This is a genomic window from Roseixanthobacter liquoris, from assembly GCF_043195135.2.
Classification (GTDB): domain Bacteria; phylum Pseudomonadota; class Alphaproteobacteria; order Rhizobiales; family Xanthobacteraceae; genus NCEH01.
On the sequence record NZ_CM195537.1, the window covers coordinates 3,829,772 to 3,884,451 of the forward strand.

Sequence of the window (54,680 nt, forward strand, 5' to 3'; positions counted from 1 at the left end):
GATGAGATAGAGCGGAAACAGCCAGCGCGCGCGGCGGATTTCGGCAACGCCCTTGTTCTCCACCACCGCGACATGGAACTGGCGCGGCAGCAGCAGGAAGGCGCCGGCCGAGAGCACCGTCATGGTCACCCAGTTTTCCAGCGAGATGCCCTGCTCGAACGGCTTCGTGACGCCGGTTTCCCGGGCCGCGTACCACAGCGCCATGGGCCCGTCGAAAATGATGAAGGTGACCGCGAAGCCGACCGTGAGGAACGCCACCAGCTTGACGATGGATTCGGTCGCGACCGCCAGCATCAGCCCGTCCTGATGCTCGGTGGCATCGGTGTGGCGGGTGCCGAACAGCACCGCGAAGGCGGCCATGGCGAAGGCCACGAACAAGGCGAGGTCCCCGCCCACCGGCAGCGCCAGGGGCGTGGTGCCGAGCGGCCCCATCACCGCCAGCAGCGAGGCCGAGACCGCCTTCAATTGAAGCGAGATATAGGGGATGGAGCCGACGATCGCGACCACCGAGACCAGCGCCGCTATGCCCTGGTTCTTGCCGTAGCGCGCCGCCAGGAAATCGGCGATGGAGGTGATGTTGTGCGCCTTCGCCAGTTCCACCACGCGGATCAGCAGCGGCGCGCACATGGCGATCACGAGGATCGGCCCGACATAAATGGTCAGGAAGTCGAAGCCCTGGAGCGTGGCAAGGCCCACCGAGCCGAAGAAGGTCCAGGAGGTGCAATAGACCGCGAGCGACAGGGAATAGATGAAGGGCCGCACGCCGCGCGGCTTTCCCCGCCACAGCCGCAGAAAGCGGCCTCCGGGACCCGGCAGGCCCTCCGCGTCGCCCTCCGGCGCGGCCGAGGCGGACACGGCGCGACCGCGCCGCCGGTCCCCGAAGCTCGCCACGGCGAACAGGAAACCGATATAGCCAAGCGCCACCAGAACGACGACCCAGACCTGAAGCATATCCCCCATCCAACCGCGCTTATTCGTGTTGCGGCGTTCTTATGTCTTGCGTTTCGCAGCCCGCGGCACGGCGCACATCCGGCCGCCGCACCTAGCTGTAGGACGCCTCCGCACGCTGTGCCTGCTTCTCGCGCCGGCGCTGGACCGAGGAGGCGATGTTCATGCTCTCGCGATATTTTGCGACGGTGCGGCGGGCGATGTCGATGCCATCGGCCTTCAGCTTCTGCACCAGCGTGTCGTCGGAGAGCACGTCGCTCGCGCTTTCCGCGTCGATCAGGCTCTTGATGCGGTGGCGCACCGCCTCCGCCGAATGCGCTTCTCCCCCGCCGGAAGCATTGATGGAGGAAGAGAAGAAGAATTTCAGCTCCAGCACGCCGCGCGGGGTCGAGATGTATTTGTTCGAGGTGACGCGCGAGACCGTGGATTCGTGCATGCCGATGGCATCGGCCACCGTCCGCAGGTTCAGCGGGCGCAGGTGGCGCACGCCGTGCACCAGGAAGGCGTCCTGCTGGCGCACGATCTCGCTCGCCACCTTCAGGATGGTGCGGGCGCGCTGGTCGAGCGAGCGCGTCAGCCAGCCGGCGCTTTGCAGGCAATCGGCGAGGAACGTCTTCTCCTCGGAGGAGCGGACCGCCTTGGCCACGGAGGCATGGTAGGTCTGGTTCACCAGCACCCGCGGCAAGGTGTCGGAATTCAGCTCCACCAGCCAGGAGCCGTCGGACGCCTCCTTCACGAACACGTCCGGCACCAGCGGGTGCAGCACGCCGCTGCCGAAGATCAGGCCCGGCTTGGGATCGAGCGCGCGGATCTCGCCGATCATCTCCGCCAGATCTTCCGAATCCACCCCGCAGATGCGCTTCAGCGCGTTGCGGTCATGGCGCGCGAGCAGTTCGAGATTGGCGAGCAGCGCCTCCATGGCCGGGTCGCACCGGTTGCGCTCGCGCAATTGCAGAGCGAGGCATTCGGAAAGCGTGCGCGCGCCGACGCCGGTGGGCTCGAAGGTCTGGATCAGGCGGAGCACGCTCTCCACCTCCTCCAGCGAAACCTTCATCTGCTCGGCCAGCGCCGCCATATCCCCGACCAGATAGCCGGTCTCGTCGATCATGCCGATGAGGTTGAGACCGATGATGCGCCGGACCGGATCGGTCTCGACGAGCGAAAGCTGCGCCTCCAGATGATCGGCCAGCGTGCTCTCGGACGCGAGAAAGGCTTCGGGATTATAGTCTTCGCCGCGCTCTCCCCCGCCGCTGCCCCATTCGACCGCGCCGGATGCGCTGGTCCCCACGCCGCGCTCGGCGGGAACGTCGTCGGGAAAGACATTGCCGAGGTCGGTGTCGAGCTGGTTCTCCATCTTCGCACGGCTCGGCTCGGCGTCGCCGTCGAGGAAATCCCCCGACACCGGGATCTCGCGCTCCTCGGCCGCCGCTGCGGCGGGGGCTTCCGCCTCCGGCTCGGCGGCGCCGCCCTCCGGCTCCGCCACGCGCTCCAGCAGCGGATTGCGCTCCAGTTCCGCCTCCACATAGGCGGTCAGTTCCAGATTGGACAATTGCAGCAGCTTGATGGCCTGCATCAGCTGCGGGGTCATCACCAGCGACTGACTCTGCCGGAATTCCAGTCGCGCCGAGAGGGCCATCAGCCGCACTCCCCGCAGCGGCGGGCGCCGCCGGGCGCCTTTTGTTCAGGCATGGGGCGCGACCGGTTCACAGGCGGAACTCCTCGCCGAGATAGAGCCGGCGCACCTCGGGGCTGTTGACGATGGAATCCGGGTCGCCCTCCATCAGCACCGCGCCGGTATGGATGATGTAGGCGCGGTCGATCAGGCCCAGCGTCTCACGCACGTTATGGTCGGTGATCAGCACGCCGATGCCGCGCGTGGTGAGGTGGCGCACCAGCGCCTGGATGTCGCCCACCGCGATGGGATCGATGCCCGCGAACGGCTCGTCCAGCAGCATGAAGGCGGGCCGGCTCGCGAGCGCGCGCGCAATCTCGAGGCGCCGCCGCTCACCGCCCGAAAGCGCGATCGACGGCGACTTGCGCACATGGGTGATCTTGAACTCCTCGAGGAGCTTGTCGGTCTCCTCCCGCCACAGCTTGCGGTTGGGCTCGGTGACCTCCAGCACGGCGCGAATATTGTCCTCCACCGACAGGCCGCGAAAAATCGAGGCTTCCTGCGGCAGATAGCCGATGCCGAGGCGCGCCCGGCGATACATGGGCATGGGCGTCACATCGTGCCCTTCGAGCTCGATGCGGCCGGCATCGGCCTTCACGAGGCCGGTGATCATGTAGAAGACGGTGGTCTTGCCGGCACCGTTGGGGCCGAGGAGGCCCACCGCCTCGCCGCGCCGCACGTGCACGCTGACATCGCGCACCACCTTGCGGCCGCCATAGGATTTGGCGAGGCCGAACGCGGCAAGGGAATGCTGAACCTGATCGGCATGAGGGGTGCCGTAGCCGAGGTGGGCGCTCGCCTCGTCCTCGCTCTCCCCGGTCGGGGCGGCGGAGGCGGCATAGGCTTCGTCGAGGACGACATCCTCGTCCCACGCGGCGTCCTCGTCGGCCTCAATCGTGTCGTACGGCGCATCGGACCCGCGGTGCTGGTCCACCTGCTGGGCAGGACGCGGCCTGCTTTTGCCGAACATGGAAAAGACGTTCACCCGATACCTCCGAGACGGAGCCCCTCCGACCCGGCTAGTCTTCTCCCGTCAGCGCCGCAATGCAACATGCAAAATTCAGGCCGCGAACGAAACTTGCGTCAAAATGCTGGCCATTCCCGGCCCTAAATCACTAACGCTTTGGCGCCGCTGGCGTTTCCTGTTTGACGCTGCCGGGCAGGATCAGGCTTTCCACGCGCCCGCCCTCGAAACGCGACACGCCTGTCGTCAAATCGACCGTCAGCTTCTGGCCACGAATGACATTGGGCCCCTGGGTCAGGATCACCGGCTTGCCGGTCAGCGTCACGGTGTTGCTCTTCACGTCGAACACGCCGATATCGCCGGTGGCGGTCTGGTCCTTGGTCTGCACCACGACGCCACCGGTCGCCTCCAGCCGGCGAATCTGGTTCGACTTACTCGGCTGGCCGTCCGCCGGAGCGGCGGAACCATCGTAGAAAACCAGCAATTGCGGGCTTCTCAGGGTGGTATCGCCCTGGGTGACCACCACGTTGCCGGCGAACACCGCGGTCTTTTCCTTGTCGCGCACTTCCAGCGTATTGGAATTGATCCGCACCGGCTCGTCGCGATTCTTGGCGAAGCCCTGGAGCGCGTTCGGAACATTGCTGCCCTGCGCCATTACAATCTGGGATTGCAGAAACAGCGCGGCGGCGCATGTCGCGGCCGCGACAAGGAGGCCGTAGAGACGGGTGCGGATCATCGCTTCTGGGTCGCTACAGGGGGGGCGGGGGTGACAGCGGGCACGGGCACGGCGGCGGGAGACGCGGCAGCCGGCGCCCCCGGCGCTGCGGGAGTGGACAGATTGGCCAGGCGGAAATCCAATTGCACGTTCCCTTCAAAAAAGGCGCGGGTTCCGCGATCGAACACCTTCATGCGGTCGGCCACGAGGCGCCCGTCCAGATAGGTCAGCAGCACCGGCTTGTCGGTTGTCAGCGAGCCGGCTTTCGCGTCCACATCCGCATCCTTGAGCACTCCGGCATAGCCGCCATTGGTGGCAAGGTCCACCCCGCCGCGCAGCATGATGAACTGCCGCTTCATATCCACCGTGCCGGTCGCCGATTTCACCGTCGCCCACCCCTTGTTCGCCAGTTCCATGCGGGCGGAAACCTGGGTGAGGTCCAGCACGTCCGTGTTGGTCAGGTCCTGCGAGGCGGTGGCGGCATTGACGGTATAGGCGCGATTGTCGTCGGTGAAGCCGGAGAGCTTCGGCTTCTCCATGGTGAGGCGCGTGCCGCTGAAATGCATCGCCCCCACTTCGAACGGCAGATCGATCTTCATGCCCAGCTGGGCGATCAAGGGAAAGGCGATCATCGCCACCAGCGCGACGATGAGCCCCACCGGCAACGCGCGCTTCACGAACCGCACGAAGGCGCTGTGGCGCTGGGCGCGGCGGAAGTCCGGCAGGGCGCGCGCGCCGTAGGTGCTGACCTGCGGCTGCGCGCTGCGGTGGGGCGTTGGCTGTTCGCTCATATCTCGCATTCTAACCGGCCGGCGGACGAACGGCATACCCCGCCGGAGCGACCAGCGCACGATGCCACACACCCGCCGGGATGCCGCGAAAGCCCCCGCTTCGCGCGTCCCATATGGGGACACATTGGGGTGCCGGCAAGGCGGGCGAAATGCGACCCGACCTCAGGAATGGGCGAAAATATCCTCTTCGGCCCAGCCGGCGAGATCCAGCGCCGCGCGGGCCGGCAGGAAGGTGAAACAGGCCTGCGCCAGCTCGGCCCGGCCGTCCCGCACCAGCATGGCCTCCAGCTTCGCCTTGCACTCGTGCAGATACAGCACGTCGGAAGCGGCGTAGGCCATCTGCGCTTCCGTGAGCTCGGCGGCGGCCCAATCGGAGCTCTGCTGCTGCTTGGAGAGATCCACGCCCACCAGCTCGCGCACCAGATCCTTCAGGCCGTGCCGGTCGGTATAGGTGCGCACGAGGCGCGAGGCGATCTTGGTGCAGAACACCGGCGCGGTGGTAACGCCGAAGGTGTGCTTCAGCACCGCGATGTCGAACCGGCCGAAATGGAACAGCTTGACCACCGCCGGATCGCTCAGCAGGCGCACCAGATTGGGCGCGCTCGCGGCGGTGGCGCCGGCGGGGATCTGGACCAGATCGGCGCTGCCGTCGCCGTTGGACAGCTGCACCAGGCACAGGCGGTCGCGATGCGGGTTGAGACCCAGCGTCTCGGTATCGATGGCGACGGTGGCGGCGGCCCGGAAGGAGGCCGGCAGGTCGCCGCGGTGCAGGCGGATGGTCATGGATGCGGCTTTTCGGATGGAAGGGATCTGACGGCTTCTAGCGGACGGCGTGCCCGCCGTCCAATTCGGGCCGGGACCTCCGCCGCCTTCCGAAGATGCCGGCACGGCGCGGCAGGATCGCCACAGGCCCGCGCCATTCGCGCGCCGCCCCGGGATTTTCCAGCCTGCTGTCAGGCCGGTGTAATATTTCACCGGAATTATGGAATTCGCACTGTCGCGACGTCGAATCTTGGTGTGAATGCGCGGACGCGGAGACCGACCGCCAAAGGTGCCGGACGGGTCCGCCGCGGAGCGCCGACGTGGCCCAACAGAGGCTGTGTCGATTGAGGGAGTGTGAGGGATCATGCGGGTGCGCGCTAAGATTATCGGTATCGCGGCCGGGCTGTTGAGCCTTGTGGCTTTTTCCACGCTGGCCGAGGCCCAGCAGGTGCCCCCGGGCAGCTACCTGTATTCCTGCCAGAAGGCGAAGATCGCGAACGGCATGCTCACGGCCTTCTGCCGCAACCAGCTCGGCGTTTCCGTGCCGGCGTTTCTCATGGTGGGTGGATGCGTGCCGGGCTCCGATATCGCCAATTCCAATGGCACGCTGACCTGCCGCGTCCGGGGCGCCGGAGGACCGGGCTATAATCCCGGTCCCGGCTACAATCCCGGTCCCGGCTACAACCCTGGACCCGGCTATAATCCTGGACCCGGCTATAATGGCGGTGGCCGCGGCCCCGGGCCGGTGCCGCAGGGCTCGTACCTGGCCTCCTGTCGCGACGTCAACATGGCCGGCGGCACGCTGAACGCGCTGTGCCGCGATCAACGGGGAGGATGGCGCGAAACCAGCATCTTCCCGAGCCTGTGCCGAGGCCGCGACATCGCCAACATCAACGGGCAGTTCGCCTGCCGCTGACCGACCACACGCCCGCGCCGGTCAGCGTGCCTTTGCGCTGGCCGGCGCGCGCTCCGGACAAGGAACACCCGATGCCGATGCTTGTGCGGCTTTTCTCCGCCGCGATTCTGCTCGTCGCCGTCGCTGCGGGGCCGGCCCTCGCGCAGGTTCGGCAGGGCAGCTATCTCGCCACCTGCACGAATGTGCGCGAGGTCGCCGGCTGGCTGAAGGCCACCTGCCAGACTCGCTCGGGGCACTGGGTAGAGGCAACCACCGCCGTCGGCTGGTGCGCGCAAGGCAGCGACATCGCCAATGAGGATGGCCGGCTCGTGTGCAAAACCTCGTCCAGCTTCGGCCCCTCGGCCGGCCTCGACGCCGAGCCGGCCCCGCCCGGTTCCTACAGGGCGACTTGCCGCGATATCCGCATGTTCGCCGGCTGGCTGAAGGCCAGCTGCCAGGATTCGCGCGGCCGCTGGGTGGATGCCACCACGGCGGCGAGCTGGTGCACCGCCGGGCGCGACATCGCCAATATCGACGGCCGCCTGACCTGCCGGTGAGGCTGGCGCGGCCCTCCCGGAGGGGCCGTCGCCGCCTTTACAGACGTTTTCGATGGCCTTGCCCCTCCCCCGCGCACGGGAGAGGGAACGCATTGCGGGCGCGCCTCAGCGCTTGAGGCTCTTCACGTCGCGCACCGCCCCGCGCGCGGCGGAGGTGGTGAGCGCCGCATAGGCCTGGAGCGCCTGGGAGACGATACGGGTGCGGGCCGCCGGCTTCCAGGCAGCATCGCCCTTGGCTTCCATGGCGGCGCGGCGATGGGCGAGCACCTCGTCCGACACAGCGAGATGGATGCGGCGGTTGGGGATGTCGATCTCGATGATATCGCCTTCCTCGACCAGGCCGATGGCGCCGCCCTCGGCGGCTTCCGGCGAGACATGGCCGATGGAGAGGCCCGACGAGCCGCCCGAGAACCGCCCGTCCGTGACCAGCGCGCACACTTTCCCGAGGCCCTTCGACTTCAGGTAGGAGGTCGGATAAAGCATTTCCTGCATGCCCGGTCCGCCGCGCGGCCCCTCATAGCGGATCAGCACGATATCGCCTGCCACCACCTTGCCGTTGGCGAGAATGGCTTCCACCGCCGCGTCCTGGCTCTCGAAGATGCGCGCCGGCCCGGAGAAGGTGAGCGAGGCCGCGTCCACGCCGGCCGTCTTCACGATGCAGCCTTCTTCCGCGATGTTGCCATAGAGCACCGCAAGGCCGCCGTCCTTGGAATAGGCGTGCTCGAAATCGCGGATCACGCCCTTTTCCCGGTCGATGTCGAGATCGTCCCACCGGCGCGACTGGCTGAAGGCCACCTGCGTCGGCACGCCGCCGGGGGCGGCGCGATAGAAGGTCTGCACGCTTTCCGAGGCGGTGCGCATCACGTCCCAGCGGTCCAGCGCCTCGCCGATGGTCGGGGCATGCACGGTCGCCTGGTCGGCGTGGATCAGGCCGGCCCGATCCAGCTCGCCGAGAATGGCCATGATGCCGCCGGCGCGGTGCACATCCTCCACATGGATATTGGCAACCGCCGGAGCGACCTTGCACAGCACGGGGACGCCGCGCGAAAGGCGGTCGATGTCGGCCATGGTGAAGGGCACTTCGCCTTCGTTGGCCGCGGCGAGCAGATGCAGCACGGTATTGGTGGAACCGCCCATGGAGATGTCCAGCGTCATGGCGTTCTCGAACGCCTTGAAGGTGGCGATGTTGCGCGGCAGGACCCCGGCGTCGTCCTGCTCGTAATAGCGGCGCGCCAGATCGACGATGAGATGGCCCGCTTCCACGAACAGGCGCTCGCGATCGGCATGGGTGGCGAGCACGGAGCCGTTGCCCGGCAGCGCGAGGCCCAGCGCTTCCGTGAGGCAGTTCATGGAATTGGCCGTGAACATGCCCGAGCAGGAGCCGCAGGTGGGGCACGCGGAGCGCTCCATCACCTTCACGTCTTCGTCGGAGACGCGGCTGTCGGCGGCGTAGACCATGGCGTCGATCAGGTCGACCGACTTCTTCTCGCCGGTGGAGAGGATCACCTTGCCGGCTTCCATCGGGCCGCCGGAGACGAACACCACCGGAATGTTGAGCCGCATGGCGGCCATCAGCATGCCCGGCGTGATCTTGTCGCAATTGGAGATGCAGACCATGGCGTCGGCGCAGTGCGCGTTCACCATGTATTCCACGCTGTCGGCGATGATCTCGCGCGAGGGCAGGGAATAGAGCATGCCATCGTGGCCCATGGCGATGCCGTCGTCCACGGCGATGGTGTTGAACTCCTTGGCGACGCCGCCCGCCTTCTCGATCTCGCGCGCCACCAGCTGGCCGAGGTCCTTCAGATGGACGTGGCCGGGCACGAACTGCGTGAAGGAATTCACCACCGCGATGATGGGCTTGCCGAAATCGCCGTCCTTCATGCCGGTGGCACGCCAGAGGCCCCGGGCGCCGGCCATGTTGCGGCCGTGGGTGGAAGTGCGGGAACGATAGGCAGGCATGTCCTCTTACCTTTTATATCCGCGTCAGGGGTGACCTGCGCAACATTGTGACCGCCCTTTTAGAGCGAATTCAGGCTGAACGGAATTCTTTCGCCGCGAGGGCTGCCCTCTCGGCCATGCGTTCAGGGCATCGGTGACGCTTATTTCCGACCGAGACGGGAACGCTTGCCGCCGCCCGCCGTTGTTTATGCAAGTTCACCAAGCGAAAGGAATATCCCATGGGCAGCACCAGCGACAAGATCAAGGGCACTGCGAACGAAGCCATCGGCAATGCCAAGCAGGGCGTGGGCAAGGCGGTCGGAAACGAGCGCCTCCAGGCCGAGGGCAAGGTGCAGGAAATCAAGGGCGAAGGCCAGCAGGCCATGGGCAAGGCCAAGGACGCGGTGAAGGACACCGTCAACCGCAACCTGTGATTCTCCCCGTTTGGTGACGCGCGGCCGGGCGATTCCCATCGTCCGGCCGCGCGCCGTTGAGCAGGCCGCATCGATTTCTGCAGAATCCGCAGAAGATTTCCCCTGTTCGACGGGCAGGGGAAAATCTTTGTAGCCATCTATACTTCCCACGGCGTCATCAATCAGTCGCCGTTACGTCACCTGCCATTGGTAACAAGGCCGCCTCTCCTTCCGTTGAGGCATATGGCCATGCGCTCGTCCTTGCTCGCGATTTCGCTGACCCTGCTTTCCCTTCCGGCAATCGCCGACCAGGAATTCCCCGCCACCCTGGATGCGCAGGCCGTTCTGCCGGCGGCGACCTTTGTTCCCGCGCCGGCCGACGCGCCCGCGGACCTGAAGACCTCCGGCAAGTTCGCCGCCCCCGGCGGCAAGCGCGTCGAGGCGGCGGAGACCGTGCCGGGCATGGACGGCGCCCGCGCCACCGGCCTGTCGTTTCCGTTCAAGGGGCAGGCGGTTCAGGGCTTCTCCGGCATCAAGGTCATGCCCGACGGCACCTTCTGGATCATCACGGACAACGGCTTCGGCTCGAAGGCGAACTCGCCGGACGCCATGCTCATGGCCAATGGTTTCAAGGTGGATTGGAAGACCGGCGCGGTTGAGCGCATCGAGGGCATCTTCCTCGCCGACCCCGACAAGAAGGTGCCGTTCCGCATCGCCGAGGAAGGCACGGACAAGCGCTATCTCACCGGCTCGGATTTCGACGTCGAATCCTTCCAGCTCATCGGCGACAAGATCTGGATCGGCGAGGAGTTCGGCCCCTACCTCATCCGCACCGACAAGGCCGGCAAGGTGGAAGCCGTGTTCGAAACCCAAGTGGACGGCAAGCCGGTTCGCTCGCCCGACCATTTCGCCGTGACGACGCCCGCCGTGCCCGACGGCAAGGTGGTGTTCAACACCCGCCGCTCCAAGGGCTTCGAGGGCATGGCCGCCTCCAAGGACGGCAAGTTCCTCTATGCCCTGCTGGAAGGCCCCATGTGGGACGCCCAGGCCGGCGCCTTTGAGACCGAGGGTGGCAAGGAATATCTGCGGATCGTCGAGTTCGACGTGGCGGGCGAGAAATGGACCGGCCGCTCCTGGAAATATCCGCTCGAAGTGAACGGCAACGCCATCGGCGACTTCAACATGGTGGATGCCACCACCGGCCTGATCATCGAGCGCGACAATGGCGAGGGCACCGCCGAAAAGGCCTGTCCCGCCGGCCAAAAGGGCCCGGATTGCTTCGAGGCCATCGCCAAGTTCAAGCGCGTCTACAAGATCGAGCTGACCGACGCGAATGCCGGCGGCGCGGTGCGCAAGATCGGCCATATCGACCTGATGAACATCAAGGACCCGGCCGGCAAGGCGAAGCAGGGCACGAAGGACGGGGTCTTCACCTTCCCCTTCTTCACCATCGAGAATGTGGACGTGATCGACGCCACCCATATCGTGGTCGGCAACGACAATAACCTGCCCTTCTCGGCCGGTCGCCAGACCAACAAGACCGACGACAACGAACTGATCCTGCTCGAGGTCGGCGACTTCCTCAAAGCCCGCTGAGCGCCGATCCATCCACGCTATCGAGGAGAGCCGCCCCCCGGGGCGGCTTTTCGCGTTTCGCACGATGCGCCACGGCCCTCGCGATGCGCCACAAACGCGCTATTGACCGTCCGGCAGGCGGAACGCCCTGTTCAAGCGGCACCGGCTTGGCTATTTCTCCCCTGACCCTGCCGCCGCGAGGAATTGTCCCAAGATGCGCGCCATTCTCGATGTGATCCTGCTCGTTCTGCAACTCTACACCTGGGTGCTCATCATCGCCGCGGTGCTGTCCTGGCTGCTCGCCTTCAATGTGGTGAACGCCTACAACCCGGTGGTCCGAAACATCGGGGAGTTCATCTACCGCATCACCGAGCCGCTGCTCGCGCCGCTGCGCAGCATCCTGCCCTCGCTCGGCGGGCTCGACCTTTCGCCGATGGTGCTGATCCTCATCATCATCTTCATCGAGCGGGTGATCGGGCTCTATATCTATCCCTACGTCTTCTGACGGCCGTGGCCGTCTTCCAGGCCCATGCCGGCGGGCTTGACGTGAGCGTGCGCGCAACTCCCAAGGGCGGGCGCGATGCGCTGGACGGGATCGTCACCCTGTCCGACGGGCGCGAAGTGCTGAAAATCCGCGTGCGCGCCGCCCCCGAGGATGGGGCGGCGACGCAAGCCGTCGCCCGGGTGCTCGCCAAGGCGGCCGGCGTCGCCGTCTCGCGGGTCGCACTGGTGTCCGGGGCGACCGCGCGTTTGAAGGTCTTCCGCATCACGGGCGATGCGGCCTCTCTCGAAGCGGCGCTGGCGCGCGCCGTCTCGCAGAGCTGAGCATTACGCGCCCACAAACTCCCCGCGCATGGGCGTGAACACGTCGATCAGCACGCCAGGCTCGATGCAGACGGCGGAATGGTGCACGTCGGACGGCACATAGAAGCTGTCGCCGGCCGAAAGCCGCGCGGTGCGCCCGTCGATGGTGATGTCGAACACGCCGCTTTCCACGCTCGTCACCTGCACATGGGGATGGTTGTGCGGCACCCCGCCGGGGCCGGGCCGGGTGAAAATCACCCGCACCACCATGATCTCGTCGTTATAGGTGAGGATCTGGCGCTGGACGACCTCGTCCACCACCTCGACCGGAATCTCGGCGGCGAAGGCGAACACCGCGCCCTTTTCCTGCGACATGACACGCTCCTTCCGAACCGGCGCCGGGAGCGCGCGGCTCCATCCATGGCCCGTCAATGGTTTAAAACGTTTTAGCGTGTCGTCCGCCCGCCATCCACCGCCAGCACCACGCCGTGCACATGATTGGCGGGGGGCGCGGACGGCCGCGCGCCGGGTCAGCCGATGCGCGGCGCCGCGATCTCCGCCATCGCAGAGAGAGCGGCGCAGGGCCCAGGCGGCGCGTGCCGCCCTATCCTGGAGGGCGAGGGGCGGAAGGTGTCGCTCCCACCCAGCTCGCAATCGGCTTTGAAGGGAAGGATCTCTCCGCCAATGCCGACCATCATCGTCACCGCCGCGAAACGCAAAAAGGTGCCGTCTTGCCCCCAGCGCACAAGCCCATGCGCCCCACCGCGCGCTGTATTGACATGATGATATGCTAGTATATTAGCAAAGAAAAAGCGCCCCCCGGGATGCGTCCAGGGGAAACGCCGCTCACGCCTCGGGGAGACAGCGAACGTGGCCACGGCACGCGGGACGACCCGGCAGAAGGGGGCGAGACTTGCCGGCCCCGGCAGGAGCATGCGGGCGATTCCCGCTTCCGCCCGCATCCATGGCGTGCTGCGCGATCAGATCGTCGGCATGGAGATCGCCCCCGGCGCGCTGCTTCAGGAAAAGCAGATCGCGCTTGCATGTGGGGTCAGCCGGACACCGGTCCGCGAGGCGCTGCTGAAGCTCGCGGACGAGCGGCTCGTGGATATCTTCCCCCAATACGGCACATTCGTCTCGCGCATCTCCGTTCCCGCCATGCGCGACGCCATGATGATCCGCGAGGCGCTGGAGCGCGCCGCCGTGCGCGCTGCGGCGGCATGCGCGCGCGCAGACGACATCGCCGCCCTGCGCGGCCTGCTGGTGGAGCAGCACGCGCTGCACGAGGCCGGCCGTCTCGCCGCTTTCCATGCCGCCGACGAAGCCTTCCACCAGACGATTTCGGAAATCGCGGGCCATCCCAATCTGTGGCGCGTGGTGCGACAGGAAAAGGCCCATGTGGACCGCTGCCGCATCCTCGCCCTGCCCGAGCCGGGCCGGCGGGCCGTGGTGCTGTCCGACCATGCCGCCATCGTCGAGGCCATCGCCTCCGGCGATCCGGATGCGGCGGAGAAGGCGATGCTCGCCCATCTCGGAAAGGTGCTGCCTTCGGTGGCGGCACTGGTGGAGGCCCATCCCACCTATTTTGAGGAATCGCTACTCGCGCCGGAACCGCCTCCGCCCAGCGAACCGGACGCCACGGCGCCTTGCGAGCTGGACCCGCCGGAGCCCACGGCGCGCCGGAGCAAGGCCGCCGCCACCAGGAAAAGGACCTCATAGCCCATGCCGCGCGCCCCGCTTCGCGCGGGCCGCCGACTTTCAGACGTCTTCTCAAGGCCCAGCGCGGCAGCGTCCGCCGGTCTCTTTCCCCAGGAGCCTTTCATGACAGAGACACAGCTTGCCCTTCCCGTCTTTCCCGATCTCAAGGGCAAGGCGGTGCTCATCACCGGCGCCAGCACCGGGCTCGGTGCTGCGGCCGCCGAGGGTTTCGGCCGCAGCGGCGCGCGCGTGGCGGTGCATTACAACGCCAGCCGCGACAAGGCCGAGCAGGTGGCCGAGCGCGTGCGCGCGGCCGGTGGCGAAGCGGTGCTGGTGGGCGGCGACGTCACCCGCCGCGAGGCGCCCGCGGCCATCCTCGCCGCCACGCTGGAGGCGTTCGGTGCCCTGGACGTGCTGGTGAACAATGCCGGCGGCCTCGTGAAGCGGGTGCCGATCGGCGAATATAGCGACGCGCTTTATGACGCCGTGCTCGATCTCAACGTCCGGCACGTGGTGGCGTTCATGCACCAGGCGGTGCCGCTGATGCTCGCCCAGGGACGCGGGGGGTCGATCATCAATGTCTCGTCCATCGCCGCACGCCACGGCGGCGCGGGCGGATCGGTGCTCTACGCGGCGGCCAAGGGCTTCATCTCCACCGCCACGCACGGCTGGGCGAAGGAGCTGGCGCAGACCGGAATCCGTGTGAACGCGGTATCCCCGGGTGTGATCGAGACCCCCTTCCACGATCGCTATTCCACACCGGCGCAGATGGCCGCCATGCAGGCCACCATTCCCATGGGCCGGCTGGGCGTGCCGGACGAATGCGTCGGCACCTTCCTCTATCTCGCATCGGCGGCCGCGAGCGGCTATGTGACCGGGCAGGTGGTGGAGGTGAACGGCGGCCAATACATGCCGTGATGCACGCCGTGACCGCGCGCGGCGGCTGCGGCCCCTACCGGGCCGGCAGCAGCCGCGCGGTGCGCAGGGCGTCAAGGTCGCGCGATCCGGTGCAGAAGCAGGCGATGCGCAATTGCGCGATGATCACCTCGAAATGCGCGACCACGGCCTCGCTCGAAAGGACGGCGGCGGACAGCACTCCCGCCGCCTGGCCCGCCAGGTTCGCGCCGAGGCGGATCGCCTTCGCCACGTCCACGCCGTCCTTCAACCCGCCGGAGGCGATCAGGGGCACCCGCGGACAGGCCGCGCGCACCGCGGCGAGCGCATGCGCGGTGGGAATGCCCCAGCCGGCGAATGCGGCGGCGACGGCGCGCTGGGCCCCCGTGCCGCGCTCGCCTTCCACCAGCGCCCAGTTGGTGCCGCCGGCACCCGCGACATCGATGGCGGCGACGCCGTTATCCACAAGCCGGTGCGCGAGATCGGACGAGATCCCGAAGCCGACTTCCTTCACAATCACGGGAGCCCGCAGGGTGCGCGCCAGCTCACCGATCTTCTCCAGCAGCCCCCGCCAGTCGCGGTCGCCGCCGGCCTGGATTGCCTCTTGAAGCGGATTGAGATGCAGGATCAGGGCGTCCGCCTCGACCATGTCGACCGCGCGGCGGGCCTCCTCCAGCCCGTATCCGCGCACCAGCTGGGCCGCCCCGAGATTGGCGAACAGGGGAATGTCCGGCGCGATCCGGCGCAGCCCGGAATCGAGCCCAGCCGCCGGTCCACCCTCCAGCACCACGCGCTGGGAGCCGACGCCGAGCGCGATGCGCAGGTGCTGCGCCGCTTCCGCCAGATGCCGATTGATCAGCCCGGCCGCCGCCGGTCCGCCGGTCATCGAAGAAATAAGCAGAGGCGCCGCGAGCGGACGGGAAAGGAACGTCGTCGCGAGATCCACATCGTCGAGATGCAGTTCAGGCAACGCCCGGTGCTCGAAAATCAGGCTTTCAAAGCCGGATTTCGCACTGGATAAGGCACGCCCATCCGCCATCACAATGTCTATATGGTCTTGCTTGCGGCGCTGGATCTCGCTTTCCGCGTTCATCGCGTGAATCTCTTCTGCTTGACAGCAAGCCGCCTTCAAGGGTTCTAAGGTCTGATCTAACATCATGCAAGCGCATGGAATCTGCCGAGCCCGCCCTTCAGGGGCCACGCGGGCGGAAGAGCGAGGAAGGGCCGGCCTGATGACCCACGGCAAATCCCGGGACGGCGAAGTGCTGCATGCCGTCGAGGGCGGGTCGGCGGCGGTGGTCGCGGCCGAGCGTTCGCCGGACCTGAGCTATCTGCGTTCGGTCGTGGATCGCCGCCTGGGCCTGCTGCTGCCGACCACGGCGTCCAATCCCGCGACGTTGCACGCCGCCATGCGCCACATCCTGCTGGCACCGGGCAAGCGGCTGCGTCCGCTGCTCGCCATGTCGGCGGCGCTGCGGCTCGGGGCGGACGAACATGCGGTGCTGGATTGCGGCTGCGCGCTGGAAATGATCCATGCCGCATCGCTCATCATCGACGATCTGCCCTGCATGGACGACGCCAAGCTGCGACGGAACCAGCCGGCCACCCATGTGCAGTTCGGCGAGGACGTGGCGGTGCTTGCGGCGATATCCTTGCTGACCCGCGCCTATGGCGTGGTCGCCGCCTCCCCCGCCGTGCCCGCGCCGGCGCGGATGGAGATTCTCGCCATCTACACCAATGCGGTCGGCTCCCTCGGCCTGTGCGGCGGGCAGTTTGACGATTTGCGCCCGGTGCCGGGACGCAGCCTCGCCGCCACCGAGGACGTCAACCGCCGCAAGACCGGCCTGTTGTTCACCGCCGCGGTGGAGGCCGCGAGCCTGGTGCATGAGGCCCGCGCGGAGGATCGGGAGGCGCTGCGCGATTTCGCCAATCACGTGGGCCGCGCCTATCAGATCCTCGACGACCTGCTGGATGTGCAGTCCTCCACCGCCGCGCTCGGCAAGGATGTCGGCAAGGACGAGGGCAAGGCCACCGTCGTCGCCTCGCTCGGCGCCTCGCGCGCGGCGGGACTTCTGGACAGCCATCTGCGCGGCGCGGCGGAGGCCTCCGACCGCATGTCCAGGCGCAGCGAGGGCGCCGACCCGCTGCGCGACTTCCTGCGTCACGCCTTCGGCGGCCTGCCGGGCGTCATTTTGCCGTGACCTTCTCCGCCCTGTCACGGCCCGCCGTCGGCCACGCCCCGGCGGCCGCGCGCGGGGCACGGGTGCTGGAAATGGCCCATGTCAGCGCCAGCTATGGCGCCCGCGCGGTGCTGCGCGATGCCTCGCTCGCGGTTTCGGCGGGCGAGATCACGGTCCTGCTCGGCCCCAACGGCGCCGGCAAGACGACCCTGATCCGCGCCGTCTGCGGGCGCCTGCGGCCCGATCACGGGACCGTCCGGGTCAAAGGCCATGCCGCCCATCTGAGCGAGGCGCGCCGGCGCATCGGCCTGGTGCCGCAGGAGCTGGCGCTCTACCCGAGCCTCACGGTGCGGGAAAATCTGGAGATCTTCGCCCGCCTCTCCGGCATGCCGCGTGCCGGCATCGCCGGGCGGGTTGGCGCCGTCATGGAAGCCGCCGGGGTGGCCGGGCGGGCGAACGAGCGCATCGACCGCCTGTCCGGAGGCTGGAAGCGCCGGGCCAATGTCGCTGCCGCCCTGGTGGGGGAACCGGCGCTGCTGGTGCTGGACGAGCCAACCGTGGGCGTCGACCGCGAAGCGCTCGCCGGCTTCGCCGATCTGCTGCGCGCGCTCGCGGCTGCCGGGCTCGCGGTGCTGATCGTGACGCACGACCTGGAGCAGGCGGCGGTGGTTGGAGACCGCGTCGCCATTCTGGTGAACGGGCATGTGGCGCTGGAGGGACCGATGCACGATCTCGTGGCGCGACGCTTCGGCGGGGCACGCCGGGTAGAATTGCGGTGGTCGCACCCGCCCGATGGCGACACACGCGCCCATCTCGCCGCCCTCGCCCTCAAAAGCGATGTCACCGGCTCCGTCTTCGCCGGTGGCCTTGCGGCCGGAACGGGCGCGCTCGCCGATCTGCTGCTCACCCTCGAGCAGCGACAGGTGATGCCGCGCGAGGTCTCCGTGCGCGAGCCGGACCTGGCGGCGCTCTATGCCGATGTGCTCGCCGAGGCCGCGCGATGATCTGCGCCATCATGAAGGCCATGGGCCTCACCTTGCTGCGCGACAAGGGCGCGCTGGTGATGACCTTCCTTCTGCCGCCGCTGATGTTCCTGGTGTTCGCCGCGGTCTTCACAGGGGTGAGCGGCGACGATGCGCCGGTGAAGGCCGCGCTCGCCGATGTCTCCGGCAGCGAGGGCGGCCATGCGCTGTTCCTGGCGCTACATAATGCCCCGCTGGTGAAGGCGATGCCGGTCAGGGACGAGGCGGCCGTGCGCGATGCCGTGCGCTCGGGCGGCGCCGATGCCGGGCTGGTGATCGTCTCCGATCCGTCGGCGGGCGGCAATGCGGCGCCGCTCTTGATCCTCGCCGATCCCGGCCGGGCGGCGGCGGCGGGATTGCTGATGGCCCACGTGCAAAGCGTCATTTCCGAGCGCCTGCCACAGATCGGGCTGAAGCGGCTCGGCGCGCAGATGCAATCCATTATCGGCGCCTTCACGCCGGAGCAGACCGAGCAGTTCGACCTTGCCCTGGAGGCGAGCGCGGAAAGCCTCGCCAAGGGCGAGAAGCCGCGCGGCGGCGATTTCTTCGCGCGGCAGACGGTGGATGCGCTGAAGGCCCTGCCCGCCGTCACCTATTATGCCGGCGCCATCGCGGTGCTGTTCCTGCTGTTTTCCTCGGTGCAGGGCGCGGCCTCGCTGGTGGAGGAGCGCCGCTCCGGCATCTTCGACCGCATCATCATGATGCCCGGCGGCACCGGCGTGATGGTGCTCGGCAAGTTCGCCTTCATCACCCTGCAAGGCGTGGTGCAGGTGGCGCTTCTGTTCGCGGTGGCGTCGCTGGTCTACGGGGTCGCCGTGCTGCCGCATTTCGGCACCTGGATCGCCACCACATTCGCCGCGGCGGCGGCCGCCTCGAGCCTCGCCCTGGCCCTGGCCTCGGCGGCGCGCACGCGCCAGCAGGCGCAGACCCTCTCCACCTTCGCCGTGCTGATGCTCTCCGCGATCGGGGGCAGCATGGTGCCCCGCTTCCTCATGCCCGCATGGCTGCAAGCCGCCGGATGGGTCACTCCCAATGCCTGGGTGATCGAGGCCTATCAGGACAGCCTGTGGCGGGGCGCCGCATTCGGCGAACTGGCGCCTGCGCTGTTCGTTCTTATTTGCTATGCTGGCGTCGGGCTTGTGGCCAGCTTGGTGCTTGCGCGGCGCCATGTGCGGCTTGGCTGAGGCGCGGCGGCGGCACGCCGGCCGTCGTTCCGAAGGCCGGGCTTGAGAATGATCCTTGAGGCAGAACAAGGCGCGCGCCCGCTTTTTGCTCGCATCGTGCAGCCAAATGTTGCACCCGCGTCCCACGGGATCCCGCTTGTGCCTGCAACCGGCTCCAGCATCCGGGCGGGCGTCCCGAACCTGAGTTTTTGAACCATGACCATCGCCTTGAATACGCTGATCGTCCTCGTCACCGTCGCCATCATGGAAGGCGTCGCCTGGGCGGCACATAAATACATCATGCACGGCTGGGGCTGGGGCTGGCATCGCTCCCACCACGAGCCGCACGAGGATGTGTTCGAGCGCAACGACCTCTATGCGGTCGTGTTCGCCCTGCTTGCCATCGGCCTGATCATCTATGGATCAAACGGCTTCGGCCCGCTCTATTGGGTGGGCGTGGGCATGACGGTCTACGGCTTCCTGTATTTCTTCGTGCATGACGGGCTGACCCACCAGCGCTGGCCGTTCCGCTATGTGCCGCGCAACGGTTATCTGAAGCGCCTGGTGCAGGCGCACCGGCTGCATCATGCGGTGGACGGCAAGGAGGGCTGCGTCTCCTTCGGCTTCCTCTATGCCCAGCCGGTGCAGAAGCTGCGCGACCAATTGCGTGAAACCCATGGCGGTTCGCTGAAGAACCTGGACACCCGTTCGTGAGTCTCGCGCGGTCCGAACGGACGGGGGAAAAATCGCGCCGTCCGCGCGCGCCGAGCGCGGCGGCGGTGGAGATGAAGCGTGCCTATGCCCGCCAGGGCGCCATCGGCCTTGCCCTCGCGGCGCTGGTCATGGGCGGCTGGCTGGCCGGGCACATTTTCGGCGTGTTCTTCCTGCGCCTCGCGCCGCCGGACATCTACGCCGCACCGCTGGTGATCGCGCTCCAGACCTGGCTCGACGTGGGCCTGTTCATCATCGCGCACGATTGCATGCACGGGTCGCTCGCGCCGTTCCGGCCGAAGATCAACCTCTGGGTGGGCCGGATCGCGCTCGGCCTCTATGCGGCCTTCAGCTACGACCGGCTGCTGCCCAAGCACCACGACCATCACCGCCATTCCGGCACGATGGACGATCCCGATTTCGACGCCGACCATCCAGACCGCTTCTGGCCCTGGTTTCTGCGCTTCATGCGCACCTATTTCGGCTGGCGGGAATTTGCCATCCTGACGGTGGTGCTGGCGATCTATATCCTGGTGATCGGCGCACCTGTGGTGAACGTGCTGCTGTTCTGGGCGCTACCGGCGCTGCTCTCGGCGCTGCAATTGTTCTATTTCGGCACCTACCTGCCCCATCGCCACGGCGAGCCGGGATTCGCCGACACGCACAATGCCCGCAGCAATGAATTCGGCTATGCGCTGTCGCTGCTGACCTGCTTCCATTTCGGCTATCACCACGAGCACCATGAGGCGCCCTTCGTCCCGTGGTGGCGGCTGCCGAAATATCGGCGGGAAAATGCAGCGGGGCGCGGCTGAGAGGTTCGCCCTATCCCCGCCTCGCCCCCACCGCCGAGACGATGAGATCCGCCGCCTCGCGAACGCCGCCGCTGGCGGCGATCTCGGCCTGGATCCGCCGCGCGGCGATCGCATAAGCGGGGTCGGACAGGACGACGCCGAGCGCCTCCCCCACCCGCCGCGCCGATGCCTTCTTGGCCGGGAAGATGCGCGCGACGCCGCTATAGAGCAGACGCGCGGATATCCCCGGCTGCTCGAAGGCGATTGGCATGGCCACCAAGGGCACGCCCAGGCTCAGCGCATCCATCACCGTGTTGAAACCGGCATGGATCACCGCCGCCTTGCAATGGGCGAGCACCTGGCGCTGCGGCACGAACGCCCGCACCACGGGATCGCCCGGGAGCGCCCGGGCCGCCTCATCGCTCAAGAGCCCGCCGTGTGCGAGCACGAGCCGCACGTTCAGCTTCTGCGCGGCCTGCGCCACCGCCTGGAACAGATCCGCCCGCGCGCCCTGCAAGGTGCCGAGCGAACAAAACACCAGGGGACGCCCGTCCCCATACAGATCGAAATCCAGGCTGGCATCCGCATCCGGTGTGCGGAACGGGCCGCAATAATGGAAGTGCGGCGGCAGTTCGCTGCGCGGGAAATCCAGCCCCTTCACGCATTGCGCCACCTGCAGGAGGGGCGAAAACCCCTGGTCCGCCAGCGGATCGAGCCCAAAGGCTTCGGCGTGGCGCGCCACCACCTTGGCCATGGGCTTCATGAGAAAATCGGTGACGCGCCAGCCGCCCTCGCTCCACCACCGCCCCTTCTCCGTGGGATCGTAGGGCCAGTCCACGAACGGCGGCGGCACGCCGATCTCGCGGTTGAGCGGCAGGGCCGTGGCGGTGGAGACGAACGGCAGCTTGAGATGGCGCGCCACCAGGGCGCCGGCGGCTTCCGTCTGGTCGGCGATCACCGCGTCGATGCCCTCGGCGCGGAAGGCCGCCGGCAGGTCGCGGCACAGCATGTCGGTGATGTCGGCGGTCTCGCGGATGACCCGCAGCAGGCCGAGCGGCCCGGTGGGATTGGCGAGCGTATCGAGATGGGCCTTCAGCGCCCCCGCGGGATGGCTCGAAAGCCCCACGGCGCAAAATCCCACCGGCATGCCGCGCACCATCTCGGCCGCGTCGGCCATGTGGAAGAAGGTGACGCGATGGCCGCGCGCGACCAGATCGCGCGACAGTGCCATGAGAGGGTTGTAATGGCCCGAGAGCGGCGGCGCGACGACGGCGAAATGTAGGGAGGTCATGCCGGGCGGGTCCACAGCGTTTTCGGGCGGGAAATCTCTGCGGAGGCGACGCGCGACAGCGCCGCCTGCACCGCGCCCGAGGCGGCGAAGGCGATCTTCTCCCCTTTGGTGGTGGAGCGCCGCTCGTCCCAGGCGCGGGGGCCAGCCGCGCGCACCTTGGTGCCGATGGCGCGATACACCGCCCGCGCGGTCGCGATCGCGCAGGCCGAGCGGAACGGCAGCGCCCGCACGCCGATCAGCGCGGAGTCATAATAAGGCTCGGCGAGATCCAGCAGGCGCGCCACCACGTCCGCCACCCTCTGCCGGTTCTCAGGCAAAGCGACTTCGTCCGGCTCCACCCCGCCCGCCCGCAGCCAGTCGGCCGGCAGATAGACCCGGCCGATGCCGGCGTCCTCCACCACGTCGCGGGAAATATTGGTGAGCTGGAAGGCCAGGCCGAGGTCGCAGGCGCGATGGAGCACCTCCTCGTCCCGCGCGCCCATGATGAGCGCCATCATCACGCCGACCACCCCGGCCACGTGGTAGCAATAGGACAGCGTGTCCTCGACGGTCTCGTATCTGCGGTCCTCCACGTCCATGCGGAAGCCCTCCAGCAGATCGAGGGGATAGCGCTCGGGAATATCGTTGCGGCGGATCACCTCGGCGAAGGCGGCGAAGGCGGGATGCGCGGACGGCAGGCCGCGATAGGCGCGGTGCGTCTCCTCATAGAGCCCGTCCAGACGCGCCTGTGCGCTCTCGGTGCCCACCACCCGCCCGTGGCCGAGATCCTGCCCGTCCACCACATCGTCGCAATGCCGGCACCAGGCGTAGAGCATCACGGCGTCCGCCCGCGTGCGCGGGTCGAACAGCTTGGCCGCCGCCGCGAAACTCTTCGAGCCCTTGGCGATGGCCGCTTCGCTCGCGGTGAGAACCTCGCTCACGCCCGGGCCTCCTTCGAAGAACCCGCCCGTTCCACGGAGAGCGTGGGAAAATCGCCGATGATCAGGCCGGCGGTGGCCTTGGCCGAGCCGACCACGCCCGGCACGCCCGCACCCGGATGGGTGCCGGCGCCGACGATATAAAGGTTCGGAATCTTGTCGTCGCGATTGTGCGGCCGGAACCAGGCCGATTGCGTCAGCAGCGGCTCCACCGAGAAGGCCGAGCCCATGTGGGCGTTCAGTTCGTCACGGAAGCCGAACGGCGTGAGGATGCGGCTCGTCACCAGATCCGCCTTGAGGCCGGGCAGCAGGCGGGCTTCCAGATAATCGAGGATGCGGTCGCGATATTTCGGGCCTTCCACGTCCCAGTCGATATCCGCCTTGCCGAGATGGGGCACGGGGGAAAGCACGTAGAAGCCCGTGCAGCCTTCCGGCGCGAGGCTCGGATCGGAGACGGTGGGGGCGTGCAGATAGAGGGAGAAATCCTCCGGCAGACCGGGACCGGCGAAGATTTCGTCGATCAGCCCGCGATAGCGCGGCCCGAACAGCACCGTGTGGTGCTGGAGATGGTCATAAGTGCGTTTGGTGCCGAAATAGATGACGAACAGCGACATGGAATGGCGCATCTTGCCGAGCCGCTTGCCCTCGGCCTTCCCCCGAGGGGTGTTGCGGAGCAGATTGGCATAGGTGTGCACCACGTCCGCATTGGAGGCGACGAGGTCGAATTTCGTGACGCTGCCGTCGGCCATGCGCACGCCGGTGGCGCGCCCGTTCTCAATCAATATCTCGTCCACGGGCGCGGAGAGCTTCAGCGTGCCGCCGAGATCCTCGAACAGGCGCACCATGCCCCCCACCAGGGCGCCGGTGCCGCCGCGCGGGAAGAATACGCCCCATTTGCGTTCCAGCGCGTGGATCAGCGCATAGATGGAAGAGGTGGCGAAGGGATTGCCGCCCACCAGCAGCGAGTGGAACGAGAACGCCTCGCGCAGGTGCTCGTCCTTGATGAAGCGCGAAACCATCGCATAGACGCTGTTCCAAGCTTCCAGCCGCATGAGCTGCGGCGCGGCGCGGATCATGTCCTTGAACGAGAGGAAGGGCACGGCGCCGAGCTTGATGTAGCCCTCCTCGAACACCGCCTTGGAATAGGCCAGGAAGCGTCGGTAGCCCTCCACGTCGACCGGAGACCGGGCGGCGATCTGCCGGTCGAGGCCCTCCTGATCGTTCACATAGTCGAACTGGGCGCCGTCGCTCCACAGCAGGCGGTAGAAAGGCGAGATGGAGATCAGCTCCACATAGTCGGAGAGCTTGCGGCCGGCGATCTCGAACAGCTCCTCGAGCGCGCTCGGATCGGTGATGACCGTCGGCCCGCCGTCGAAGGTGAAGCCCTGATCCTCGTAGACATAGGCGCGGCCGCCGGGCTTGTCGCGCTTCTCATAGAGCGTGACGTCGAAGCCGGCCGCCTGAAGGCGGATCGCGAGCGAAAGGCCGCCGAAGCCGGAGCCGATGACCGCCGCCTTGCGGTGGCCGTGGGGGTGCGTCTTCGTCAGCATCATGGCAGGCGGGACCCGTGTTTCACGTCGTCGGTTTCATTCGGCCGGCATTCCGGCTGTTGCGATACAGCATCTCGCGCTGAAATGCATATGCCGCAGCCATCCGGGCGCTCACGCCCCCTCCCGCAGGCAGCGCAGCGCAGCGCCGATGGGCACGGGCGGGCGGCCGGTGAGAATGCGCGCCTTGTCGGCGAGCGTCAGGCGCGCAGCATAGAAGCGGGCGATCAACGGCTCCGGCAATCCGTAGAAGCGCTGGAGAATCGCATAGCGCTGCGGCGGGGCGGCGGCGCGGAACAGCATGCGGTTGAGCAGGCGGAAAAAAGAGCGCCGCTCCCACGTGGCAAAGGCGTGCCGCTTCACAAGATCCGCCAGCACCGGCCCGGACAGGTCCGCTTGCGCCGCAACGAGGTCGGCCAATGCCATGGCGTCCGGCAGCGAATAGCCGGTGGTGGGGTGGAACAGCGCCGCCCGCAGGCCGGAGCGCACCACGCCCGCCGGTCCGCTCCGCCAGAAGGCCTCAAGATCGCCGCCGAGCGCGATGGGAAGGATACCCTCCTCCTCGCGCAAAATCTTCTCCACCCGCCAGCCCTGCGCCGCCGCATAGGCGAGGATGCGCGCGCGCAGCGCGCCCCCGTCGAGCGCCGGCCCGTCGGCATAATAGGTGTCCTCGATCAGCACCGTATCGGCAGTGAAGGGGAGCAGATAGACGAAGCGATAGCCGTCGAGCTGGGAGACGGTGGCATCCATGATGACGGGGCCCGTCAGCCCATGGGGCGCGGCGAGCCGCACTTCCAGACCGAGGAATTTCTGATAGCCGAGCGTCAAGTGCGCGCTCTCGCCCGGCCCACGCCCGTCCACGACCGCGCCGGCGGCGATGGTCTCGCCGCCGTCCAGCACCGCGCGATCGCCATGCAATTCGGCGACCGGCGTGTTCGTGCGCAGAGCCGGCCCGAGCCTCTCCCGCGCCACCTGCGCCAAGCGCTCGGAGGCGATGGACGCATAGCTGCCTTCAAGCACCCGGCGCCGTGCCGGAAAGCGCACGCTGTGCCCCTGCCAGCGCGCGGTGATCATGGAATCGAGAAAATCGAGCTGCGCCGGCGTCACGTCGGTCTGGTGGAACGACCAGGTGTGATTGCCGCCGATATGCGGCCCCGCCTCCAGGACGGCCAGCTCCAGATCCGGCCGGGCCTGCTTCAGCCGCAGGGCGAGAAGCACATTGGCGAGCCCGCCGCCCACCAGCACCATATCCATCGCCGGCCCATCTCCCGCGTCTCGCCTCGGCCCATGGCTCTCACGCCCGCGCGGCGGATACAAGCCCAAGCGGGTGGAAGCCGAGGGTGGGCCGGGCGCAGGCCGATTGACCCCGGTCATTCCGGAACCCAATGGCCCGCCATAGATTGGTTTTCGGGCGGCGGGCAGGAGAATGGCGATGGTTCAGGTTGTTGGCATCGATCATCTGGTGGTGCGCGTCAGCGATTACGAGACATCCAAGGCCTTCTACGGCGGCCTGTTCGCGTTTCTCGGCTTCGAGGTGCTGGGCGATTATGGCGACATGATCGGCTGGACCAACGGCAAGACCCGCTATTGGATCGGCCCTTGCGACGAAGAAGGGCGCAAGCACAAATATCGCATCGGCGACGTGGGCTTCCACCATTACGCCTTCGAATTGCGCAGCCGGCAGGATGTGGACGACCTGGAAGCCTTCCTGAAGCAGGAGAAGGTGGAAATCGTCGATCCCGCGGCGGAATATTACGAGGATTATTATGCGGTGTTCTTCCTCGACCCGGACGGCATGAAGCTGGAGGGCATGAAATACGGCGAGAAGACCGCCGCTAAAGCCAAGAAATCGAAAAAGAAAAGCGAGAAGGCGAAATAGCCTCTCCGCCATGGAGGTCCGGCCCGACGGAGGCGGAAGCCTCAGCCTGCCGGCGCCCAGATCCGGTAGAGCGCGCGCGCGAAGCTATCGAGCGCGAAGCCAAGAATGCCGATCAGCAGCACGGTCGCCATCAGTTCGGAATAGGCAAGCCGGTCGCGCGTATCGAGGATGAAATAGCCGAGCCCGGCGGACACGCCGAGCATTTCGCACGGCACGAGGACGATCCACAAGATGCCGATGGCGAGCCGCACGCCGGTCAGCACATGGCCGAGCACGCCCGGCACCACAACGCGCCACAGGGTCTCCAGCGGGGTCGCGGCAAGGCTGCGCGAAAGCTGGAGCCAGCGCGGATCGAGCGCCCGCACACCCGCGGCCGTGCTCAGCAGGATCGGCCACACGGCGGCGAAGGTGAGCAGGAAATAGATCGGCTTGTCGCCGACCCCGAACACCATCACCGCGATCGGCATCCACGACAGCGGCGAGATCATGCGCAGGAACTGGAACGCCGGGCTGGTCGCCGCCTCCACCACCTGGAAACTGCCCACCGCGAGCCCGAGCGGCACGCCGATCAGCAAGGCGAAGGCGAGGCCGACGAAGATCCGCTGCAAGCTCATCATCACATGCAGCGGCAGGTCGGAATGGGCCAGCAGGTCGAACAGCGCCGGCACCGCCGTAAGGGGCGAGAAGCGGGCGAGGAAAGACCCCTTCTGCGCCAGCACGTCGGTGCCGATCCACCACAGCACGAAGACCACTGCCAACCCGCCGAGGCCGAGCGACAGGCGCGCCGCGAACGAGCTGCCGCCCTTCGCCCGCACGGGCGCCGCCTGTGCCTTGGCGGGCTCGGGGAACGTGGCCGGGGAGGTGTCGTGATGACTCGTCATAAGGTGTTTCTGCTTCGGGAAGGTCTTTGACGTGGCATGTTCGTTCGGCGAGAAGATTGCTTTCCCCCTCCCCACCCCTCCCCCGCGAGCGGGAGAGGGAGCCTGTGGTGTCGGGGAGGATTCATTGTTTCCGCCTTTCCGGCAGCGTCCCCTCTCCCGCTCGCGGGGGAGGGTCAGGGAGGGGGCCGCCGCAGGCGGAACGCAGGGGCGGAGAACCCGCCCCTGCCCGCCTCACACGACGATCACTTCCTGGCGCTCGAAGCTGTCGGGCACGCCGAAGGCCTTCAGCCCGCCGGCGGCCAGCACCGCCTTCTTCACGAACCGGTCGTCCACCAGATCCTTGGCCGCAAAGGCCGGGTCCAGCGTGTCGAGGAACGCATGATCGCCCTCGATCAGCGTGCCCTTCAGGCGCCGCACCAGTTCTTCCGTGTAGCTGGCATAGGGATAGGGCTGGAAATCGATGCGATTCTCCCGCCAGTCGGGGTGGCGGATGGCGCCGGAGGCCACATAGGCCGCTTCGTCGCCGGGCGCGGGCGCGAGCACCTTGTTCAGCACCGCCTGTGTGTGCGGGGTATATTTGTTCGGTCCGTCCTTGGAGAGCAGGAAGGCGGTTTCGGCGCGGTGCTCGCGGGTCCAGACCTGCGCCTTCACCATGGCGTTGACCACCTTCTGCGACCATTCGGGCCGCTCGTTCAGGTCGCGTTCGTGCATGAACACGACGCAGCAGGCGTGGTCTTTCCACACATCGCCGGTGAAGCGCAGCACCTTGCCGATGCCCTGCAACTCCGCCGCCGCATTGAACGGCTCGGCGACGATATAGCCGGCCACCTGCTTGGTGGCGAGCGCCGGCACCATGTCCGACGGGGCCATGATGACGAGGTTCACCTCATTGGCCTCGGGCGCGCCGGTGCGCTTGGTGACCGGAGTGAGGCCGTTTTCCTTCAGCAAGGCCTGGAGCACCACATTGTGGATCGAATACCAGAACGGGATCGCCACCGTCTTGCCGCCGAGATCCTTCACCGAATTGATCTCGGGCAGCACGGTGAGGCCGGAACCGGCCATGTGGTTCCAGGCCACCACCTTGGCCGGCGCCTTGGAGCCGAAGCGCGCCCACACGGTGATCGGCGAGAGCAGGTGAACCACATTCACCTGGCCGGAGATGAAGGCCTCCACGATCTGCGCCCAGGAGCGCAGCAACACCGGCTTTTCCGCCTTGATGCCTTCGGCGTCGAAATAGCCGTTCGCGTGCGCCACCAGCAGGGGGGTGGCATCGGTGATCGGCAGATAACCGATGCGCACCGGCGCGTCGACTTCCTGGGCGCGCGCCTGATAGGCGTTCAGCAGCGGCAGCGCGCCCGAGGCGGTGAGCAACGCCGAAAGCTTCATGATGTCGCGACGGGAGAAATAATCATGCGTGGGCATGGCTGACGTCCGAATTCTGGCGGCGAACCGCGTTGCGGAGGGTCGTGAGGATTTCGATGCGCAAGGTGCCGAGTTCTTCCACCGCATCGTCGCGGGGGAACGGCAGGGAGAGCGTCCATTGACCGATCTGCCGGGCCGGCGCGCCGCCGAGCAGAACGATGCGGTCGGACAGCAACAGGGCCTCGTCGATGTCATGGGTGATGAGCACGGCGGCGGTGCCGGTGTCCGCCACCACCTTCAAAAGCAGGGTCTGCATCTCGGCGCGGGTCACTTCGTCGAGCGCGCCGAACGGCTCGTCGAGCAGCAGCACCTTGGGCCTGCGGGCAAGGCAGCGGGCGAGGGCCGCGCGCTGCGCCATGCCGCCGGACAGCGCGGCGGGATGCTGGCGCCGGGCATGGGAAAGCCCCACCTCGGCGATGGCCTCGTCCACCCGCGCGCCCCGCTCGGCGCGGGATAATTGCGGCTGGTGCTTGAAGTCGAGCCCGAACGCGACGTTCTTCTCCAGCGTCAGCCAGGGCAGCAAGCTCGGGTCCTGGAACGCCACGGCGACCCGGGGATGCACACCGCGGAGCGGCGCCCCGTCCATCAGCACGGTGCCGGAGGTCGGTGCCTGGAGCCCGCCGAGCACGCGCAGCAGGCTGGATTTGCCGACCCCGCTCGGGCCGAGGATCGTCACCACCTCGCCCGGCGCAAGCGCGAGATCGAAGCTCGACAGCACGTTCTGCGCGGCGCCGGGATAGCGCAGGACAATGCCGCGGGCCTGGAGAACGGGCGCGAGCGTGCTCATGCCGCCTGCCCGCTCCCCGCCGGCGCCGTCGCAGCATGGTCGGCGAGCGCCGCCTTGAGCTGCACCAGGCTCGGGGTGATGACCGGCAGGAAGGCGGCCTCGCGCCAGCGGCGGGCGAAGTCGCGTCCCGGTCCGGAGAGATAGGCACGGCCGCCGCTGGCCTGCAATTCCAGCCCCACCGCGGCATTGGCCAGTTCGGCAAGGGCGATGCGGATCTTGAACAATGGCGCGGCCTTCTCCGCGAAGGCGCCGCTCGCGAGCCCCTCGAACAGGGCGTTCTCCTGCGCATCGACGGCGGCGGAGAGTTCGGCGATCGATCCGCTCAGCACATGGCGGCCGGCATCGGCGATATGGTCGCCGGTCTCCTTCAGCGACCGGCGCGCGAGGCCGATCGACATGCCGATCTGAAGCCCCAGAAAGGCCGGGCGCACCCTTGGAAGCCAGCCACGGGCATCGGGATGAATAATGTCGGCATCGGTGATGGCGACATTCGCCAGCGTCACGGCGGCGGTGTTGGTGCCGAGCAGCGCGATCAGATCCAGGTCGGCGGAGCGCTCCAGCCCTGCGGCATGCGAGGCGAGGCTGGCAACGAACGGTGCGCCTCCCGCTTCGGAGGCGACGGCGACGGCCACATGGAAGCCCTCCGGCCGCAGGTTCGTGACCCAGGGCAGCTTGCCGTCAAGTGAAACGCCCGCATCCGTCTTGCACGCGCTCACCTGGAGTCCCTCCAGGCCGGCGAGAAACTTCATGGCGTTGGAAAGCCCGGTGGCGCCCGCCACCTCGCCCGCCAGCAGCGGCCCGATCAGCCGTTCGCGCAGGGCCCCATTGGGGCTCTGAAGCAGATATTCGATATAGGTGCGATGGCCCCAGAGCACGAAGCCGGCGGCAAGCGAAGAAGCGGACACCTCGGCGATGGCGCGCACGCCGTCCGCCACGGAACCGCCGCCGCCGCCCAGGGCCTGCGGAACCCCGGCGCCAGCGACGCCCGAGGCGGCGAGCGCGGGAAGCAGTTGCGCCTTGTCGGCGCGTCCCGTGTCCAGGTCCTCGGCGGCGGTGTCCAGCCAAGCGAAGAAAGAGGATGCGCGCGTGCCTGCACCGTGTGACATGGCAGAAGTCTTTCCGCTTCGTTCAACCTGTCCGCGTCCCATCATGCCGAAGCTGGGGCGGCCCGCGAATACCCCATCTCACCATAGGGGATGGAGGGTGCGGAGCGACAGGGATATGACGGAAGCCGATATCACGCAAGATGACCGGATTGAGGCGTATTTGACATCAAATATCTGTTTTTAACAGAGCGTTAAGTTTTCCGCCGAAGCCATTGAAAGGCCGGATCAAAATGAAAAAGCCCGCCCTTCACGGGCGGGCCTCACATGGCGATCAATTCAGGTCAGCGCGAGCCGCCCTTGTGTCCAGCCTCGGACGCGCGCTTGGGATCGTCGGCGAAATTGCCGCTGCGGTGATGATCGCCCTGCTGGCGACCGTCCGAACCGCCGCCGGACTGGCTCTGCTGGCGGTGCTCACCGCCCTTCTGCCCGGCTTCTGCGGCACGCTGCGGATTGTTGGCGAAGTTGCCAGGGCTGTTCTGCCCGCCCTTCTTGCCTGCTTCCGAAGCCTTCTGAGGATCATTGGCGAAGTTTCCCGAACCGCCACGCATATCGTTGGCCATGGTTCTCTCCTGTTGCTATGCCAATTCTCAGCCCCGTAATTCAACGCCCTGCCTGGACTCCTGTTCCGGCAAAAATCACCCGGGCGGTGGTCCGCCGTGTGCGTTTCCGCGACGCGCCAGCCGCGCTTCAGGCCGAAAGTCCGATGGTCGCGGGCTGGCGATAGGCCATCACCGCCGGCACCACGGCGGCGAGGGCCGCGACCAGGAGCAACAGGGCGAGGAACGCCAGATCATCGGCGGCAAACTCAACCGGCAGAACGATTCCGCTCTGGCGCGTGAGCTGCGCCGCCACCAGCCGGGCGGCAAGGAAGCCGAGCCCCGCGCCAAGGATCGCCCCCGCGGCCACCAGGGACATGACTTCGCTCCAGACCAGGGTGAAGATGGCCCGCCGGGGCGCGCCGAGGGCCCGCAACGCGGCGATCTGTGCGCGCCGCTGGGCGAGGTGAACCGCGCTCACCAGCATCACCGCGACGATCACCAGCGCCTGTGCCCCGAGCGCGATGCCGCCCAGCAGAAGCCGCGCATCCCCGAGGGTTCCGTAAAGCCGCACCAGCACTTCGGCGGGGAACACGGCGAGCGTCGGCGGCTTGCGATATTGCGCGCGCAGACGATAGGCATCGGCGATCGTCCGCGCCTTCACGATCACGGCCGGCACCCCCGGTGTCGCCTGCGGCCAGGGTGAACCGAGATGGCCGGAAGCCTCGCCAGCGCCATGGGAATGCTCGGCTTCTCCTTCCACCCGGCGCGGCCAGGCATGATCGTCGCCCATCCCGTGCAGGCGCCAGACCGCCTCGACCGGCACGAGAATCGCGCGATCCCACGGCGTGCCCGTCGGCGCCATGCGGCCCACGACGCGATAGGCGATCTGCGAATGGGTGTGCCCGCCCTCCCCCGGCAGGCCGTGCATCGGCTTCACGATGCCACCGAGGCCCAGCGGCACGCGCGCGCCCACAACTGCCTCGTCCAGCGCGCCGAACACCTGCCCCTCGCTCAGGGCGCCGCCGCCCGCCTCCAGCGCGAAGGCGGCGATGGTGCCGACGATCGGCAGGCCCTCGAAACTGTCGCCAAAGCCCACCGGCGCGGCATAAGCGACGCGCGGGTCCTCCGCGAGCGCCTTCAGCACGCTCCCGTCCATGAGCGGCAAGGGTGCCGCTTGCAGGAACACGGCGGAAAGAACGAGCTGCGTCTCGCTCCCGGCCGCCCCGACCACGATGTCGAACCGGTCGGCTGCACGCGCCGAGCCCAGGCGAAGCGCGCGCTCCTGCAATTGCACCGCAATGCCGAGGGCGGTGGCGAGCGCGATCAGCAGCACGATCGCGAGCGCGCCCAGCCACAAGCGGCGCAGATCCGCGAGGATGAAACCGAGCGGAATCATTCCGCCGCCTCCGCCGAACCATTCGCGGGCACGGGCACATCCGCGACGATGCGCCCATCCACCAAGGTGAGATGCCGCGACATCCGCGCCACCAGGCGGGCATCGTGCGTCACCACGATCAAGGTCGCGTGCTGCTCCTGTGCGAGCGCGCACAGCAGGCGCGCCACCGCATCGCCCGCTTCGGCATCGAGGCTCGCCGTGGGTTCGTCCGCCACCAGCACGTCGGGGGCCATCAGCACCGCGCGCGCCACCGCGACCCGCTGCATTTCCCCGCGCGAGAGGGTTTCGACCTTCTGCCGGGGCCGGCGCACGCCGACCCGTTCCAGCAAGCCGAGCGCGCGCGCCTTCAGCGCCGGGTCGAGCCGCAGGCTCCAGAACCGGGCGGGAAGAAGCACGTTCTCCAGAGCGCTGAGGCCGGGGAACAGATGGAAATTCTGCATGACGAGGCCCACATGGGCAGCACGGAAACGGTCTCTGCGGCCTTCGCCGAGGCTGGCGAGATCGGTCTCGCCCCATGCGACGCGGCCGCTGTCGGGACGGGTGAGCCCCACGATGAGATTGATCAATGTGGTCTTGCCCGCGCCCGACGGCCCGGTCACCGCCAGGCGGGTACCGGCGGCAACGTGCAAGGCCGGAATGTCCAGCGCGGGCGCCGCGAGGCCGGGAAAGGAGACGCGAACCGCGTCCAGGGAAAGGTCCGGCATGGTCACACCGGCTGGAAGCGGGCGTTGTTCAGGCGCAATTGGCTGACGAACCCGGTCTCGGGATCGATCCAGGAGCCGACGTCCAGCGTGCCGGACACCTCGATCGGCGCGTTATATTGAACGAAGGTCTGCCGGTCGCGCAGATAGACGACGACGATATCGTCCGGCCAGTCGGAGTCGGACGAACAGAAGGGACAGATGGACATGGGGATCTTGGTGAGGACGAAGAATTTCGCCTCGGCCTTCAGCGGCGGCGCCATATAGCCCCGCATGGTCACCGCCTTGCCCTTGGCCTGCCTCACCTTTTCGGAGAATTCGAGCCCCAGCACCGTAATCTTGGCGTAAAGCTCGTCGAAATCCAGCACTTCGCCCGCGAGCGCCCGCGTGCCGGGAAAGGTCACGCAGGCAAGGGTCGCGCCCCCTGCGGCCGCGGCACCGGCAAGCAGCCGCAGCAGGCGGCGCCGTGCGGGCGAGGGAGGCGAAATGAACTGGGTCATGCCAATGCGTCCTGCAATGCCGAAGGCCGGGAGGGGCGATCCCTCCCGGCCCCGGCCTCGGCGGCGGTCGTGCCGCGCCGAGGGTCTGGGTTCCCCTACGGGCCTGCCCGCGTCTTATTTGGCGGCGTCGGCGCGCTGCTGGGCCTCGCCCAGGGCCATGGCCTCCGCGATCACACGGAAGATCTCGGTGTTCTCCATGTAGCCATGGATGTTTTCCGAGCCCGGCCCCTGGGCCTGGAGCACAACATCGTCCACGGCATGGACGGCGGTGTCCTCGCTCTTGGGAATATTGCCGATGCGCAGCACGGCGCCGGGCACGTTCTTATAGGCCTCGTTGGCCACATACTCGCCCTTCTCGTTCTTCACCGCCGGCACGTTCTGGCCGTCGAGCTTGGGACGGAAGGTCTCGTAATAATCCGGGAAATTATTGGCGAAGATGGCGAGGCGGCGGGAGACATCGACCCGGTCCGGATAGCCGTCCCCGTCCTTGTCCTCATAATTGGGGAAGCCGGCGTCCTGATAGGTGCCGACCTTTTCGCGCATTTCGGTCCCGGGCTTGTTGTCGTCGATGGTGCCGATCAGCGAGGCGCCGTGGGTGTGGTCGGCGGTCACGATGATGAGCGTGTCGGGATGGGTCTTGGCGAAGTCGCGCGCGATTCCGACCGCCTTGTCGAAGGTGATGGTCTCGAACACCGCGCGCTCCCAGTCCAGCGGATGCTCGTTCTTGTCGATCTCGGCGCCTTCCACCATCAGGAAGAAGCCGTCCGGATTCTTGGAGAGCACGTCCAGCGCGGCGACCATCATGTCCGGCACGTCGGGCTGGTTGGGGAATTTGTCGACCGTGCCCTTCTTGAGGAACTTCTGGTCCAGCGTGCCGTCCATGTTGCCGGTATGGAACAGGCCGAGCAGCTTGCCGGAATTGTTGCCCTGGGCGGCCGCGGCCAGTTCCTCCTTGGTGGAGGCGAAGCCGTAGCCGGCATCGCGGAACTTGGCGATATAGTCGATGTCGTCCTTGCGCTTGGAGCCGGGCGTGGTCTTCGGCAGGAAATAGGCCGAGCCGCCGCCGAGGATGACGTCGGGCTTCACGTCGAAGAACATGCCGACGATCTCCGCCTTGTCGGCGCGGCGACGGGTGTGGGACACCACGGCGGCCGGAGTGGCATCCTCGATCTCGGCATTGGACACGACGCCGATCGCCTTGCCCGGCGCCTTGCGGCGGATCGCCTCGGCGATGGTTTCCTGGTGCGGCTGGTCCAGCGAACCCTTGGCGCGGCTGGCATAGACGCCGAGCGCGTTCACGGCGCTCTTCTGGCCGGTCATGAAGGCGGACATGGTGTTGGCGCTGTCGGCGGCGATCGAGTCGGTCGAGGAGGTGCCGATGAAGGCCATCGCCGGCAGATGGTCCATGTTCAGCTTGCCGTTGGCCTTGCCCTGGGTATTGCCCAGCGACATGATCCGCGCGGCGGTGCGCATGGAAACGGCCATGCCGTCGCCCAGCAGGAAGATGACGTTCTTCGCCTTGGCGGTGGCGGGGGTGCCGAACACCTCCCAGGTCACGCTCTCGCGGAAATCGCCCACCGCGGCTTCGATCTTGTAGGTTCCGGGGCTTTTCAGCGACACGCCCTTGATGACGACCGAGGACGCGCCGTCGCCATTTTCCTTCTCGATGAAGGTCGGCGCCTTGCCGAACACGCTCTTGTAGTCCTCGCCATTGACGAGGATTTTCACGTCTTCCAGCTTGGTCACCATGGGCAGTTCGACCTTAAAGTCGAACACGCTGCCGGAAAGCAGCGCCGCGCGATCGATGGGATAGATCTGCGCGTTGGTCTTGCTGACGTCCTTGTAACGGGTTTCGCCGCTCTGCGCCCAGGCGGCGGCGGGCAGCACGGCGACGCCCGGAGCGATCGCCAGCGCGAGAATCGCAAGCCAATTCGGTTTCATGTGATGGTCGCCCCCGCCAGGTGGATGCGCATAAGTGATACTTCGTATCACGCGCAGAATTCCGATGCCGCTTCCGGCGGGGGGATTATTGGCGCCTGCGCATGTCACGCAGATGAAGGTGACGCGAAGACTTGCGCGGCATGTCGCAGCACCGCCGAATTGGAAAATATACTGCCAGATCAGAGGCCCCCGCCGCCGGCCCGACTTCTGCGGAAAGCGGCGGGGCTGAGCGCCGTCCATTTGCGGAAGGCGCGGTGAAAGGCGCTCGGCTCGGCAAACCCCAGGGCTTCGGCGATCTCCGCCACCGGGCGGGTCCCTTCGGCGAGCAGGGCCATGGCGCTGTCGCGGCGGATCTCATCCTTGATGGCCTGATAGCTCTGTCCCTCCTCCCGCAGGCGCCGGCGCAGGGTGGAGGCGGGCAGCCGCATCTGCCGCGCCAGATCCTCGAAGCGCGGCCACTGGGCCGGCGCGAATGCGCGCAAGCGACGGCGCACTCCGGCCGCGAGCCCGGCATCATGGCGATAGCGCACCAGGATGTTGGCCGGCGCGCGCTGGAGAAATTCCTTCAGCGCCTTTTCCTCGCGGATCACCGGCAGGCGCAGGAATTCCGCGTCGAAGGCGAGCCGGCTGACACTCTGGCCGAAGGCGACCGGCGCGCCGAAGAACTGGCGGTATTCCGCGCCACGGTCCGGCTCGCCGCAGCGAAAATCCACCAGCCGCAGGGAAATCCGCCGCCCCACCAGCCAGCAGGCGATGCCGTGAAGAATGATCCAATAGGTGCGATAGGCGAAGGCGGAGCGCGCCGGCCCGCGCTCGTGCAGCACGATCTGCGCCTGTCCGTCCCGGATCGTCAATTCGCCCGCCGGCTCCTCCAGCATCACATTCAGGAAGCGCAGGGTGCGCCGCAGGGCCTGTTCCAGGCTGGCGGTATGCAGCACGCATTGGCACAGCAAGGTGAAGCTCCCCGGCCGCAGGGGGCGCAGGCCGAGGCCGAGGAATTCGTCGTCCAGGGCCAGCGCGATCTCGCGCCACAGCACGCCATATTGCTCGGCGGAGACCGGCTCGCGTACCGTGGCTGGAAGGTCGGCTGCGGCGAGCAAGGGCGCAACGGAAGCACCGCGCGCCCGCACGCAGACCAGCGCATCCTCCACAAAGCCCGGCGAAATCATGCGTCGGCCGGCGTCATTTTGCGAAACCGATCCCGGCACGGCCGCCCTCGTTGCAAAACCGATCATCATTTTATGCCGAGGCGGGCATGGATTGCCATATCATCCCGGCGTTAAGTCGCACCATCGAAACGCCGCGCAGCACGATCGTGCAGGACAATAAGGACGCGGTGCAGGGAGAACGCCACGGGTTCGCCCCCCTTTCCGAGCGCTCCGGCGCCGGGCGCGGGCGTGCCGGCTCGCCCTGTGCCGTCACCCGAGAGGCGCGCAGCCGGGCGGAAGCAGGACCATGCAGATCAAGGACAAAGTCTTTCTCATCACCGGCGCCGGCTCCGGTCTCGGCGCGGCCGTGGCGGGCCATCTGGTCGCCGGCGGGGCCAGGGTGGTGATCGCCGACATCAATGCGGAGGCCGGCGAGGCGGTGGCGCGGGAGCTGGGCGCAAGCGCCCGCTTCGCCCGCACCGACGTGACGCAAGAGGCCGACGCGCGGGCGGCGGTGGCCCTGGCGCTGGAAGCGTTCGGCCATCTCCACGGGCTCGTGAACTGCGCCGGCATCGCGCCGGGCGAGAAGGTGGTGGGGCGCGAGGGCCCGCACCGGCTGGACAGCTTCGCCCGCGCGGTGAACATCAACCTCATCGGCACCTTCAACATGATCCGCCTTGCGGCGGATGCGATTGCCAAGGAGGCGCCGCAGGCCGATGGCGAGCGCGGGGTGATCGTCAACACCGCCTCCATCGCCGCCTATGACGGGCAGATCGGACAAGCGGCCTACGCCGCCTCCAAGGCCGGGGTGATCGGCCTCACCTTGCCCATCGCCCGCGAACTGGCGCGGCTCGGCATCCGGGTCGTGACCATCGCGCCGGGCATTTTCGAGACCCCGATGATGGCGGGGATGTCGCAGGAGATCCAGGACGCGCTCGGCAAAAGCGTGCCCTTCCCCTCCCGCCTCGGGCGGCCGCCCGAATATGCGGCCCTGGTCCAGCACATTTGCGAAAACACCATGCTGAACGGCGAAGTCATTCGCCTGGACGGCGCCTTGCGGATGCCGCCGCGCTGAGGGAGCACGACACCATGAGCACCCACGACCCCATCGTCATCGTTTCCGCCGCTCGCACGCCCATGGGCGGTTTCCAGGGCGATCTCAAGGACATGACCGCGCCGCAGCTGGGCGCGGCCGCCATCGGCGCGGCGCTGGAGCGCGCCGGCCTTGCACCCGAGGCGGTGCAGGAAGTGGTGTTCGGCTGCGTCCTTCCCGCCGGCCTCGGCCAGGCGCCGGCGCGCCAGGCCGCCATCGGCGCCGGCCTGCCGCTCTCCGCCGGGGCGACCACCGTGAACAAGATGTGCGGCTCCGGCATGAAGGCGGCCATGTTCGCCCATGATCTGCTCCACGCGGGCAGCGCCGACGTGGCGGTGGCGGGCGGCATGGAGAGCATGACCAACGCCCCCTATCTGCTGGATCGCGCCCGGTCCGGCTATCGCATGGGCCATGGCAAGGTGCTGGACCACATGTTCCTCGACGGGCTGGAGGACGCCTATGACAAGGGCCGCCTCATGGGCACCTTCGCCGAGGATTGCGCGGAGGCGTTCCAGTTCACCCGCAAGGCGCAGGATGATTTCGCCATCGCCTCCCTGGAGCGCGCCCAGAAGGCGATCGCGAACGGCAGCTTCACCGGGGAGATCGTTCCGGTCACCGTCAAGTCCGGCAAGGCCGAGCGGGTGGTGAGCGAGGACGAGCAGCCCCCCAAGGCCAAGATGGAGAAGATCCCGACCCTGAAGCCTGCGTTCCGCGAGGGCGGCACGGTGACGGCGGCGAATTCCTCCTCCATCTCGGACGGGGCCGCGGCCCTGGTCATGATGCGCCTGTCGCAGGCGGAGAAGCGCGGCCTCACCCCGCGCGCCGCCATTCGCGGCCATGCCACCCATGCCCAGGCGCCGAACCTGTTCCCCACCGCTCCCATCGGCGCCATCCGGTCCCTGAGCGCGCGCACCGGCTGGGACCTGGAGGATGTGGACCTGTTCGAGGTGAACGAGGCGTTCGCGGTGGTGGCCATGGCGGCCATGCACGACCTTGCCCTGCCCCATGAGAAGGTGAACGTCCACGGCGGCGCCTGCGCGCTCGGCCATCCCATCGGCGCCTCGGGCGCGCGGGTGCTGGTGACCTTGCTGGCGGCGCTGGAGAAATACGATCTCAAGCGCGGCATCGCCTCGCTGTGCATCGGCGGCGGGGAAGCGACCGCCATGGCGGTGGAGCGCCTGTCCTGAACCGCGGCGGGGTGGGCCGTGCGGCTTGTGTGCGCACGGTTTTTCGCCCTGCGGATTGCGCGGGCGCGCCGGGGTCCTTCCCCGGCGATGTCCCTGGAAGCGCCCGGCGCGGCGCAAAATGTTTCACGTGAAACAATAGCTTAGCGCAGACGAACATCGGTTTAATGAGGCATCTCCGCGCCTTTCCACGCCTCATCGGCGGATGAAGGCGCGATTTCCGCCGCATGTCCGCGTGCAATTTCGGCACGGGCCCGAAAGACACGACACCGGGGCCGGCGCCCCGGCTCTAGCCGCCGTATTTGAGGTTCAGCAGGCCGGCGCTGGTCTCGCTGCTGACCGATTGGCTGGCGCCGGAATCGAACAGCGCCAGAACCGGGTTCGAGGCCGTGTTGTTCGTCACGTCCCACATCACGGAGAAGCGCTGGAGCAGCTTGTCCACCTTCGCCGGGTCCTTCAGATCGGCGACGTTGAGGCGCGACTTGACCATGGTGGCCTGCTGGGTGATGTCCGCGTTCGCCATGGCGTCGGGGAAGCCGAATACGGTCTTGCACACCTGCCACAGGGCGGTATCGCCGAGCAGCCCGTAGGCCGAGGTGATGGTCGGCGCCACGCGCTTGAAATAGAGCGCGAGCTGAACCCCCTGGTCGCTCTGCCCCGCCGTGTCCTCCAGGGATTGCTGGGTATATTTCGCCATCACCGTCTGCTGGAGCGCCTGGGTGGAGGTGGTGGCGGCGACCAAGGTCTTGAAGGCGAACATCTTGGCGAACTGGGTGAAGCGCTGATCGTTCAGCTTGTTGGCGAAGCTGTTCTTGTCGGAAAGGTCGCTGTCCAGCACCTTGCGCATGAAGCCCTTGGCATAGGTCATGTCGGAGAGGCCATAGGCGGTCATGGCATAATTGAACAGGCGATAATTGTTGATCAGGTCGTCGGCGGTCTTCACCTTGGCGATATTGGCCTGGAAATAAGCGGTCTCGCGCGCCACCTGCGGGTCCTTCGCCTGCGCCTTGAGGGTCGCGCTCATGTCCTTCGCCAGATAGCGATAGGTCGCGAAGGTGGAACCGAGGTCGATGGTCATGGCAATGTCCTGACGGGCGGCGGGGGCCGACGCGGCGCGGGCGGGGCGACTATTTCCCGCCGGTGGAATGGGTGGCCGTGCCGACCTCGGACAGATCCGCCTTCATCACCGGCCGGTAGGGATTGGTATCCACGGGCGCAGGGGCGGCGGGGGCCGGAACGCTCGGGGCGCTGGCGGCGGTGCGCATCTCCTCGGCCATTCGCGCGAGGATGCGCTGGGCATCGGGAATATTGCCCGCGATCACCGAAGCCTCGACGGCCTGAAGCGCGACGCGCCGCACCTTGGCGACATCCTGGACCGCGTGTTCGGATCCCAAGCTGGAAATCGTGGTCATGGCATCACCTCGCCGCTGCCTCCCGGTCCGCGCCACGCCTTCGATCGGGGCCACGCCGGTTTTGGAACGGTAAGCCGAGCCTTGCGCATGAAGCTTGCGCGGGGCTTGCGCCGCCCCGTGCGCGCGGGCGAACCGCTACATCTCGCCCGCCTCGAACGCCGCCATGAAGGCGGCGACCCGCCGGTCCACCCGGATGTCCGAGGGGCGGATCTCGCGCACCAGCGACATGCCTTCCAGTGAGCGGGCGCGCGAGAGCGCCACATAGGCCTGGCCGGCGGCGAACGCGCCATTGTCGAAATCGATGCGCACGTCTTCCAGGGTCAGGCCCTGCGCCTTGTGCATGGTCATGGCCCAGGCGGGCACCAGCGGAAGCTGGGTATAGGCGCCGACCACCTGCACGTCGATGCGGCCGGAGGGCTCGTCCCAGCCGTAGCGGATGCGCTCCCAGGTGAAGCTCTCGATCTCCACCGTGGGCCCGCTGTCGAGCCGCACCATGGCGCTGTGCGCGCCGATGCCGACCACCGTGCCGACCGAGCCGTTCACCCAGCGCCGGGCGGGATCATTGCGCAGCGTCATGACCCGCGCGCCGGGCTTGAGCACGAGGCGTTCCGGCACCGGCAGGCGGTCGCCCTCCAGGCCGAATTCGCCCTTCAGCACGCCGGCGAACTCGCGCGCCTCCCCCGCTAGATTGGCGAGGCCGCGCTGGTTATAGGCATCCGCCCGCGCATTGGTGGGGGTGAGAAGCACCGGCTGCGCGCCCGGCCGGTGCGGCCGCACGCAGGCGGCGTTGATCGCCTCCAGCGTCTCGCGCATGCGCTCGCCCCGGCGCAGGTTCGCCAGATGGGAGATGAACGCCCGGTCGCTCTGGCGATGCACTGTGAGGAACGGCGCGCGGGCCAGCTCCTGCTCCGCCAGCGCCTTGGCGTGGAAGGCGAACGGGCCCTCGTAGCCCATGCGGGAGAGCATGTCCTGCTCGGCCAGCGGCACCACCGGGGGTAATTGCAGGAAATCGCCCACCAGCACCATCTGAACGCCGCCGAACGGCTCGGAATTGTCGCGCGAGATGCGCAGCGCCCGGTCCACCGTGTCCAGCAGGTCGGCGCGCACCATGGAGATTTCGTCGATGATGACGCGGTCCAGCTTCTTCAGCAGGCGGCGCACCTGCACGCGCGGCTTCACCTCGTCGGGATTGAGGATGCGCGGGGGGATGCCGAAGAAGGAATGGATGGTCTGCCCGCCCAATTGCAGGGCGGCGACCCCGGTGGGGGCCAGGAACACCTGGCGCCCCCGGGGCATCTTGCGCAATTCGTGCAGGAAGGTGGTCTTGCCCGTGCCGGCGCCGCCGAGCACCAGCAAGGTGCGCGCCCCGCCGTCGATCTGGCGCAGCGCGCGGGTGGCGCCGTCTTCCTGCGCGACGAGTTCGCTCACTTCAGCAGGCCGCCCTCTTGCGCCAGCGCGATCAGATCCTTCTGCGGCCGGGCGCCGAGATGGGAGATGACCTCGCTCGCCGCCAGCGCGCCGAGGCGCAGCGCGGTTGCCGGATCGCGCCCGGTGGCATGGCCGAACAGGAAACCGGCCGCGAACAGGTCCCCCGCGCCGGTGGTGTCCACCACCTCGGCCACCGGATGGGCGGGCACCGTGACGGTGGCGTCGGCGGTGAGGAACACCGCGCCCTTCTCGCTGCGCGTCACCACCGCCTGGCGCGCGTCGCGGCGCAATTGCACCAGCGCCGCATCCACCTCGGCGGTCTCATAAAGCGACTTCACCTCGGCCTCGTTGCAGAATACGAGGTCCACCACGCCGGTGCGCAGCAGATCGAGGAATTCGGCGCGATAGCGATCGACGCAGAACGCATCCGACAGGCTGAGCGCCACCTGGCGGCCGGCGCCATGGGCGATCTCGGCGGCCTTCAGGAACGCCTGCTTCGCCGCCGGCGGGTCCCACAGATAGCCTTCCAGATAGGTGATGCCGGCGCTCGCCACCACGGCTTCGTCGATCTGCGCGGAGGTGAGGTTCTGCGCCGCGCCGAGATAGGTGTTCATGGTGCGCTCGCCGTCCGGCGTCACCAGGATCAGGCAGCGCGCGGTGGCCGGGCCCTCGTCGGCGGCGGGGGTGGCATAGGCGACGCCGGCGGCGCGGATGTCGTGGGCGAACACGGTGCCGAGCCCGTCCTGGCGCACCAGCCCGACGAAGCCGGCGCGCGCGCCGAACGAGGCGACGCCCGCCGCCGTATTGGCCGCCGAGCCGCCGGACACCTCGACGCCCGGCCCCATCGCGCCGTAGAGCGATTCGGCGCGCGCCTCGTCGATCAGCGTCATGGAGCCCTTGGGCATCGCCTGGGCCAGGAGGAAATCCTCCTCGGCGCGGGCGATGACGTCGACGATCGCATTGCCGATGGTGAGCACATCGAGGGTCGGTGCAGGCACGGGCGGGACACTCCAGGAGAAGACACGGGTCCCAGCGGTAGCACCCGCGCCCCGGATCGGGCAATCGCAAGTCGCGGGTTTGGCGGGCGCGGCCCGGTTTCCGGCGGTTGAGGCGGGGATTGTCACCTGCGCTCACAAAAATTGACCCGCGGTAAAGCCCGGCCATGCTACATGGCCGCAATTGCTGCGCGAATTGGTTTGGTGCCTGGCTTGGAACGGACGAAGCGCGGACCCCCGCCGTTTCTCCTTCGCTCCCGGGCGGCACACCGTCACAGATCCAGGGGTGCGGGGGTCCGATAGATGGCACGCAAGTATTTCGGCACGGACGGGGTGCGCGGTCGCGCCAATGCCAATCTGACGGCGGATCTCGCCCTCAGGGTCGGCATGGCGGCGGGGCTGACCTTCCGCCGCGGCGAGCATCGCCACCGGGTGGTGATCGGCAAGGACACGCGCCTGTCCGGCTATATGATCGAGAACGCGCTGGTGGCGGGCTTCACCTCGGTCGGCCTCGACGTGCTGCTGCTGGGTCCCATGCCGACCCCGGCGGTGGGCATGCTCACCCGCTCCATGCGCGCCGACCTCGGGGTGATGATCTCGGCCTCGCACAATCTGTTCGACGACAACGGCATCAAGCTGTTCGGCCCCGACGGCTTCAAGCTCTCCGACGCCATCGAGCTGGACATCGAGGAGCTGATCGACGGCGACATGTCGCGCAAGCTCGCCAAGCCCACCGAGATCGGCCGCGCCAAGCGGCTGGAGGGCGTGCATGCGCGCTATATCGAATATGCCAAGCGCACCCTGCCGCGCGGCCAGTCGTTCGAGGGCCTGCGGGTGGTGGTGGATTGCGCCCATGGCGCCGCCTATCGCGTGGCGCCCGAGGCGCTGTGGGAATTGGGCGCGGACGTGATCGCCATCGGCGCCGAGCCGGACGGCATGAACATCAACCGCGACGTGGGCTCCACCTCGCCCGCCGCCCTTTCCGCCAAGGTGCGCGAAGTGCGCGCCGACATCGGCATCGCCCTCGACGGCGATGCGGATCGCGTGCTGATGGTGGACGAGAAGGGCCATGTCATCGACGGCGACCAGATCATGGCCGTGGTGGCCGAGAGCTTCAAGGCCGACGGCCGCCTCTCGCGCAACGGCATCGTGGCGACGGTGATGTCCAATCTCGGGCTTGAGCGGCATCTGGCGGATATCGGCCTCAGCCTCGCCCGGACCTCCGTGGGCGACCGCTACGTGCTCGAACGCATGCTGTCGGACGGCTATAACGTCGGCGGAGAGCAGTCCGGCCATATCATCCTGTCGGATTATTCCACCACCGGCGACGGGCTGGTGGCGGCGCTCCAGGTGCTGGCGGTGGTCGCCGGCAAGGAACGGCCGGCCTCGGAGATCTGCCACCGCTTCGAGCCGCTGCCGCAGATTCTCAAGAATGTGCGCTACCAGTCCGGCGCGCCGCTGGAGAATGAGAAGGTCCAGGTCGCCATCGCCGATGCCGAGCGGCGCCTCGCCAATCACGGCCGGCTGCTGATTCGCCCCTCGGGCACCGAGCCGGTGATCCGCGTCATGGGCGAAGGCGACGACCGGGACCTCGTGGAGACCGTGGTGGACGAGGTGATCGACGCCCTGAAGCGCGTCGCCGCCTGAGGCCGCGGCCGGCCCACCGCCGCGCGCGGCCGGCGCGGCCGGCGAGAAAAGCGATTTGTTAGGGTTAACGGGCATTTAAGCATCTGCTGGCAAGGTCTGACGGCGCGGGACGGAAACCTCCCGCCCCCGTTCGGATCCTCGCCATGATGCCCCTGCCCTCGCCCCGCCCCGCTTTTCTCGCCCTCGCGATGCTGCTCTTGGCCTCCGCGAGCCAGACCTCGGCGAGCCTGGCGGCCGATTTGCCGCCCGGCTTCCTCGGCAAGGCCGGCGACTTCACGCTGAACGCCCCCGAGGTGGAGGACGATGCGCCCTCCGGCTGGTACTTCCGCGCCGACACGGGCTATGCCTTCACCTCCGCCGCCACCCGAACAGGGGCCCTGGCATTTCCCGTGAGCAGCGAGGGCGATGCCTGGACCCTCGGCGGCGGCATCGGCTATCGCCTGCTGCCGTGGCTGCGCACCGATTTCACCATGGATTACCTGGCGCCGTTCAACGCCGCGGCCAGCGGCGGCGGGGTGCAGGTCTCCGCCACCACAGCGCTCGCCAGCGCCTATTGGGACATCGCCACCTGGAACGGGCTGACGCCATACGTGGGCGGCGGCCTCGGCTTCGGCATCGTGTCGCTGGAGCGCGACCCGTTCCTGGCCGTGGGCGGCATCCACACCCAGGACTGGCGGTTCACCTGGGAACTCGCGGCCGGGGTGAGCTGGGCCATCACGCCCGGCCTGAGCCTCGATCTCGGCTATCGCTACCTCGCCATCGACATGCCGGGCCTTTCCGCCCTGGCCAGCACGCCCGTGGTGCAGGAGATCGACGCCCACCAGTTCCGCATCGGCGTGCGCTACGCGCTGAAATGACGCCCGGGCCGGGTGCCGTCAGCGATTGCGGGCGCGGGCCGCCATCAGCTGCTTGATGCGCTCGATCACCGATTGCGGCTCGTAGGGGCGCGCCAGATGGGGCCCCTCGTCGCACAGCCCGGCCGCCTCGTTGGCGGCCTTGGCGGGGGTGCCGGCGAGGATGACGTCCACCCCCGGATGGTTTTGCCGCACGAAGGCCGCCAGGGCGAAGCCCACCAGCCGGCCCGGCGCCGCGACATCCGCCAGCATCACGTCGAACGGCTGATCGGCATTGGCCAGCAGATCCAGCGCCTCGTCCGCGCTCGCCGCCTCCGCCACCTGATAGCCGCAGGTGCGCAGATATTCGGCCAGCACGTGGCGCACCACGATATCCGCGTCCAGGACGAGGACACGCGGCCGTTCTTCCACCAGGGATCCTGCCTCGCTCATATGCTCTCCTATGACTGGGACTCCAGCATTGCCGCAATGCGCGCGACCGCGTCGCCGAGGACGTAGGGCTTGGAAATGAAGGCTGTGGTCTCGCCGTTCTCCAGCCGATCGAGATGGCCGGAGGTGACCAGCACCGGCAGGCCCGGCCGCTCGCGCCTCAGCCGGCGAGCGAAGGCCAGGCCGTCGAGCGCGCCCGGCATGCGGACATCCGTGAACACGAGGTCCACCGCGAGGCCCGAGGCGAGCGCGAGCATCGCCTCTTCGGCCGAAGCCGCCTCCACCACGCGAAAACGCTGATCGCGCAGGGCTTCCGCGATCACCAGCCGAACCAGTGGCTCGTCCTCGACGACCAGGATTGTGCGGGGCACGTCATCCAACTGCGGCAGATGCTCCATGATGGCGCTCAACGGCCGGTTCCCCCTGAGACCTGTGGGGAAGGAACGGGCGCTGCTCCAAATGGTTCCGCTTCAGGTGGAAAATTCCCGCCCGGCGTCCGGCCGCCTAATTGGCCGTATCCGAGGGGCCGGCATCGGCCGTTTCGCGGAACGCGCGCACCGCCGCCGCCCGGCGCACCCGCTCCGCCAGATCCGCCAGGAAGGCGCGGGCGATGGCGGCGTCGAACCCCTCGATGAAACTCATGGCCGAGATGTTTTCGAACGGCGGGGAAATCACCTCGGCGCGGTTGCCGTCCGCATCGAGGAAGGTGGCGCCGAACCACACGGTCGGCCCCTGCCCGCCGCCCTCTTCCTCGTGGGCGCCGAACACGCGGAACTTGTCCGCGCCGAGATCCTTCGCCGCGCGCTCCACCTGATCCCAGCTCATCACCCGATGCGCGGCCTCATCCTGCCCCTGGTCCGTCCGGTGATCGGTCATCGCGCCCTCCACCCCGCCGAGGGTCGGCGGCGGGGCGCAAATGTCAAGGGGGCGGCGCGGCGCGAAGGGCCGTCCGGCGGCCTCAGGGAAACTGGAACGCCCGTTCGAAGCCGAGGCCGACGGTGATCTGGTTGGTTCCGTCGAGGCGCCGGGTGATCGGGCTCGCCGCCGCCGAGCCGACCAGCCGATCGTAGCCGCCGAACAGGGTGGCGGTCCAATCGCGCGACACCTCGTAGCTGACCGAGGCCGCGAGCCCGGCCGATTTCGCGCCCGCGGCCGCCTCATAGACCGGCAGCGTGGGATTGAGCGCGGCGGTTGCCGCGCCGACGCCGAACTGGGTCTGCATGGCATTGGCATCCGCCAGCCAGCCACGCCACCAGCGGCACCGTGACATAGCTCAGCGCGGTCAGCGGAAACGCGCGGCTGAGGCTGCTCCCCTGGAGCACCATCATCCACAGCACATAAGTCGCGACATAGAGCGCGACCGCGATCCACGCCGCCGGCGCGGCGCAGGCCGCCGCAAGGAAGGCGCCCCCGAGGGGAATATCGCCGATCGCCTCGGCGCTCGCCTTGAAGGCGATCTGGGTCGCCGTGTCGGCGGCGAGAAAGGCCGCGAAGAGGAGCAAGGCGGAGGGGCCGAGGCGTGCCGGGCGCTTCATGGGACGCGCCGTCCCGTCTCGCGCCGCAGGTCCGGATCCCAGCGCGGGAACGACAGGAGCGGCGCCGCGAGGCGGATCGCCCGGTGGATCACGCGATTGCGGTGCTTCACCAGATGCACGCGCGGCTCCAAGGCGCTGCCGAACCGCAGCTTGGAGGCATAGGCGGTCTGTCCGGTCTGGAGAAAACGGCGGCCGATGCGCTGGCAGAAGCGCACGTTCGGGTCGCGCGTCGCGGTTCCGGTATCACAGTAAGAAGGCGAGAGCGGCTCTTGATGCGACGGTTCAGGGGGCGCCTTCAAGCGCCCCTCCCGCTGTGACAGTCCATCAGGATCAAGAACAGACTGTCCTCTTGGAACAGAGGTTCTTCATATGAATGGTTATCTAAATGCGCGCGTAGTCATACTGGCGCGCGCAGAGGAGCAATTCTAGAAAGTTGTGTGACTACAACCATGTGATGCGCGATGTCACGGAAGACACGATTATTGTCACGCTCGAAGCTTCTCATGTCACGAAATCAGGCGACCGTGTCACGCTTGAACCCGAAAACGTCACGCTCTGCTTCGGGCTTCTGGCTGGTGGGCACAAGACAGTGCTGGCCCGATTGTTGACGATCACCATTTCCTGGACACCGGAGGGGGCATCGACGGGATTGCTACCCTTGTCGTCATCATCCAGGCAGTTCGCGGCAATTGAAGGATTGTCGAGCTCTAGGACCTGCACAAGCCGGCGAGCGCGAACCAAGCCTGGCGCCGTGGCGGTCCGCGGCTATGGACTGGAAGGACGAAATGCGCGGGAAGGCCTGACGTATGCGCGGCGTGTGGCGGGGCCAGACCTATCAAATCAGGCAGGGCGCAAACTATCGGAATCAGGCATACGTCTTTAAATCCTTTGGGAGAGCAGGACCATGTCCGAGAGAGCAAGTGTCGACTTGCCGCGTCAATTTGCAGGAACCAATATCTCGCGCTGTTCCCTTCGTCACAAGCGGTCGCGCATCGCTCACAGGCTTCGCTACGGGACTGCGGCGTCATCCCTGCTCTGACGCGAACCTCTGGTCTCTCTATGATTCTTGCTATGGGAGACTTGGCGTGAGGTCCCGGCTTGAAGGGGCCCATTTCTACGGGGGTGGGCGGATTACAATGCGCTTACACGCCCGCCGACGGGCGACCCCGCCAGCGACCTATAGCGCCCATTCGCTTGATATCTAAGTAAAAATTTTGGCTGGGGGACTAGGATTCGAACCTAGATTGACGGAGTCAGAGTCCGCAGTTCTACCGTTGAACTATCCCCCAATCGCCGCGCCGGTGAAGGATCGACCAGCGGAGCAGGATCGACCAGCGGAGATTGCGCCGCAGAGACATCTGCGTTCGAGCGGGCGTGAGCCCGTCGGGCGAGGGCGCTCTATACGCAATTCGCCGGCTGGGGTCCAGAGGCTTGCCGGCGAAAATCACTTCTCCACAGGCTGGCATACATCATGCGCAATGGTGCCATGCACAAAACCGCATATTGCAATGCGATAACTTCCCCTATGTAAGGAGCGTTGATGGAGAACGATCATGACCACGATCACTGCCCACCCGTTTCGCGAGACCACCCTGTTCGGCCGTTTCACCGCCCAGGTCTCCGAATTCTTCGCGGCCGTGCGTGAGGCCCGCGTGATGGCGGATCGCTACGAGCGCCTGAGCCGCATGTCCGACAGCGAACTCGCCCACCAGGGCCTGACCCGCGAAACCATTCCCCAGGCGGTCGCCAACGGCTTCTGAGCCGTCGACGCCCGGCCGGCGTCCGGCGCCGGCGGGATCGGTTATTCCACGACGCCGCGCTGCGCCTTCTCCGGCAGCAGCACATGGGCGCGCAGCACATGGATGCGGCGCCGCCCGATGCGGGAGAACAAGCGCTTCTGCGGCGCCACGCCCGAGGGATGTCCCCCGAGCCGCTCATAATGCTTGCGCGAGATCAGCAGCCCCTGCCCGGCCTGCGGAAGGCCGAGCAGCGCCAGCCGCGCCGCCGCCACCGCCTCGCCGAACCGCGGCTTGAAGCCATAGCCATCGACCGAGAGGCGGAAGGTCGCCACCGTCCGGTCGCCCAGCCCGCGCCGCTCGACCGTTTCCAGGAAGGTCGCGACTTCGCGCGGCCAGCCTTCCTCCAGAATCGAATTGGGTTGCAGGAACAGCAGCCAGCGCCCGCGCGCCAGCGCCACGCCCTGCCGCAGCCGCATGCCCATGTCGTGCATGGAGGAAAACAGCGTGCAACCGGCAGCGTCCGCGATCGCCGCCGTATCGTCCGTTGAATCGGCGTCCGCGAGAATAACGTCGCGCAAGACACCGGCCGTCACGCCCTGAACCAGCGCCGCGAGCACAAGCACAAGCTGGCGTTCGGAATTCTTGGTGGGAATGATAACGGAAATCAATCTGGCGCGGCTCCCGTTCCCTCAACACAGCTATACCGTCGCCATTCAATCCAGTCGATGGCGCATCTTGCTTAAACTAAGTGCAGCAAACCTTGAAGGCACGGCCTTGCCCCGGCCTGTCCGCCGCGCCGAGGCCGGGAGTTCACCTCGCGCGCGCCTTGCTCTAGAACGGCGCAGGTCCATCGCTTCAGGCGGTGCGCGTGAAACTCGCCGGATCGCCCTGCGCGACCGGCCGCAAGAGCCATAGCCCCATGAATTCCGCCATGACATTCGAAGACTGGGACAAGGACGCCGCCGGACGGCTGAAGGTGTGGCCGCTGCAAGCCTTCACCACGGCGATCTTCGACGGGCGCGCCGGCGGCCTGCGGCTGGAAGTGGGCGTGCCCCGCGCGCCGGACCAGCCCCTGCCGGCGGTGCAGATCTCGCTCGATCCGGCGCAGCTGCGCGCGCTCGCCGATGCCTTGCTCGAGGTCGCCAACCATATCGAAAACAAGACCCGGCCCGACTGACCCGACAGAGGCAAGGCATCAGCCATGGACACGCTGCGCGCGCACACCCCCGCTTCCCCCCGCGCCGGGCGGCGGACGGCCCCGAGGCGCATCGCCGCTCTCTGTGCCGTCGCATGCAGTGCCGTGTTCGCCCTTCCGCCCGGCAGCAGCCGGGCCGGGGAGGCGAGCCGGCCGCCGGTGAATGCGGTGCCCGTGGAGACCATCGCGCAATTGTCCCAGGCGCTTTATGCCTGCTGGAGACCCCCGCCGGGCACGTCCGGATCGGAGATCACCCTGCGCTTCGGCCTGACCGCCAAGGGGGAAGTGCGCGGCAAGCCGCTCGCCACCTATTCGGTGCTCACCGGCGATGCGGAGACCCAGCGCGCCTTCGTCGCCGCCGCGATCCTGGCGCTCAGCCAGTGCACGCCGATCCGCATGAGCGAGGAACTGGGCCGGGTGGTCGCATCACGCGTCCTCACCTTGCGGTTCGCCTCCGGCGAGGCGCGCACCTGACGGCGCTTAGTCCTCGCCGGCGCCGTCCTTGGCGGCCGGTTCCGCCGGCACCCGGATCGGCGCGGCCTTCTGCGGCGGGGCGGCTTTCGGCACCCGCTGCAAATTCGCCATGCGGATCAAGGCAAGCTCGGTCCGGATGATCGACGTCTCGTCGGCGAGAACCTCGAGGGCGGTCGCGATCCGCTCCACGGCATTTTGATCCTGCCGCGTCGCCTTGCGCTTTTCCAGCACCTCGCGAATGCCTTCGAATACGTCCTTCACTCCCGTGGCCATGGCTGGTGTCTCCTGATTCGATGCGCGGCGCCCGAACCACCGCCCTCGCTGCCGACAGCCCCATCATAGGGGTCTGCATGCAACGCACAACGCGCCGCTGCCGATCCGTCCCGAGGCCCGCAGGAACCGCGCGCGGCGCGGGTCCGCGCCACGCCTTTTGGCGGCTCCGCGCTTTCCGCACAAGACCTTCCCGCGGTTCTCCCGTATGGAGGGGGCAGCATCAATACGGGGAAGACTGAATGGGCCGGGTGCTATTCGCTTGGGAACTCGGGGAAGGCCTCGGCCATGTCTCGCGTCTGCTGCCGGTCGCCCAGGAACTCACGAAGCGCGGGCATGAGTGCATATTCGCGGTGCGCGACCTCGGGCTTGCCGCCCTGCGCCTGGCGGACCAAGGCTTCACGCTGATCCAGGCGCCCTATGCCGTGCTGCCGCAGGGGCGGCTGCCGTTCAGCGTCGGGGCCTATGGCGATATTCTCGGCCTGGTCGGGTTCAACGAGCCGACGCGGCTGGAAGCCCTGCTGCGCGGCTGGGACCAGGTGCTCGACATGATTCGCCCCGATCTGGTGATCGGCGATTATTGCCCGCTGCTGTGCCTCGCCGTCTCCGGCGCGATCCCGGTGATCGTCCTCGGGGATGGCTTCACCCTGCCGCCGGCGGACCGGCCCACCTTCGACCCCCTGGCCCACCGCAAGCCGAGCCTGAAGGAAGAGGACCTGCTGGCCCATGTGCGGACGGTGCAGCGGCGGCGCGGACGTCCCGCGCCCGAGACCCTGCCCGGCATCCTGCACCACGCCCAGCCCTTCATCATCACGCTGCCGGAACTCGACAGCTATGCCGGGCGCCGGGCGCCGGGCGTCGGCGTGGGCCCGCTTCAACCCCTGCCCGCCCCCGCCGAGGCGCCCGCCACCTGCGGCTGGTTCGCCTATCTGAGCCTGTCCCACCCCAGCACGCCGACCCTGCTCGCCACCCTCTCCCAGATCGACCCGACCGGCAGCGCCTATCTGCGCGACGCCTCCGCCCAGGAGCGCGCAGCCCTCGCGCGCCAGGGCGTGCGCCTTCACGACACCCCCCAGGACCTGCCCGTCGCCATCGCTGCGGCCGGGGTGCTGGTGCATCACGGCGGGCTCGGCACGCTGGAAGTGGGGCTCGCGGTGGGGCGCCCGCAGCTGATCGTGCCGCGCCAGCTGGAGCAGCGGATCAATTGCGGCCTGATCGGCGGATGGGGCGGCGCCGTCTCCATGGCGGTCAATTTCACCGCCAAGAACGTGCAGGATGCGTTCCTGCGCCTGAAGGAGCCCTCGTTTCCGCAGGCGGCGCTCGAAAAGGCGGCCGAACTCCAGCGTCGCGGTCCGTTCGGCAGTGTTCCGCAGATTGTCCGGGCGAGCGAAATTCACCTGTGATGCGCGCGCGCTTGCGTTTGCCCGCCCGGCCCGATACGCGGACAGGGGACGGTCGAGATCCCCGGCCGGGCGGACGCGACAGCGCGGGATATTCGGGCTCAAGATGCAGATAATTTCGGTCGTCCAGCGCAAAGGCGGCGTCGGCAAGACCACCACGGCGATCAACCTGGCGGGGGAATTGGTTCGCCTGGGGCGCTCCGTCACGCTCATCGATGCGGACCCGCAGGGCTCCGCTTATGCCTGGGCGCTGCCGCGGCGGCTGCGCTTCACCGTGCGCAACGATGTTCTGACCCGGGCCAACATGGTGTCCTGGATCAAGGGCGTGTTTCGCAGCGGCGGCGAATTCGCCATCATCGATTGCCCCGGCGAACTCGGTCTCACCTTCGAGGTGTGCGTGGAATTGTCGGACCTGCTGATCCTGCCGTGCGCGCCCTCAAGCCTCGATATCAGCTCGTTGAAACAGACCCTGGGCCGCCTCGGCGAGGTGCGGGCGACGCTCCGCGGCCCCGGGCCCAAGGCGCTGGTGGTGCCCACCAAGGTCGATCCCGGCACGCTGGAGGGCCAGCACATCGGCCCGGAACTCGCCGGGTTCGGCCTGCCGGTCAGTTCGCCGCTGACATCCGACGTGAACTTCGTCCGCTCCTTCACCGCCGGCGAGGCGGTGTCCACCTATGCGCCGGGCTCGGTGGCGGACCGCGACATGCGCGCGATGGCCGACCAGGTCCTGCGGCTGCTGGGGCCGAGTCGCATGGGCCGCGGCGCCGAGCGTCCCCGTTCCGCCCCCGGCGGCCGCTGAGCGCACCGGCCGCGCAGGGCGGCAAGCGCCCGCCGCTGTAGGGCTTGCGGGCAGGTTTCGCGGCCGCCGCTGTTTTCCCCATTGGATTGCCGGGCAAGCTGCTTGACAGGCCCCGCCCCCCGACTCTAAATGGCGCCTCCCAACGACCGGGGCCGTAGCTCAGATGGGAGAGCGCTGCAATCGCACTGCAGAGGTCAGGGGTTCGATTCCCCTCGGCTCCACCAATGACTTAGTATAAGTCATTGATTTTGTTGGAAAAACTTCAGGCTTCCCGATTTCAACCTCACCTTTTGACCGCCCGCAGCATTGCTCGGCTCGCGGTGTCTGTATGGGGACGTCTGCCCGACAGGGTGGATCTCAGCCACCCCTCCCGCCGAGTCTCGCTCTCCTTCTCTCCCGAAAGTGAGCGCCCCCCACATCATCCGTGAGACCGCGCTTTGCAGCCGGTTCATCCCCGCGCATGCGGGGAACAAGCGCGCCGATGGGCGTTCCTATAGATCGTGAATCACATCTCAATCCCGATTAACAGGTCGTGAGCCGAGAGCCGGGTGCGAACCGCTTGAATGAAGCTGATCGGCAAACCGCTGGAATCAAATATTCTCGGCCGGCCTGGTTTCAGTGTCGGTCGAGATCCACGTGTTGAGCAAGGTATAGGCGACAGCAAGGATCGTGGGGCCAAGAAAGATCCCCAGCATTCCGAAGGAGATGAGGCCGCCGACGACACCGCCGAAAATGAGAAGGATCGGCAAATCCGCGCCTTTCTTGATGAGAAAGGGGCGAAGGAAATTGTCCATCGTGACGGTGATCACCGCCATGACCAGGAGGACCGAAGCGCCGATGGTGGCCCCGCTGTAATACATCCAGAACACCGCCGGAAAGAGCACCAGGCCGGGGCCGATCTGGATCAGACACAACATGAACATCAGCGCCGTCAGAACGGGCGCGAACGGCACCCCGACCGCCAGCAGCGCAATGCCGCCGAGCGCGCTTTGTGCCAGCGCCGTCACCACCACGCCGAGCGCAACACCGCGGACGGCGCGGCCGACCAGCAGGATCACCATTCCCCCTCGATCACCGCCCAGGCGGCGACCAAAGCCGAGCGCGATCTCCGCGCCCTTTTCACCCCGGGCGTAAAGGCATGCGGCCAGCACCGTGGTCAGCAGAAACTGGACGAACATCCCGGCCAGACCGCCGGCCGCGGATGCGAACCATTGGGTGAGGGCGCCGGCATAAGGCGTCAAGCGCGGCGCGAGATCGTCCAGCCCCGCAGAGGTCACTTGCCCCCACAACTGGGCGGCGGTTTCTCCAAACAGCGGCACATCGGCAAGCCAGGTCGGGGGGGCCGGAATCCGTATGGAGAGTGCGGCGCGGGCCAAATCGGTCAGCTGGTCCCGATTGGCGATGATCGTGCCGACCGCAAGCCAGAACGGGATGATGAGCACCAGCAACAGCGCGACGGTCATGATCAGGACGGCGAGCGCGCGGCGGTTTCCGGTGTGGCTCTGGACCCACAGCATCAACGGCCAGGTGGCGATCACCAGCGTGGTGGACCACACGATCGCCGGTAGGAACGGCTGGAGAACCAGAAAGCTGGTGGCGATGAGCCCGACGATGAACAGCACGGCGAGTGTCGCGCGGGGGAGATCCAGCTGTTGCGGCAACATTTGGTCGAGCC

Annotated in this window: 59 protein-coding genes and 2 tRNA genes (1 of these 61 cut by a window edge); 24 read left to right on the plus strand and 37 right to left on the minus strand. The window is 67.6% G+C overall.

Annotated elements, in window-relative coordinates; all coding sequences use genetic code 11:
• The 6 genes from V5F84_RS17290 to V5F84_RS17315 all read right to left on the minus strand — a co-directional run.
• Nucleotides 1-951, minus strand: the 5' end (the start) of a protein-coding gene (locus V5F84_RS17290; RefSeq protein WP_394041354.1) for a hybrid sensor histidine kinase/response regulator. The gene continues 2,637 nt to the left of window position 1, outside the view; only the first 951 of its 3,588 coding nucleotides appear in the window; its start codon is at nt 949-951; its stop codon lies beyond the left edge, outside the window.
• Nucleotides 952-1,042: 91 nt separating this feature from the next.
• A complete protein-coding gene (gene rpoN / locus V5F84_RS17295) occupies nt 1,043-2,584 on the minus strand; it encodes an RNA polymerase factor sigma-54 (RefSeq protein WP_394041355.1) in 1,542 nt (513 codons plus the stop codon).
• Between the two features lie 67 nt (nt 2,585-2,651).
• Nucleotides 2,652-3,590: an LPS export ABC transporter ATP-binding protein gene (lptB, locus tag V5F84_RS17300; protein ID WP_394041738.1), complete on the minus strand. Its 939-nt coding sequence runs from the start codon at nt 3,588-3,590 to the stop codon at nt 2,652-2,654.
• A gap of 145 nt (nt 3,591-3,735) precedes the next feature.
• Entirely contained in the window at nt 3,736-4,320 is a 585-nt protein-coding gene (locus tag V5F84_RS17305; protein WP_394041356.1) for an LptA/OstA family protein, read from the minus strand.
• A complete protein-coding gene (locus V5F84_RS17310) occupies nt 4,317-5,090 on the minus strand; it encodes a hypothetical protein (RefSeq protein ID WP_394041357.1) in 774 nt (257 codons plus the stop codon). Before V5F84_RS17310 ends, V5F84_RS17305 begins: the two co-directional genes overlap by 4 nt.
• 162 nt (nt 5,091-5,252) lie before the next feature.
• Nucleotides 5,253-5,873, minus strand: coding sequence for a ribonuclease D (locus V5F84_RS17315; RefSeq protein WP_394041358.1), 621 nt, complete (start codon nt 5,871-5,873; stop codon nt 5,253-5,255).
• Nucleotides 5,874-6,222: 349 nt separating this feature from the next.
• Here V5F84_RS17315 and V5F84_RS17320 point away from each other — a divergent pair, with 349 nt between their 5' ends.
• Nucleotides 6,223-6,768 (plus strand): hypothetical protein, encoded by a 546-nt coding sequence (locus V5F84_RS17320; RefSeq protein WP_394041359.1) that lies wholly within the window; start codon nt 6,223-6,225, stop codon nt 6,766-6,768.
• 71 nt (nt 6,769-6,839) lie between these two features.
• On the plus strand, nt 6,840-7,304 hold the full coding sequence (locus V5F84_RS17325) for a CVNH domain-containing protein (RefSeq protein ID WP_394041360.1): 465 nt from the start codon (nt 6,840-6,842) through the stop codon (nt 7,302-7,304).
• A gap of 105 nt (nt 7,305-7,409) precedes the next feature.
• On the opposite strand, the gene ilvD is transcribed toward V5F84_RS17325, so the two are convergent.
• Nucleotides 7,410-9,266 (minus strand): dihydroxy-acid dehydratase, encoded by a 1,857-nt coding sequence (ilvD, locus tag V5F84_RS17330; RefSeq protein ID WP_394041361.1) that lies wholly within the window; start codon nt 9,264-9,266, stop codon nt 7,410-7,412.
• Between the two features lie 218 nt (nt 9,267-9,484).
• Between ilvD and V5F84_RS17335 the strand changes: the two genes are divergently transcribed.
• From V5F84_RS17335 to V5F84_RS17350, 4 genes are all read left to right on the plus strand, one after another.
• Nucleotides 9,485-9,679, plus strand: coding sequence for a CsbD family protein (locus tag V5F84_RS17335; RefSeq protein WP_394041362.1), 195 nt, complete (start codon nt 9,485-9,487; stop codon nt 9,677-9,679).
• A 228-nt stretch (nt 9,680-9,907) separates the two neighbouring features.
• Nucleotides 9,908-11,254, plus strand: a complete 1,347-nt coding sequence (locus V5F84_RS17340) for an esterase-like activity of phytase family protein (protein WP_394041363.1) — start codon at nt 9,908-9,910, stop codon at nt 11,252-11,254.
• 193 nt (nt 11,255-11,447) lie between these two features.
• Complete coding sequence (locus V5F84_RS17345) at nt 11,448-11,738, plus strand: YggT family protein (RefSeq protein ID WP_394041364.1); 291 nt, start codon at nt 11,448-11,450, stop codon at nt 11,736-11,738.
• Nucleotides 11,739-11,743: 5 nt separating this feature from the next.
• Nucleotides 11,744-12,058, plus strand: coding sequence for a DUF167 family protein (locus V5F84_RS17350; RefSeq protein ID WP_394041365.1), 315 nt, complete (start codon nt 11,744-11,746; stop codon nt 12,056-12,058).
• A 3-nt stretch (nt 12,059-12,061) separates the two neighbouring features.
• Here the strand turns inward: V5F84_RS17350 and V5F84_RS17355 are convergent, their stop codons facing one another.
• The gene (locus V5F84_RS17355; protein WP_394041366.1) at nt 12,062-12,412 is read right to left on the minus strand and encodes a cupin domain-containing protein; all 351 of its coding nucleotides are present in this window, start codon (nt 12,410-12,412) and stop codon (nt 12,062-12,064) included.
• A gap of 495 nt (nt 12,413-12,907) precedes the next feature.
• Between V5F84_RS17355 and V5F84_RS17360 the strand changes: the two genes are divergently transcribed.
• Both V5F84_RS17360 and V5F84_RS17365 read left to right on the plus strand, forming a co-directional pair.
• Entirely contained in the window at nt 12,908-13,756 is an 849-nt protein-coding gene (locus V5F84_RS17360) for a GntR family transcriptional regulator (protein WP_394041367.1), read from the plus strand.
• 102 nt (nt 13,757-13,858) lie between these two features.
• Nucleotides 13,859-14,653: an SDR family NAD(P)-dependent oxidoreductase gene (locus tag V5F84_RS17365; RefSeq protein WP_394041368.1), complete on the plus strand. Its 795-nt coding sequence runs from the start codon at nt 13,859-13,861 to the stop codon at nt 14,651-14,653.
• A 34-nt stretch (nt 14,654-14,687) separates the two neighbouring features.
• Here the strand turns inward: V5F84_RS17365 and fni are convergent, their stop codons facing one another.
• A complete protein-coding gene (gene fni, locus V5F84_RS17370) occupies nt 14,688-15,722 on the minus strand; it encodes a type 2 isopentenyl-diphosphate Delta-isomerase (RefSeq protein ID WP_394041369.1) in 1,035 nt (344 codons plus the stop codon).
• A gap of 139 nt (nt 15,723-15,861) precedes the next feature.
• Here fni and V5F84_RS17375 point away from each other — a divergent pair, with 139 nt between their 5' ends.
• From V5F84_RS17375 to V5F84_RS17395, 5 genes are all read left to right on the plus strand, one after another.
• The gene (locus V5F84_RS17375; RefSeq protein ID WP_394041370.1) at nt 15,862-16,830 is read left to right on the plus strand and encodes a polyprenyl synthetase family protein; all 969 of its coding nucleotides are present in this window, start codon (nt 15,862-15,864) and stop codon (nt 16,828-16,830) included.
• Entirely contained in the window at nt 16,827-17,813 is a 987-nt protein-coding gene (locus V5F84_RS17380) for an ABC transporter ATP-binding protein (RefSeq protein WP_394041371.1), read from the plus strand. Before V5F84_RS17375 ends, V5F84_RS17380 begins: the two co-directional genes overlap by 4 nt.
• Nucleotides 17,810-19,015 carry an ABC transporter permease gene (locus V5F84_RS17385; protein WP_394041372.1) on the plus strand — a complete coding sequence of 402 codons (1,206 nt, stop codon included), beginning with the start codon at nt 17,810-17,812 and terminating at the stop codon, nt 19,013-19,015. Before V5F84_RS17380 ends, V5F84_RS17385 begins: the two co-directional genes overlap by 4 nt.
• 195 nt (nt 19,016-19,210) lie before the next feature.
• The gene (locus V5F84_RS17390) at nt 19,211-19,708 is read left to right on the plus strand and encodes a sterol desaturase family protein (RefSeq protein WP_394041373.1); all 498 of its coding nucleotides are present in this window, start codon (nt 19,211-19,213) and stop codon (nt 19,706-19,708) included.
• Nucleotides 19,705-20,517: a fatty acid desaturase gene (locus tag V5F84_RS17395; RefSeq protein ID WP_394041374.1), complete on the plus strand. Its 813-nt coding sequence runs from the start codon at nt 19,705-19,707 to the stop codon at nt 20,515-20,517. Before V5F84_RS17390 ends, V5F84_RS17395 begins: the two co-directional genes overlap by 4 nt.
• A 10-nt stretch (nt 20,518-20,527) precedes the next feature.
• Here the strand turns inward: V5F84_RS17395 and V5F84_RS17400 are convergent, their stop codons facing one another.
• From V5F84_RS17400 to crtY, 4 genes are all read right to left on the minus strand, one after another.
• Nucleotides 20,528-21,787 carry a glycosyltransferase gene (locus V5F84_RS17400; RefSeq protein ID WP_394041375.1) on the minus strand — a complete coding sequence of 420 codons (1,260 nt, stop codon included), beginning with the start codon at nt 21,785-21,787 and terminating at the stop codon, nt 20,528-20,530.
• Nucleotides 21,784-22,707 (minus strand): phytoene/squalene synthase family protein, encoded by a 924-nt coding sequence (locus tag V5F84_RS17405; RefSeq protein ID WP_394041376.1) that lies wholly within the window; start codon nt 22,705-22,707, stop codon nt 21,784-21,786. Before V5F84_RS17405 ends, V5F84_RS17400 begins: the two co-directional genes overlap by 4 nt.
• Complete coding sequence (locus V5F84_RS17410) at nt 22,704-24,257, minus strand: phytoene desaturase (RefSeq protein ID WP_394041377.1); 1,554 nt, start codon at nt 24,255-24,257, stop codon at nt 22,704-22,706. Before V5F84_RS17410 ends, V5F84_RS17405 begins: the two co-directional genes overlap by 4 nt.
• A 108-nt stretch (nt 24,258-24,365) precedes the next feature.
• A complete protein-coding gene (gene crtY, locus V5F84_RS17415) occupies nt 24,366-25,505 on the minus strand; it encodes a lycopene beta-cyclase CrtY (protein WP_394041378.1) in 1,140 nt (379 codons plus the stop codon).
• Nucleotides 25,506-25,683: 178 nt separating this feature from the next.
• Between crtY and V5F84_RS17420 the strand changes: the two genes are divergently transcribed.
• The gene (locus tag V5F84_RS17420; RefSeq protein ID WP_394041379.1) at nt 25,684-26,130 is read left to right on the plus strand and encodes a VOC family protein; all 447 of its coding nucleotides are present in this window, start codon (nt 25,684-25,686) and stop codon (nt 26,128-26,130) included.
• Nucleotides 26,131-26,171: 41 nt separating this feature from the next.
• On the opposite strand, the gene V5F84_RS17425 is transcribed toward V5F84_RS17420, so the two are convergent.
• The 10 genes from V5F84_RS17425 to V5F84_RS17470 all read right to left on the minus strand — a co-directional run bounded on the left by V5F84_RS17425 (nt 26,172) and on the right by V5F84_RS17470 (nt 36,638).
• Nucleotides 26,172-27,011: an ABC transporter permease gene (locus V5F84_RS17425; protein ID WP_394041380.1), complete on the minus strand. Its 840-nt coding sequence runs from the start codon at nt 27,009-27,011 to the stop codon at nt 26,172-26,174.
• A gap of 231 nt (nt 27,012-27,242) precedes the next feature.
• Entirely contained in the window at nt 27,243-28,433 is a 1,191-nt protein-coding gene (locus V5F84_RS17430; RefSeq protein ID WP_394041381.1) for an ABC transporter substrate-binding protein, read from the minus strand.
• A complete protein-coding gene (locus V5F84_RS17435) occupies nt 28,420-29,220 on the minus strand; it encodes an ABC transporter ATP-binding protein (RefSeq protein ID WP_394041382.1) in 801 nt (266 codons plus the stop codon). The genes V5F84_RS17430 and V5F84_RS17435 overlap by 14 nt, the downstream gene beginning before the upstream one ends.
• Nucleotides 29,217-30,326: an acyl-CoA dehydrogenase family protein gene (locus V5F84_RS17440; protein ID WP_394041383.1), complete on the minus strand. Its 1,110-nt coding sequence runs from the start codon at nt 30,324-30,326 to the stop codon at nt 29,217-29,219. The genes V5F84_RS17435 and V5F84_RS17440 overlap by 4 nt, the downstream gene beginning before the upstream one ends.
• Nucleotides 30,327-30,607: 281 nt before the next feature.
• On the minus strand, nt 30,608-30,886 hold the full coding sequence (locus V5F84_RS17445) for a con-10 family general stress protein (protein WP_394041384.1): 279 nt from the start codon (nt 30,884-30,886) through the stop codon (nt 30,608-30,610).
• A 127-nt stretch (nt 30,887-31,013) separates the two neighbouring features.
• Nucleotides 31,014-32,261, minus strand: a complete 1,248-nt coding sequence (locus V5F84_RS17450) for an FtsX-like permease family protein (protein ID WP_394041385.1) — start codon at nt 32,259-32,261, stop codon at nt 31,014-31,016.
• Nucleotides 32,258-32,965, minus strand: coding sequence for an ABC transporter ATP-binding protein (locus V5F84_RS17455; RefSeq protein ID WP_394041386.1), 708 nt, complete (start codon nt 32,963-32,965; stop codon nt 32,258-32,260). Before V5F84_RS17455 ends, V5F84_RS17450 begins: the two co-directional genes overlap by 4 nt.
• 2 nt (nt 32,966-32,967) lie before the next feature.
• Nucleotides 32,968-33,462, minus strand: coding sequence for a hypothetical protein (locus tag V5F84_RS17460; RefSeq protein WP_394041387.1), 495 nt, complete (start codon nt 33,460-33,462; stop codon nt 32,968-32,970).
• 114 nt (nt 33,463-33,576) lie between these two features.
• Nucleotides 33,577-35,403, minus strand: a complete 1,827-nt coding sequence (locus tag V5F84_RS17465; RefSeq protein ID WP_394041388.1) for an alkaline phosphatase — start codon at nt 35,401-35,403, stop codon at nt 33,577-33,579.
• A 179-nt stretch (nt 35,404-35,582) separates the two neighbouring features.
• A complete protein-coding gene (locus tag V5F84_RS17470) occupies nt 35,583-36,638 on the minus strand; it encodes an AraC family transcriptional regulator (RefSeq protein ID WP_394041389.1) in 1,056 nt (351 codons plus the stop codon).
• Between the two features lie 220 nt (nt 36,639-36,858).
• Between V5F84_RS17470 and V5F84_RS17475 the strand changes: the two genes are divergently transcribed.
• Entirely contained in the window at nt 36,859-37,626 is a 768-nt protein-coding gene (locus V5F84_RS17475) for a 3-hydroxyacyl-CoA dehydrogenase (protein WP_394041390.1), read from the plus strand.
• A gap of 14 nt (nt 37,627-37,640) precedes the next feature.
• The gene (locus tag V5F84_RS17480; RefSeq protein WP_394041391.1) at nt 37,641-38,831 is read left to right on the plus strand and encodes an acetyl-CoA C-acyltransferase; all 1,191 of its coding nucleotides are present in this window, start codon (nt 37,641-37,643) and stop codon (nt 38,829-38,831) included.
• 286 nt (nt 38,832-39,117) lie between these two features.
• Here V5F84_RS17480 and V5F84_RS17485 read toward each other — a convergent pair whose 3' ends face one another.
• The 4 genes from V5F84_RS17485 to V5F84_RS17500 form a co-directional block, all read right to left on the minus strand.
• A complete protein-coding gene (locus V5F84_RS17485; RefSeq protein ID WP_394041392.1) occupies nt 39,118-39,906 on the minus strand; it encodes a DUF1217 domain-containing protein in 789 nt (262 codons plus the stop codon).
• 49 nt (nt 39,907-39,955) lie between these two features.
• Nucleotides 39,956-40,240, minus strand: coding sequence for a hypothetical protein (locus V5F84_RS17490; protein ID WP_394041393.1), 285 nt, complete (start codon nt 40,238-40,240; stop codon nt 39,956-39,958).
• A 135-nt stretch (nt 40,241-40,375) separates the two neighbouring features.
• Complete coding sequence (locus V5F84_RS17495; RefSeq protein WP_394041394.1) at nt 40,376-41,668, minus strand: ATP-dependent DNA helicase; 1,293 nt, start codon at nt 41,666-41,668, stop codon at nt 40,376-40,378.
• Nucleotides 41,665-42,666 (minus strand): adenosine kinase, encoded by a 1,002-nt coding sequence (locus V5F84_RS17500; RefSeq protein ID WP_394041395.1) that lies wholly within the window; start codon nt 42,664-42,666, stop codon nt 41,665-41,667. Before V5F84_RS17500 ends, V5F84_RS17495 begins: the two co-directional genes overlap by 4 nt.
• A gap of 300 nt (nt 42,667-42,966) precedes the next feature.
• Here V5F84_RS17500 and glmM point away from each other — a divergent pair, with 300 nt between their 5' ends.
• Nucleotides 42,967-44,310, plus strand: a complete 1,344-nt coding sequence (glmM, locus tag V5F84_RS17505) for a phosphoglucosamine mutase (RefSeq protein ID WP_394041396.1) — start codon at nt 42,967-42,969, stop codon at nt 44,308-44,310.
• Between the two features lie 143 nt (nt 44,311-44,453).
• The gene (locus V5F84_RS17510; RefSeq protein WP_394041397.1) at nt 44,454-45,167 is read left to right on the plus strand and encodes an outer membrane protein; all 714 of its coding nucleotides are present in this window, start codon (nt 44,454-44,456) and stop codon (nt 45,165-45,167) included.
• 18 nt (nt 45,168-45,185) lie between these two features.
• Here V5F84_RS17510 and V5F84_RS17515 read toward each other — a convergent pair whose 3' ends face one another.
• The 7 genes from V5F84_RS17515 to V5F84_RS17545 form a co-directional block, all read right to left on the minus strand.
• Nucleotides 45,186-45,596 carry a response regulator gene (locus tag V5F84_RS17515; protein ID WP_394041398.1) on the minus strand — a complete coding sequence of 137 codons (411 nt, stop codon included), beginning with the start codon at nt 45,594-45,596 and terminating at the stop codon, nt 45,186-45,188.
• An 8-nt stretch (nt 45,597-45,604) separates the two neighbouring features.
• Nucleotides 45,605-46,003 carry a response regulator gene (locus V5F84_RS17520; protein ID WP_394041399.1) on the minus strand — a complete coding sequence of 133 codons (399 nt, stop codon included), beginning with the start codon at nt 46,001-46,003 and terminating at the stop codon, nt 45,605-45,607.
• A 94-nt stretch (nt 46,004-46,097) separates the two neighbouring features.
• Nucleotides 46,098-46,469 (minus strand): hypothetical protein, encoded by a 372-nt coding sequence (locus V5F84_RS17525; protein ID WP_394041400.1) that lies wholly within the window; start codon nt 46,467-46,469, stop codon nt 46,098-46,100.
• 82 nt (nt 46,470-46,551) lie between these two features.
• Nucleotides 46,552-46,815: a MipA/OmpV family protein gene (locus tag V5F84_RS17530; RefSeq protein ID WP_394041401.1), complete on the minus strand. Its 264-nt coding sequence runs from the start codon at nt 46,813-46,815 to the stop codon at nt 46,552-46,554.
• On the minus strand, nt 46,751-47,128 hold the full coding sequence (locus V5F84_RS17535; protein WP_394041402.1) for a hypothetical protein: 378 nt from the start codon (nt 47,126-47,128) through the stop codon (nt 46,751-46,753). The genes V5F84_RS17530 and V5F84_RS17535 overlap by 65 nt, the downstream gene beginning before the upstream one ends.
• Complete coding sequence (locus V5F84_RS17540) at nt 47,125-47,427, minus strand: hypothetical protein (protein ID WP_394041403.1); 303 nt, start codon at nt 47,425-47,427, stop codon at nt 47,125-47,127. The genes V5F84_RS17535 and V5F84_RS17540 overlap by 4 nt, the downstream gene beginning before the upstream one ends.
• A 916-nt stretch (nt 47,428-48,343) precedes the next feature.
• A tRNA-Gln gene (locus V5F84_RS17545) sits at nt 48,344-48,417 on the minus strand.
• Nucleotides 48,418-48,681: 264 nt separating this feature from the next.
• On the opposite strand from V5F84_RS17545, the gene V5F84_RS17550 reads away from it, so the two are divergent.
• Complete coding sequence (locus V5F84_RS17550) at nt 48,682-48,888, plus strand: DUF1127 domain-containing protein (protein ID WP_394041404.1); 207 nt, start codon at nt 48,682-48,684, stop codon at nt 48,886-48,888.
• A 41-nt stretch (nt 48,889-48,929) separates the two neighbouring features.
• Here V5F84_RS17550 and V5F84_RS17555 read toward each other — a convergent pair whose 3' ends face one another.
• Nucleotides 48,930-49,535, minus strand: coding sequence for a glycosyltransferase (locus V5F84_RS17555; protein WP_394041405.1), 606 nt, complete (start codon nt 49,533-49,535; stop codon nt 48,930-48,932).
• A 263-nt stretch (nt 49,536-49,798) separates the two neighbouring features.
• Here V5F84_RS17555 and V5F84_RS17560 point away from each other — a divergent pair, with 263 nt between their 5' ends.
• Together V5F84_RS17560 and V5F84_RS17565 are read left to right on the plus strand one after the other, a co-directional pair.
• Complete coding sequence (locus V5F84_RS17560; protein WP_394041406.1) at nt 49,799-50,044, plus strand: hypothetical protein; 246 nt, start codon at nt 49,799-49,801, stop codon at nt 50,042-50,044.
• Between the two features lie 123 nt (nt 50,045-50,167).
• Entirely contained in the window at nt 50,168-50,536 is a 369-nt protein-coding gene (locus V5F84_RS17565; RefSeq protein ID WP_394041407.1) for a UCP034077 family protein, read from the plus strand.
• Nucleotides 50,537-50,542: 6 nt separating this feature from the next.
• On the opposite strand, the gene V5F84_RS17570 is transcribed toward V5F84_RS17565, so the two are convergent.
• Nucleotides 50,543-50,809: a hypothetical protein gene (locus V5F84_RS17570; RefSeq protein WP_394041408.1), complete on the minus strand. Its 267-nt coding sequence runs from the start codon at nt 50,807-50,809 to the stop codon at nt 50,543-50,545.
• Nucleotides 50,810-51,048: 239 nt separating this feature from the next.
• Between V5F84_RS17570 and V5F84_RS17575 the strand changes: the two genes are divergently transcribed.
• The 3 genes from V5F84_RS17575 (at nt 51,049) to V5F84_RS17585 (ending at nt 53,229) form a co-directional block, all read left to right on the plus strand.
• A complete protein-coding gene (locus V5F84_RS17575) occupies nt 51,049-52,209 on the plus strand; it encodes a glycosyltransferase family protein (protein WP_394041409.1) in 1,161 nt (386 codons plus the stop codon).
• Nucleotides 52,210-52,312: 103 nt separating this feature from the next.
• The gene (locus V5F84_RS17580; protein WP_394041410.1) at nt 52,313-53,005 is read left to right on the plus strand and encodes an AAA family ATPase; all 693 of its coding nucleotides are present in this window, start codon (nt 52,313-52,315) and stop codon (nt 53,003-53,005) included.
• A 148-nt stretch (nt 53,006-53,153) separates the two neighbouring features.
• Nucleotides 53,154-53,229 (plus strand) — tRNA-Ala (locus V5F84_RS17585).
• 366 nt (nt 53,230-53,595) lie between these two features.
• Here the strand turns inward: V5F84_RS17585 and ydiK are convergent.
• Entirely contained in the window at nt 53,596-54,669 is a 1,074-nt protein-coding gene (ydiK, locus tag V5F84_RS17590; RefSeq protein ID WP_394041411.1) for an AI-2E family transporter YdiK, read from the minus strand.
• Nucleotides 54,670-54,680: the final 11 nt, after the last annotated feature.

Coding starts and splice junctions, on each gene's coding strand:
- ydiK (WP_394041411.1), bottom strand. CDS start 54,669: ATGTTGCCGCAACAGCTGGATCTCCCCCGCGCGACACTCGCCGTGCTG.
- V5F84_RS17550 (WP_394041404.1), top strand. CDS start 48,682: ATGACCACGATCACTGCCCACCCGTTTCGCGAGACCACCCTGTTCGGC.
- V5F84_RS17460 (WP_394041387.1), bottom strand. CDS start 33,462: ATGACCCAGTTCATTTCGCCTCCCTCGCCCGCACGGCGCCGCCTGCTG.
- V5F84_RS17560 (WP_394041406.1), top strand. CDS start 49,799: ATGACATTCGAAGACTGGGACAAGGACGCCGCCGGACGGCTGAAGGTG.
- V5F84_RS17365 (WP_394041368.1), top strand. CDS start 13,859: ATGACAGAGACACAGCTTGCCCTTCCCGTCTTTCCCGATCTCAAGGGC.
- V5F84_RS17410 (WP_394041377.1), bottom strand. CDS start 24,257: ATGATGCTGACGAAGACGCACCCCCACGGCCACCGCAAGGCGGCGGTC.
- V5F84_RS17325 (WP_394041360.1), top strand. CDS start 6,840: ATGCCGATGCTTGTGCGGCTTTTCTCCGCCGCGATTCTGCTCGTCGCC.
- V5F84_RS17430 (WP_394041381.1), bottom strand. CDS start 28,433: ATGCCCACGCATGATTATTTCTCCCGTCGCGACATCATGAAGCTTTCG.
- V5F84_RS17345 (WP_394041364.1), top strand. CDS start 11,448: ATGCGCGCCATTCTCGATGTGATCCTGCTCGTTCTGCAACTCTACACC.
- fni (WP_394041369.1), bottom strand. CDS start 15,722: ATGAACGCGGAAAGCGAGATCCAGCGCCGCAAGCAAGACCATATAGAC.
- V5F84_RS17485 (WP_394041392.1), bottom strand. CDS start 39,906: ATGACCATCGACCTCGGTTCCACCTTCGCGACCTATCGCTATCTGGCG.
- V5F84_RS17420 (WP_394041379.1), top strand. CDS start 25,684: ATGGTTCAGGTTGTTGGCATCGATCATCTGGTGGTGCGCGTCAGCGAT.
- V5F84_RS17305 (WP_394041356.1), bottom strand. CDS start 4,320: ATGATCCGCACCCGTCTCTACGGCCTCCTTGTCGCGGCCGCGACATGC.
- lptB (WP_394041738.1), bottom strand. CDS start 3,590: ATGTTCGGCAAAAGCAGGCCGCGTCCTGCCCAGCAGGTGGACCAGCAC.
- rpoN (WP_394041355.1), bottom strand. CDS start 2,584: ATGGCCCTCTCGGCGCGACTGGAATTCCGGCAGAGTCAGTCGCTGGTG.
- V5F84_RS17515 (WP_394041398.1), bottom strand. CDS start 45,596: ATGAGCGAGGCAGGATCCCTGGTGGAAGAACGGCCGCGTGTCCTCGTC.
- ilvD (WP_394041361.1), bottom strand. CDS start 9,266: ATGCCTGCCTATCGTTCCCGCACTTCCACCCACGGCCGCAACATGGCC.
- V5F84_RS17480 (WP_394041391.1), top strand. CDS start 37,641: ATGAGCACCCACGACCCCATCGTCATCGTTTCCGCCGCTCGCACGCCC.
- V5F84_RS17470 (WP_394041389.1), bottom strand. CDS start 36,638: ATGATCGGTTTTGCAACGAGGGCGGCCGTGCCGGGATCGGTTTCGCAA.
- V5F84_RS17525 (WP_394041400.1), bottom strand. CDS start 46,469: ATGACCGATCACCGGACGGACCAGGGGCAGGATGAGGCCGCGCATCGG.
- V5F84_RS17490 (WP_394041393.1), bottom strand. CDS start 40,240: ATGACCACGATTTCCAGCTTGGGATCCGAACACGCGGTCCAGGATGTC.
- V5F84_RS17450 (WP_394041385.1), bottom strand. CDS start 32,261: ATGATTCCGCTCGGTTTCATCCTCGCGGATCTGCGCCGCTTGTGGCTG.
- V5F84_RS17440 (WP_394041383.1), bottom strand. CDS start 30,326: ATGTCACACGGTGCAGGCACGCGCGCATCCTCTTTCTTCGCTTGGCTG.
- V5F84_RS17575 (WP_394041409.1), top strand. CDS start 51,049: ATGGGCCGGGTGCTATTCGCTTGGGAACTCGGGGAAGGCCTCGGCCAT.
- glmM (WP_394041396.1), top strand. CDS start 42,967: ATGGCACGCAAGTATTTCGGCACGGACGGGGTGCGCGGTCGCGCCAAT.
- V5F84_RS17335 (WP_394041362.1), top strand. CDS start 9,485: ATGGGCAGCACCAGCGACAAGATCAAGGGCACTGCGAACGAAGCCATC.
- V5F84_RS17445 (WP_394041384.1), bottom strand. CDS start 30,886: ATGGCCAACGATATGCGTGGCGGTTCGGGAAACTTCGCCAATGATCCT.
- V5F84_RS17385 (WP_394041372.1), top strand. CDS start 17,810: ATGATCTGCGCCATCATGAAGGCCATGGGCCTCACCTTGCTGCGCGAC.
- V5F84_RS17455 (WP_394041386.1), bottom strand. CDS start 32,965: ATGCCGGACCTTTCCCTGGACGCGGTTCGCGTCTCCTTTCCCGGCCTC.
- V5F84_RS17390 (WP_394041373.1), top strand. CDS start 19,211: ATGACCATCGCCTTGAATACGCTGATCGTCCTCGTCACCGTCGCCATC.
- V5F84_RS17530 (WP_394041401.1), bottom strand. CDS start 46,815: ATGCAGACCCAGTTCGGCGTCGGCGCGGCAACCGCCGCGCTCAATCCC.
- V5F84_RS17535 (WP_394041402.1), bottom strand. CDS start 47,128: ATGAAGCGCCCGGCACGCCTCGGCCCCTCCGCCTTGCTCCTCTTCGCG.
- V5F84_RS17580 (WP_394041410.1), top strand. CDS start 52,313: ATGCAGATAATTTCGGTCGTCCAGCGCAAAGGCGGCGTCGGCAAGACC.
- V5F84_RS17315 (WP_394041358.1), bottom strand. CDS start 5,873: ATGACCATCCGCCTGCACCGCGGCGACCTGCCGGCCTCCTTCCGGGCC.
- V5F84_RS17475 (WP_394041390.1), top strand. CDS start 36,859: ATGCAGATCAAGGACAAAGTCTTTCTCATCACCGGCGCCGGCTCCGGT.
- V5F84_RS17435 (WP_394041382.1), bottom strand. CDS start 29,220: ATGAGCACGCTCGCGCCCGTTCTCCAGGCCCGCGGCATTGTCCTGCGC.
- V5F84_RS17340 (WP_394041363.1), top strand. CDS start 9,908: ATGCGCTCGTCCTTGCTCGCGATTTCGCTGACCCTGCTTTCCCTTCCG.
- V5F84_RS17355 (WP_394041366.1), bottom strand. CDS start 12,412: ATGTCGCAGGAAAAGGGCGCGGTGTTCGCCTTCGCCGCCGAGATTCCG.
- V5F84_RS17465 (WP_394041388.1), bottom strand. CDS start 35,403: ATGAAACCGAATTGGCTTGCGATTCTCGCGCTGGCGATCGCTCCGGGC.
- V5F84_RS17310 (WP_394041357.1), bottom strand. CDS start 5,090: ATGAGCGAACAGCCAACGCCCCACCGCAGCGCGCAGCCGCAGGTCAGC.
- V5F84_RS17375 (WP_394041370.1), top strand. CDS start 15,862: ATGACCCACGGCAAATCCCGGGACGGCGAAGTGCTGCATGCCGTCGAG.
- crtY (WP_394041378.1), bottom strand. CDS start 25,505: ATGGATATGGTGCTGGTGGGCGGCGGGCTCGCCAATGTGCTTCTCGCC.
- V5F84_RS17400 (WP_394041375.1), bottom strand. CDS start 21,787: ATGACCTCCCTACATTTCGCCGTCGTCGCGCCGCCGCTCTCGGGCCAT.
- V5F84_RS17425 (WP_394041380.1), bottom strand. CDS start 27,011: ATGACGAGTCATCACGACACCTCCCCGGCCACGTTCCCCGAGCCCGCC.
- V5F84_RS17570 (WP_394041408.1), bottom strand. CDS start 50,809: ATGGCCACGGGAGTGAAGGACGTATTCGAAGGCATTCGCGAGGTGCTG.
- V5F84_RS17510 (WP_394041397.1), top strand. CDS start 44,454: ATGATGCCCCTGCCCTCGCCCCGCCCCGCTTTTCTCGCCCTCGCGATG.